At 58.1% G+C, this 57262-nt stretch carries 53 protein-coding genes and 1 tRNA gene (1 of these 54 cut by a window edge); 32 read left to right on the forward strand and 22 right to left on the reverse strand.

The window, feature by feature from the left end; all coding sequences use genetic code 11:
* Positions 1-175: 175 nt before the first annotated feature.
* Both rpmF and HMPREF3155_RS03375 read right to left on the reverse strand, forming a co-directional pair.
* Positions 176-349 (reverse strand): 50S ribosomal protein L32, encoded by a 174-nt coding sequence (gene rpmF / locus HMPREF3155_RS03370; protein ID WP_070432573.1) that lies wholly within the window; start codon positions 347-349, stop codon positions 176-178.
* A gap of 15 nt (positions 350-364) precedes the next feature.
* Positions 365-634 (reverse strand): type B 50S ribosomal protein L31, encoded by a 270-nt coding sequence (locus HMPREF3155_RS03375; RefSeq protein ID WP_061921281.1) that lies wholly within the window; start codon positions 632-634, stop codon positions 365-367.
* 578 nt (positions 635-1212) lie between these two features.
* On the opposite strand from HMPREF3155_RS03375, the gene rpmB reads away from it, so the two are divergent.
* From rpmB to HMPREF3155_RS03405, 6 genes are all read left to right on the forward strand, one after another.
* On the forward strand, positions 1213-1449 hold the full coding sequence (gene rpmB, locus HMPREF3155_RS03380) for a 50S ribosomal protein L28 (protein WP_005279911.1): 237 nt from the start codon (positions 1213-1215) through the stop codon (positions 1447-1449).
* Between the two features lie 2 nt (positions 1450-1451).
* Complete coding sequence (gene rpmG, locus HMPREF3155_RS03385; RefSeq protein ID WP_010187624.1) at positions 1452-1616, forward strand: 50S ribosomal protein L33; 165 nt, start codon at positions 1452-1454, stop codon at positions 1614-1616.
* A 3-nt stretch (positions 1617-1619) separates the two neighbouring features.
* A complete protein-coding gene (rpsN, locus tag HMPREF3155_RS03390) occupies positions 1620-1925 on the forward strand; it encodes a 30S ribosomal protein S14 (RefSeq protein WP_061921278.1) in 306 nt (101 codons plus the stop codon).
* A 21-nt stretch (positions 1926-1946) separates the two neighbouring features.
* Positions 1947-2195: a 30S ribosomal protein S18 gene (gene rpsR, locus HMPREF3155_RS03395; protein WP_034657238.1), complete on the forward strand. Its 249-nt coding sequence runs from the start codon at positions 1947-1949 to the stop codon at positions 2193-2195.
* Between the two features lie 244 nt (positions 2196-2439).
* A complete protein-coding gene (locus tag HMPREF3155_RS03400) occupies positions 2440-3231 on the forward strand; it encodes a hypothetical protein (RefSeq protein WP_061921275.1) in 792 nt (263 codons plus the stop codon).
* 82 nt (positions 3232-3313) lie between these two features.
* A complete protein-coding gene (locus tag HMPREF3155_RS03405; RefSeq protein ID WP_061921270.1) occupies positions 3314-4033 on the forward strand; it encodes a TetR/AcrR family transcriptional regulator in 720 nt (239 codons plus the stop codon).
* A gap of 35 nt (positions 4034-4068) precedes the next feature.
* Here HMPREF3155_RS03405 and HMPREF3155_RS03410 read toward each other — a convergent pair whose 3' ends face one another.
* The 3 genes from HMPREF3155_RS03410 to HMPREF3155_RS03420 all read right to left on the reverse strand — a co-directional run bounded on the left by HMPREF3155_RS03410 (position 4069) and on the right by HMPREF3155_RS03420 (position 6787).
* Positions 4069-4683 (reverse strand): hypothetical protein, encoded by a 615-nt coding sequence (locus HMPREF3155_RS03410; RefSeq protein WP_061921267.1) that lies wholly within the window; start codon positions 4681-4683, stop codon positions 4069-4071.
* 72 nt (positions 4684-4755) lie between these two features.
* The gene (locus tag HMPREF3155_RS03415; protein ID WP_061921265.1) at positions 4756-5427 is read right to left on the reverse strand and encodes a hypothetical protein; all 672 of its coding nucleotides are present in this window, start codon (positions 5425-5427) and stop codon (positions 4756-4758) included.
* 79 nt (positions 5428-5506) lie between these two features.
* Positions 5507-6787 (reverse strand): serine/threonine-protein kinase, encoded by a 1281-nt coding sequence (locus tag HMPREF3155_RS03420; RefSeq protein ID WP_141744798.1) that lies wholly within the window; start codon positions 6785-6787, stop codon positions 5507-5509.
* A gap of 175 nt (positions 6788-6962) precedes the next feature.
* Here HMPREF3155_RS03420 and HMPREF3155_RS03425 point away from each other — a divergent pair, with 175 nt between their 5' ends.
* The gene (locus tag HMPREF3155_RS03425; RefSeq protein ID WP_070432574.1) at positions 6963-7754 is read left to right on the forward strand and encodes a hypothetical protein; all 792 of its coding nucleotides are present in this window, start codon (positions 6963-6965) and stop codon (positions 7752-7754) included.
* Here the strand turns inward: HMPREF3155_RS03425 and HMPREF3155_RS03430 are convergent.
* Both HMPREF3155_RS03430 and HMPREF3155_RS13235 read right to left on the reverse strand, forming a co-directional pair.
* A complete protein-coding gene (locus HMPREF3155_RS03430) occupies positions 7751-8581 on the reverse strand; it encodes a serine hydrolase (RefSeq protein ID WP_235591017.1) in 831 nt (276 codons plus the stop codon). The genes HMPREF3155_RS03425 and HMPREF3155_RS03430 overlap by 4 nt on opposite strands.
* 131 nt (positions 8582-8712) lie before the next feature.
* Positions 8713-9492 carry a hypothetical protein gene (locus HMPREF3155_RS13235; RefSeq protein WP_246817655.1) on the reverse strand — a complete coding sequence of 260 codons (780 nt, stop codon included), beginning with the start codon at positions 9490-9492 and terminating at the stop codon, positions 8713-8715.
* A 417-nt stretch (positions 9493-9909) separates the two neighbouring features.
* Here HMPREF3155_RS13235 and HMPREF3155_RS03440 point away from each other — a divergent pair, with 417 nt between their 5' ends.
* The gene (locus HMPREF3155_RS03440) at positions 9910-10125 is read left to right on the forward strand and encodes a flagellar basal body-associated FliL family protein (RefSeq protein ID WP_061921248.1); all 216 of its coding nucleotides are present in this window, start codon (positions 9910-9912) and stop codon (positions 10123-10125) included.
* A gap of 90 nt (positions 10126-10215) precedes the next feature.
* On the opposite strand, the gene purH is transcribed toward HMPREF3155_RS03440, so the two are convergent.
* Genes purH through HMPREF3155_RS03455 form a run of 3 tightly spaced genes read right to left on the reverse strand, consistent with a single transcriptional unit; the run spans position 10216 to position 14135 of the window.
* Positions 10216-11751 carry a bifunctional phosphoribosylaminoimidazolecarboxamide formyltransferase/IMP cyclohydrolase gene (gene purH, locus HMPREF3155_RS03445; RefSeq protein WP_070432575.1) on the reverse strand — a complete coding sequence of 512 codons (1536 nt, stop codon included), beginning with the start codon at positions 11749-11751 and terminating at the stop codon, positions 10216-10218.
* A 27-nt stretch (positions 11752-11778) separates the two neighbouring features.
* Positions 11779-12408, reverse strand: coding sequence for a phosphoribosylglycinamide formyltransferase (purN, locus tag HMPREF3155_RS03450; protein WP_061921242.1), 630 nt, complete (start codon positions 12406-12408; stop codon positions 11779-11781).
* Between the two features lie 11 nt (positions 12409-12419).
* Positions 12420-14135, reverse strand: a complete 1716-nt coding sequence (locus tag HMPREF3155_RS03455) for a cell division protein PerM (RefSeq protein WP_210385635.1) — start codon at positions 14133-14135, stop codon at positions 12420-12422.
* Positions 14136-14592: 457 nt separating this feature from the next.
* Here HMPREF3155_RS03455 and HMPREF3155_RS03460 point away from each other — a divergent pair, with 457 nt between their 5' ends.
* The 5 genes from HMPREF3155_RS03460 (at position 14593) to HMPREF3155_RS03480 (ending at position 20708) form a co-directional block, all read left to right on the forward strand.
* Positions 14593-15363, forward strand: a complete 771-nt coding sequence (locus HMPREF3155_RS03460; RefSeq protein ID WP_061921490.1) for a M23 family metallopeptidase — start codon at positions 14593-14595, stop codon at positions 15361-15363.
* A 244-nt stretch (positions 15364-15607) separates the two neighbouring features.
* Positions 15608-16138 (forward strand): PadR family transcriptional regulator, encoded by a 531-nt coding sequence (locus HMPREF3155_RS03465; protein WP_348967643.1) that lies wholly within the window; start codon positions 15608-15610, stop codon positions 16136-16138.
* 3 nt (positions 16139-16141) lie between these two features.
* A complete protein-coding gene (locus HMPREF3155_RS03470) occupies positions 16142-16846 on the forward strand; it encodes an ABC transporter ATP-binding protein (protein WP_070432576.1) in 705 nt (234 codons plus the stop codon).
* 3 nt (positions 16847-16849) lie between these two features.
* Positions 16850-19528 (forward strand): ABC transporter permease, encoded by a 2679-nt coding sequence (locus HMPREF3155_RS03475; protein ID WP_070432577.1) that lies wholly within the window; start codon positions 16850-16852, stop codon positions 19526-19528.
* Positions 19529-19943: 415 nt separating this feature from the next.
* Entirely contained in the window at positions 19944-20708 is a 765-nt protein-coding gene (locus tag HMPREF3155_RS03480) for a M23 family metallopeptidase (RefSeq protein ID WP_070432578.1), read from the forward strand.
* A gap of 19 nt (positions 20709-20727) precedes the next feature.
* Here HMPREF3155_RS03480 and pcrA read toward each other — a convergent pair whose 3' ends face one another.
* Positions 20728-23346 (reverse strand): DNA helicase PcrA, encoded by a 2619-nt coding sequence (gene pcrA / locus HMPREF3155_RS03485; protein WP_083281234.1) that lies wholly within the window; start codon positions 23344-23346, stop codon positions 20728-20730.
* A 119-nt stretch (positions 23347-23465) separates the two neighbouring features.
* Here pcrA and HMPREF3155_RS03490 point away from each other — a divergent pair, with 119 nt between their 5' ends.
* The 3 genes from HMPREF3155_RS03490 (at position 23466) to pgi (ending at position 26936) form a co-directional block, all read left to right on the forward strand.
* On the forward strand, positions 23466-23825 hold the full coding sequence (locus tag HMPREF3155_RS03490) for a chorismate mutase (RefSeq protein ID WP_061921220.1): 360 nt from the start codon (positions 23466-23468) through the stop codon (positions 23823-23825).
* Positions 23826-23876: 51 nt separating this feature from the next.
* Entirely contained in the window at positions 23877-25223 is a 1347-nt protein-coding gene (locus HMPREF3155_RS03495) for a Na+/H+ antiporter family protein (RefSeq protein ID WP_061921217.1), read from the forward strand.
* A gap of 81 nt (positions 25224-25304) precedes the next feature.
* Entirely contained in the window at positions 25305-26936 is a 1632-nt protein-coding gene (gene pgi / locus HMPREF3155_RS03500; protein WP_070432580.1) for a glucose-6-phosphate isomerase, read from the forward strand.
* Between the two features lie 33 nt (positions 26937-26969).
* On the opposite strand, the gene HMPREF3155_RS03505 is transcribed toward pgi, so the two are convergent.
* Both HMPREF3155_RS03505 and HMPREF3155_RS03510 read right to left on the reverse strand, forming a co-directional pair.
* Positions 26970-27815 (reverse strand): DNA-formamidopyrimidine glycosylase family protein, encoded by an 846-nt coding sequence (locus HMPREF3155_RS03505; protein WP_061921212.1) that lies wholly within the window; start codon positions 27813-27815, stop codon positions 26970-26972.
* Between the two features lie 129 nt (positions 27816-27944).
* Positions 27945-32837 (reverse strand): ATP-dependent helicase, encoded by a 4893-nt coding sequence (locus HMPREF3155_RS03510; RefSeq protein ID WP_070432581.1) that lies wholly within the window; start codon positions 32835-32837, stop codon positions 27945-27947.
* Positions 32838-32871: 34 nt separating this feature from the next.
* On the opposite strand from HMPREF3155_RS03510, the gene HMPREF3155_RS03515 reads away from it, so the two are divergent.
* The 12 genes from HMPREF3155_RS03515 to HMPREF3155_RS03575 all read left to right on the forward strand — a co-directional run bounded on the left by HMPREF3155_RS03515 (position 32872) and on the right by HMPREF3155_RS03575 (position 44351).
* The gene (locus HMPREF3155_RS03515; RefSeq protein WP_070432605.1) at positions 32872-33630 is read left to right on the forward strand and encodes a 3'(2'),5'-bisphosphate nucleotidase CysQ; all 759 of its coding nucleotides are present in this window, start codon (positions 32872-32874) and stop codon (positions 33628-33630) included.
* A 45-nt stretch (positions 33631-33675) separates the two neighbouring features.
* On the forward strand, positions 33676-34482 hold the full coding sequence (locus HMPREF3155_RS03520) for a thymidylate synthase (protein ID WP_210385636.1): 807 nt from the start codon (positions 33676-33678) through the stop codon (positions 34480-34482).
* Positions 34482-35024 carry a dihydrofolate reductase gene (locus HMPREF3155_RS03525; protein WP_070432583.1) on the forward strand — a complete coding sequence of 181 codons (543 nt, stop codon included), beginning with the start codon at positions 34482-34484 and terminating at the stop codon, positions 35022-35024. The genes HMPREF3155_RS03520 and HMPREF3155_RS03525 overlap by 1 nt, the downstream gene beginning before the upstream one ends.
* Positions 35025-35312: a glutaredoxin domain-containing protein gene (locus HMPREF3155_RS03530; RefSeq protein ID WP_062035601.1), complete on the forward strand. Its 288-nt coding sequence runs from the start codon at positions 35025-35027 to the stop codon at positions 35310-35312.
* A gap of 117 nt (positions 35313-35429) precedes the next feature.
* A tRNA-Arg gene (locus HMPREF3155_RS03535) sits at positions 35430-35502 on the forward strand.
* A gap of 363 nt (positions 35503-35865) precedes the next feature.
* Positions 35866-36072 (forward strand): hypothetical protein, encoded by a 207-nt coding sequence (locus HMPREF3155_RS03540; protein WP_070432584.1) that lies wholly within the window; start codon positions 35866-35868, stop codon positions 36070-36072.
* Between the two features lie 1235 nt (positions 36073-37307).
* Complete coding sequence (locus HMPREF3155_RS03545; protein ID WP_246817657.1) at positions 37308-37607, forward strand: type II toxin-antitoxin system RelE/ParE family toxin; 300 nt, start codon at positions 37308-37310, stop codon at positions 37605-37607.
* 14 nt (positions 37608-37621) lie between these two features.
* On the forward strand, positions 37622-38716 hold the full coding sequence (locus HMPREF3155_RS03550) for a HigA family addiction module antitoxin (protein ID WP_070432586.1): 1095 nt from the start codon (positions 37622-37624) through the stop codon (positions 38714-38716).
* Between the two features lie 197 nt (positions 38717-38913).
* On the forward strand, positions 38914-39945 hold the full coding sequence (locus HMPREF3155_RS03555) for an ABC transporter substrate-binding protein (protein ID WP_061921171.1): 1032 nt from the start codon (positions 38914-38916) through the stop codon (positions 39943-39945).
* A 6-nt stretch (positions 39946-39951) separates the two neighbouring features.
* Positions 39952-41568 carry an ABC transporter permease gene (locus tag HMPREF3155_RS03560; RefSeq protein ID WP_070432587.1) on the forward strand — a complete coding sequence of 539 codons (1617 nt, stop codon included), beginning with the start codon at positions 39952-39954 and terminating at the stop codon, positions 41566-41568.
* A 2-nt stretch (positions 41569-41570) separates the two neighbouring features.
* Positions 41571-42599, forward strand: coding sequence for an ABC transporter ATP-binding protein (locus HMPREF3155_RS03565; RefSeq protein ID WP_070432588.1), 1029 nt, complete (start codon positions 41571-41573; stop codon positions 42597-42599).
* Positions 42600-43349: 750 nt separating this feature from the next.
* A complete protein-coding gene (locus tag HMPREF3155_RS03575) occupies positions 43350-44351 on the forward strand; it encodes a DUF1906 domain-containing protein (protein ID WP_070432589.1) in 1002 nt (333 codons plus the stop codon).
* Here the strand turns inward: HMPREF3155_RS03575 and HMPREF3155_RS03580 are convergent.
* The 6 genes from HMPREF3155_RS03580 to HMPREF3155_RS03605 all read right to left on the reverse strand — a co-directional run bounded on the left by HMPREF3155_RS03580 (position 44329) and on the right by HMPREF3155_RS03605 (position 50648).
* Positions 44329-45447: a hypothetical protein gene (locus HMPREF3155_RS03580; RefSeq protein WP_210385637.1), complete on the reverse strand. Its 1119-nt coding sequence runs from the start codon at positions 45445-45447 to the stop codon at positions 44329-44331. The genes HMPREF3155_RS03575 and HMPREF3155_RS03580 overlap by 23 nt on opposite strands.
* Before the next feature lie 31 nt (positions 45448-45478).
* Positions 45479-47131 (reverse strand): solute symporter family protein, encoded by a 1653-nt coding sequence (locus HMPREF3155_RS03585; RefSeq protein ID WP_062035618.1) that lies wholly within the window; start codon positions 47129-47131, stop codon positions 45479-45481.
* 3 nt (positions 47132-47134) lie between these two features.
* Entirely contained in the window at positions 47135-47479 is a 345-nt protein-coding gene (locus HMPREF3155_RS03590) for a DUF485 domain-containing protein (protein WP_070432591.1), read from the reverse strand.
* A 334-nt stretch (positions 47480-47813) separates the two neighbouring features.
* Positions 47814-48656, reverse strand: a complete 843-nt coding sequence (locus tag HMPREF3155_RS03595) for an aldo/keto reductase (RefSeq protein WP_070432592.1) — start codon at positions 48654-48656, stop codon at positions 47814-47816.
* A 126-nt stretch (positions 48657-48782) separates the two neighbouring features.
* Complete coding sequence (locus HMPREF3155_RS03600; protein WP_061921152.1) at positions 48783-49139, reverse strand: FKBP-type peptidyl-prolyl cis-trans isomerase; 357 nt, start codon at positions 49137-49139, stop codon at positions 48783-48785.
* Positions 49140-49352: 213 nt separating this feature from the next.
* Positions 49353-50648 carry a citrate synthase gene (locus tag HMPREF3155_RS03605; RefSeq protein ID WP_082778565.1) on the reverse strand — a complete coding sequence of 432 codons (1296 nt, stop codon included), beginning with the start codon at positions 50646-50648 and terminating at the stop codon, positions 49353-49355.
* A 154-nt stretch (positions 50649-50802) separates the two neighbouring features.
* On the opposite strand from HMPREF3155_RS03605, the gene serC reads away from it, so the two are divergent.
* The 3 genes from serC to HMPREF3155_RS03620 all read left to right on the forward strand — a co-directional run bounded on the left by serC (position 50803) and on the right by HMPREF3155_RS03620 (position 54288).
* Entirely contained in the window at positions 50803-51933 is a 1131-nt protein-coding gene (gene serC / locus HMPREF3155_RS03610) for a phosphoserine transaminase (RefSeq protein ID WP_070432593.1), read from the forward strand.
* A 210-nt stretch (positions 51934-52143) separates the two neighbouring features.
* Positions 52144-53412: a septation protein SepH gene (gene sepH, locus HMPREF3155_RS03615; RefSeq protein ID WP_070432594.1), complete on the forward strand. Its 1269-nt coding sequence runs from the start codon at positions 52144-52146 to the stop codon at positions 53410-53412.
* 48 nt (positions 53413-53460) lie between these two features.
* Entirely contained in the window at positions 53461-54288 is an 828-nt protein-coding gene (locus HMPREF3155_RS03620) for a DUF6928 family protein (protein ID WP_070432595.1), read from the forward strand.
* Here HMPREF3155_RS03620 and HMPREF3155_RS03625 read toward each other — a convergent pair.
* The 3 genes from HMPREF3155_RS03625 to HMPREF3155_RS03635 all read right to left on the reverse strand — a co-directional run bounded on the left by HMPREF3155_RS03625 (position 54249) and on the right by HMPREF3155_RS03635 (position 57218).
* On the reverse strand, positions 54249-55061 hold the full coding sequence (locus HMPREF3155_RS03625) for a TrmH family RNA methyltransferase (RefSeq protein WP_070432596.1): 813 nt from the start codon (positions 55059-55061) through the stop codon (positions 54249-54251). The genes HMPREF3155_RS03620 and HMPREF3155_RS03625 overlap by 40 nt on opposite strands.
* 5 nt (positions 55062-55066) lie before the next feature.
* On the reverse strand, positions 55067-56470 hold the full coding sequence (locus HMPREF3155_RS03630; protein WP_070432597.1) for an NCS2 family permease: 1404 nt from the start codon (positions 56468-56470) through the stop codon (positions 55067-55069).
* Between the two features lie 97 nt (positions 56471-56567).
* A complete protein-coding gene (locus tag HMPREF3155_RS03635; protein ID WP_070432598.1) occupies positions 56568-57218 on the reverse strand; it encodes a DUF3027 domain-containing protein in 651 nt (216 codons plus the stop codon).
* Positions 57219-57256: 38 nt separating this feature from the next.
* Here HMPREF3155_RS03635 and HMPREF3155_RS03640 point away from each other — a divergent pair, with 38 nt between their 5' ends.
* Positions 57257-57262 carry the 5' portion of a glutaminyl-peptide cyclotransferase gene (locus HMPREF3155_RS03640; protein WP_061921177.1) on the forward strand. Its footprint extends 834 nt past the window's final position, so 6 of the gene's 840 nt are visible here — the first part of the coding sequence; it begins with the start codon at positions 57257-57259; the stop codon falls past the right edge of the window.

Raw genomic sequence — 57262 nt, forward strand, 5'->3', positions numbered from 1 at the left:
CCACGGAGTTGACAACCTATATAGGAACACCCCCAAAGCCACAAGCTAACGTTTCTCGCGGCGCCTTTAGGCCATGTATCTGTTTAAAAAATCTGTTCAAAAGAAAAAGCCTGCGAAGAAGACGCCTTGTTTTAGGCGCTTCTCGCAGGCTTTTTAAAAAGTAGTGCGTTCTAGATTAGAACTGCTCCACGTCTACCAGGCCGAGCTTTGCAGCCTTGACCAGACGGCGCGGGATGCGCACGGTCTGACCGTCGATGGTGACTTCCTGAAGGGCGACGTTGTCTGCCGTCCACTGGGAGCGACGTGCGCGGGTGTTCGCGCGGGACATCTTGAACTTAGGAGTTGCCATTTTCTTCTATCCTCCTTACGCGTTCTTCTTCTTGCGGCGAGCCATTGCACCGAAGCGCTGGTTGAAGCGCTCGACACGGCCTGCGGTATCCATAACGCGCTGTGCACCGGTCCAGAACGGGTGGGACTCAGCGGTCACGTCAACGACGATCAGTGGGTACTCGTTGCCATCTTCCCACTCAACGGTGCGATCGGAAGTAGCAGTGGACTTGGTCAAGAACGAGTGGCCAGTGCCGGCGTCCTTGAAGACCACCGGGTGGTAATCCGGGTGGATATCCTTCTTCATAATTATTCCCTCAGGGTTGAAACTACGGGTCGGTTCTTCACTCTTCTACCTGGCTTAAGCCTTAAAGAAGGGCGAACTTTTTACAAAGCAGCCTTCTATCGGTGTCGAAGATCGTGCCCGAGTTGGGACGTACAGATTAAAAATGGCGTTAACCTCATCGCTCCGGGATATTGCTTGCGCTTCCCGTGGGCGGAGATGTCAACAACTTAAAGCATGTTACACCTTTGCCATCAGTTCCCCAAACCCACATACACGCTATTACGCTCCGTATATATAGGAATCGGCCCGCATAATTAACAACAGCCACAGGCGTTAACAAGACCAAATGGCGCAGGTAGTTCACACGAGCCCACTGCATCAGCTTGCAGCACTGGGACAAGGAAGGCGATTAGGTAATTTGGGCCACGGGCTGTAAGATTTCCCCTTGCTGTTGTCAAAGTATACGTTTTACGCCCCGTCTACTGGTGTTTGACGGTCTTGCCACCCATGCTCAACCTCACTTTTCGAGCACTGCGCCTCACCGCAGAAGGCATAGCCGTCAGTAGCCATGATGTGGGCGGCTAGGAGAAAGAAGACCCATGTCGGCTATTTGCCAGGTAACGGGCCGCAAGCCGGAATTCGGCAAGCAGGTCTCGCACTCGCACCGCCGCACTTCGCGCCGTTGGAACCCCAACGTGCAGCGTCGTCGCTACTACCTGCCCTCCGAGGGCCGTACCATCACCCTGAATGTCTCTACCAAGGGCATGAAGATTATTGACCGCGACGGCATCGAGTCCGTCGTCGCCAAGATTCGCGCACGTGGGGAGAAGATCTAAAGATGGCACGTAATGACATCCGTCCAATCATCAAGCTGAAGTCCACTGCGGGCACCGGTTACACCTACGTGACCCGTAAGAACAAGCGCAACAACCCGGATCGCATCACCCTGAAGAAGTTCGATCCGATCGTCCGCAAGCACGTCGAATTCCGCGAGGAGCGATAATCTATGGCTAAGAAGTCCAAGATCGCCAAGAACGAGCAGCGCAAGGAAATCGTCGCCCGCTACGCGGAGCGTCGCGCTGAACTCAAGGCCATCATCAAGAACCCGAACACCTCGGACGAGGATCGTCTGGACGCACAGTTCGAGCTGAACCGTCAGCCACGTGATGCATCCCGTTCCCGCATCCGTAACCGCGACGCAGCCGACGGCCGTCCGCGCGGTTACCTCCGTAAGTTCGGCCTGTCCCGTGTCCGTATGCGCGGCATGGCTCACCGTGGTGAGCTGCCGGGCGTTCGCAAGTCCAGCTGGTAAAGGGGTAATTGCACAATGGCTATCAAGCGCAATAACCAAAAGAAGTTCCGCATGGAACAAACCCGTCGCCCGAAGAAGAACCCGCTGAAGGCTGAGGGTATCGAGACGGTTGACTACAAGGATGTAAAGACCCTGCGTCTGTTCATCTCCGACCGTGGCAAGATCCGTTCCCGTCGCGTGACCGGTCTTACCCCACAGCAGCAGCGCCAGGTCGCTACCGCTGTGAAGAACGCACGCGAAATGGCTCTCCTGCCGTTCACCGCCCGCTAAATCAGTAGCTGGGTTTCTCAACAGCGCACTTTTGCCGCTGGCAAGTGTGACACGGTAAAAGAACCTTCGAAAGCCGCTTTCTTTCAATCACTTCGATTGGATGGAAAGCGGCTTTTGTGCGTTTTGTTCTTGGCCACGAGATAACTATCTGCTACTTAACCCACAACTTCCCTATGCGGGATTCGAGCTGGTGATAGATTAGTGATATTCACTTCCCCTCTCCTCGAAAGGGCTTTTAAGGCGCATGCCATTGCATCAATCCCTGGCGGATCTCAGTGAGCTCGCAGCGCACTGCCAGTCCCCCGCTACTGCCCGCGGCTTACTCGCGGAAGCGCAGGATCTCCTGCACAATTCTCTAGACCACAGCGCGAACGAGCTAGAACTTGCCACGTGGTTTTCTCGCATTATCACTGACATCGTGCGCTCGCCCGGCGTCGCCAGCCCCGTGCGCCTTTCCGGCCCCGTCGCCCGCGGTGACGCACTTCCTTCCATGACCATCACCTGGCTGGGCGAGGACCCGCAGCTGGAATCTATTTTTAGGGACGTGGGCCTTGTTGGCCGTCCTGCGGAGGAGAACATGGCCAGCCGTGCCGACGCTGGCCTGGCGCTGGGCGTCGGCAGCGAAGATGCGCTGCTGAAGGAAGCACTGGATTTGCGCCCGCCAGCGCTCAAGGTGGTCGACGGCTTGCCGGATCGCAATGCGCCCGTGGATATCCAGGGTGTCCTGCTCGCCCCCATCGCCGCCATTGCCCGTTGGGCCGCGCCGGCGCCACGCCCTACTCCGGATCGCCTCGCGATCGGCGTTGAGCGTGAGCTTCTCGACGCCGCCGAAGCCGAAGCCTTATCCAGTGCCTGGGGCACCGGCATCGCGTTGGAGTTGCGCCAGTGGCACGCCGGCGTCAACGGACGCGATGGCGTCCTTGCGACTCTCCCACCCCTCGACCGCACCGCTTATGGCTCCGCCTGCCGCACGGTATCCGCAAACTTTGAGTCCATTGGTAAACGTCAGCAAGACTGCTCCACGCAGGACAATTAATTAGTTGCTGCGAATATAAACGAGTACACTTAACTGGCTTAATGAATTAAAATTCATTCACACGAAAGGAGGCGTCCTGCCCATGGCTGGAACTGTTGGTAGGCCGCGCAAGAACAGCCCGCGCCGCCGTGGAACTACCGCCCGTGAAGAGATTCTCGACGCTTCATCAGAGCTTTTCACCACGCAGGGTTTTGCCACCACTTCGACGCACCAGATTGCGGATGCCGTGGGCATTCGCCAGGCGTCTCTGTATTATCATTTCCCCTCCAAGACGGAGATCTTCTTAACCCTCCTTAACTCCACCATCGAACCTTCCCTCGAGCTCGCCGAGGAACTTGCTGCCTCCGAAGCCACGGCTGAGCAGCGCCTATGGTCCCTCGTCGCGGCGGAGTCCCGCCTGTTGCTAACCAGCGGCTGGAACGTTGGCCGCCTCTACCAGTTGCCGGTGGCTAACTCCCCCGAGTTCTCCGAGTACCACGAACAGCGTACTGCTTTGCAGTCTCGTTTCCGCGAAATTGCCGCCTCAATCGTCGGCGAGGATGACCCCCGCGTCGAGCTTCCGTTCCACATCGCGCTTTCGGTCATTGAGATGCGCCCGAACGATGGCACCCCGCCTTTCGACGCTTCCCAGCGCGTTCCGGAGACCGCCGTCATGCTTGCCGACGCCGCGCTAGCCGTTCTCGGCGCAAAGGTTCCGGACAACGCGGAAGAGACCACTCTTGAGCTGCTCAAGAACCGCCACGACTCCATCTCCTCTGCCGCCGCTGCTGCCGCGGATCGTAAGAAGAAGTCCGGCAATTAATTAGTGTGTGCAGCGTGGTGCTGCCAAGCAAACACCTATCGCTGCCAGTAGTCGTTCCAGGTGACGCTTTCTACGGCCGCGTTGTCTTGGTAGACGCGCAGACCGTCGGCATTGACCACGATGGACGAAGGATCGGCATCAACCTGGTAGGTGCCTTCGTGACCTTCGGCGGGCAGCTCCAAGGTGCCGCCGAACATATCGGAACGGTAGGTAGCACCGCCGGCGTTGCCGCAGACGACAACCTTGCCGTCATCGCTGGTGCCAGCGAGGATGAGGTCCTCGCCTGCGGTGCACGATGCATAGCTGCCGGACCAACCGCGGTCGCTCAAAATACCACCGCTGACGGTGGACTTATCGCGCCCGTGGTCGTAATGCTCTTCTGGGTTAGGCGCTGTTTCCGTCACGGTTACTACGGACGGGCTTGGGCTTTCTTTAGTGCTAGGCGCTGCGGAAGTGGTGCTGGCTGTCGAGGTGGTGGTCGATTCCACCGGCTTGAATTGCTGCTGCGCAGTCTGCTCAGTTTTCTCACCGCCCCGCCCAAGCAAGAAGAATGCAGCGGCGGCCGCCACGATTGCGACGAGAATGACGATTCCAACGACGATAGGCACCACGCCGGACTTATCTTTTTGTTGTGGATACGGATAAGTCATAGTGTGCGCCTTCTTTTCTGTGTCGATACGAGAAATGCTCTATGGGCTAGGTGCGCTAGGTCTTCCTAGACCTCAACGATAGCGCTGAACGGCATAGTGAGCCAAGCAGTTTTTATGAGGCTTATACACCGCTTCGCCGTCTTCCTTAAGGCTTTCAATCAGGCGATCGATCTTCTGGTTGGTCTTCTTCTCGGTCCAGCCAAGCGCCTGCGCCAGCTCTCGAATCGCCGGGATATTAGCATCCGTGGCACCCGGCGCGCGGAGGTAGCTAGCCAATTGGCGCAGCAACAGCTCCTGCTCGTCATTCGGGACGTGGCGGGTGCGCGTGCGGTCCCCCTCCTGATCCAGCGGGCGCGGGGTGCGGCGAATCATGTCGTTGTTTTGAACGTCGATGTGAATCTCGTACACGCAATCAGGCGTGGTGAAAGTGATGGCGGTCGGCCCCGGTGGGATGGGTGCCAAGCCGCGCGGTCCTACCTCGATGCGCGAATGGGAGCGCACATTGCGCTGGCTGATATACAGCGGGATATGGCGGCCCACATTGGCAAGCATCCAGCCTTGGCCGGAGTACCACAGCTGGAATAGCTGACGGTGCAGGTCCAAGTCCTCTGCGCCTACTACAAAGTCGCCTGCGCGCCCGACTATGAGTTCGTCGCCCGGGCCCATCCGGTGGACTTGCCCGACCAAGTCATTGATCTGAAGCCACGGTCCAAGGTTTGCCGGCGAGCTGGCGTTAGACTGCATAGATTAGGCGCTTTCGAAGTCGAGGATAGATGGATAGGTTTATTCCAAAAGTCCATACTAATACCTAAAAGCGTGGAAGTTAGCCGGTTACTAGCGCAATTGTGGTGATCGCAATCGTGATGATGATGAGAATCGTCGCCGCAATCATCAACGCATTGTTGTTGTCCTTCTGCGGCCTCGCAGGCTGCGCCGGCCGAGCAGACTGTACCTGCTGCGGCGATTGCTGCATTGGCCTTGTTGAAGGCATGGACGCACCCGGGTTGATTCCTGGGTTGAAGGGCGCATTGCTAAGCCCGCCATAAGAAGGCACCGCAGCTATCGAAGGATTGCTCCAGTTTTGCGCTCCCCCGGCGAGGTTATGTGCGCTGCCCATTCCAAAGCCCATGGCGGGAAGCTGACCACTTGCCGGATAGTTAGTGGCTTGGTTCTCCGGAACTGCGGAACGCGCGTTGAGTTCCGCGCCACCGTTTCTGCACGCCTCCAGTGCATCGATGAACTGGCAGGCCTCCGGGAAACGCCGATAAGGAGTGTTATCCAGTGCTCGTTCCATCACTGCATCAATCTGCTGAGTGGCCATTGCCGCCTGTGGATCAAGCCGTTCCATGATAGTCGGGGTGCCCATCGCCGGGACTATGCGCTTGGTGCGCCAGGCAGACTCCGACATCACCTCTTTGAGGTGATACATGGTCAGCATCTCAAACGCGATGAGTGCTAGCGCATAGTTATCACCTGAAAAGGATGCTTCCTGGCCGCTGTAATCACGCGAATTGCTCTCTGGTGAAGAGTAGTTTTCAGTTCCGATTACGTTGCCTACGGCGGTTAAACGCGACTGCCCCTCCGAGATAGCGATTCCAAAGTCGCTCAGAACGCTATAGCCGCTATCGGTGGGCCGGCGGCGTAGCAAGATATTGGCCGGTTTTACATCCCTGTGAATCCACCCATCCGGGCGCATCGAATGCATCTGGTCCAGTGCTTTGGCCACGGGGCGCAAGTACTTGACGACGTCGCTGATGCTAAAACCCGGCTCGTTACTATGGCGACGTTCACGGATGAGCTCTTCCAACGTGCCGCCTTCGAAAAGCTCCATCTCAAAGCCGAGATTGCCCTCGGTGTCGGCCAGCTTCTTATTTATGTGCGTGACATAGGAGCTATGGATGGCCGCCAGCGCCTTCATTTCATTATGGAAGCGCTTGAGCCCTTCTTCGTTGTGTAGCTCCGGCAACACCGTCTTGATTGCAACGTTGCGCCCTAGATCGACATCGGTGGCCGCGAAGACGGTTCCCATGCCACCGCCACCGATGCGCCGGACGTTTGCATATCCTTGGCGCTCCAGCCACATAACTACACGGGAATCATTCACGCGTATATTTCACCACACCCGATGTAGATGCAGGTTCTAAGAATCGCCCTATCTACCCCGCTTGTGGGGTAGCATAACCGCTCGTAGAAGGCAGCTACTATTTGTAACTACTCGGAAACTTTTAAGTTGCTGCCTGTATTTTTTCCTATCGCCGATTTCTTTGCCGAAGGATGCAATGACCAACCCTAACCAAGGCCCAAATCACTACCCTTCGCTGCCCACGAATATGTACTCGGGCGCGCAGTCGCAATCCCCATTTGGCGAGCAGAATCCCTATACCGCCCCAAATGGCCGCTACCAGTCGACGCAGCCGATGGGATTTACAGCGCCCGCCGCGCGGCCCTCGCGAAACTGGGTTCCGATCCTGTGCATCTTGGCAGTCATCCTGGCCATGCTGATTGGCGGCGGCGTGGTCTGGGCGGATAAGAAGAGCGACGAGGCTCAGCAGCCACCTGTCGCTCCGGCACCGCCGTCGACGGAGGTTTCGGAAGAACCCGTCACGACCACGGAAGAAACCGAGTCTGATCCTACGCCTACCCAGGATTCTTCTTCCCCGGCGCAGAATAATTCGCCGCGCTATCAGCAAAGGCAGCAGCCGCGCCAGCAAACCCACACCACTACGCAGCGCAAGGATTATCCGGCAGGGCTTAGCGCCAATGGCTGGGACGGAATCTCCGGCGCGCAGTGCAACGGCGGCGAGGCCGTGTACGCGGCCAAGAAGTCCGCGCCACAGGCGCACGTCGTCATCTGTGACGAAGGCTCCGGCTTGGTCTACCGCGGCAATTGGTCCAGCGGCCCGGCCGTTGGCACTGCCTCAGGTAGCGGCACTTCGTACACCGCTACCTTCAACGATGTCAGCCAGCTGCTGATTAATGGCAGCGAGTTCACAATCATCCCAGACAGCACCTCTTATGACTCGAGCAAGCTAGACACCGGCCAGTTCAGCACCGTCTGGAGCGCCAACTAGCAAGCGGCCTTGGGCCACTGGACCTTCGCACCCGCGAGTTCGGTGGCCAAGGCGCTGAGCATTTGTTGTGCCGAGCCATAGGCACCGCTTGGCGACGTCGCGTAAATAGCCACCGCAACCTTCTTACCGTTGAGCTCTACCGTGCCCATCTGCCGTGCTTCATAGGCGCCGTTTGTATCTGGGCCCCAACCGCCCTTAAAAGATGAATTATCGAGGCTGCCTAAGCCATAGCTTTGGGCAGGATCAGAGGCAGCCATAGCAGTGAGCACTCCGCTGCCCTGTGCGATACAACCCAACTGCCCTATAAAGCGCGCTTGATCAGCGACTGTCCATTGGGTCTGCCCGAAGGCGGAAAAGCCCGGACGGGTAACCGTGGGCTGCACTTGCACGTCTAAGCCTGCTTCCGCTAGAACTGCGCTGGCGGCGCTAGCTGCAGACTGCCCGCCGCCTAGGGATTGCCAGAGATTTTCTGCGGCCGCATTATCTGAAAAAGTAATGGCCTGAGAAATCATCGAAGGATCTGCCGAACCAGCGCGTTCCGCGGCAATTGCCACCGGCACCTTCGATGTAGACCATGCGGCTCGCGGCTCAGAAATACCGGCACTATATACCTCATCCTGACCTGCAACGGCGATTCCGGCTTTCCCGCCGTACTTGCTCTGAACGTCTTCGACGATCTTCTGCAGTGCTTCCTGGACGTTCCCCCTCGCTGCAGCAGGAGCCGGGTCCTTGTCAGACTTTCCACCATCGCCTTTAGCATCCGCATCGGGCACCATCGTCTGCCCGCTCAAAGTGGGGCGCGGGTCCACATCCGTGCTGGTGGTCATGCTAACTTCCGCTCTTTCCTCCACATCACCGATCGTGCAGGCACTTGCGGCCAAAGCCACGCATAGTAGGCCCAGACCGCACAGGTTCTTTTTCTTCATCTAGTTGGGTCCTCTCTCGCTGCCGGAGCCGATTAAACGATGTAAACAATGGCGTTGTTGCCGCCGGTGCAGGTGACATATTCGCCGTTGTCACGGCAATCCATCGTGTAGTTGATGCCAGTAACCGGGCTATATGCGGTGATGACCGCGTTATATTCCTTGGTATCTAGGAAATGCTCTACATATGCATCGCGGACGGCGCGGGCGAACTCAGGAGAGGTCATCGTGGAATCACGGTAGACGTTGTTCAGGTCTCCGCCCGCAGCACCAGACATAGCTGCGTCGTTTGCGGCCACCGCACCGGCCGGAAGCGAGGGATACGCTGGGCGTTCCGGAGCCTTGGTCGTTTCTTCGGTTGTTGGCGCCTCGGTGGTTGCTTCTGCAGAGGTTGTCAGCATCGGGCTGGCGTTCTTCTCATCGCTGCCGCCCTTGAGAAGGAAAAATGCCAAAGCAGCGCAGAGCGCGATGACGGCAAGCACAATAAGAGCAATGATTGCCCACTTCGTACCGCTCGAGCGCTCTTCTTGGTACACCGGCGCCGCCTGGCTGTAATCCGCAGGACCATACTGCTGACCGTATTCGCCTTGCGCATAGTACGGCGCGGAGTCACCAGCAAATGGTGACCCCATGTTGGACAGCTCGTATTGCCCATAGTCCTGCGGCGGGTACCCCTGCTGTGAGTAGCCTTGCGGGAATTGCTGTTGTGGTTGATCCGCCGCGTTCTGCCCGCCTGACTGTTTTGCCCAAGGGTTGGTATTGGGTGCTTCGTTTGCGCCTTGGTAAGGGCCAAAGCCGTTGTTTTCGCCAGACAAAACGTCTCCTATATGCAGGGATATGGTAGTTACTTAGATTTCTGATTATGGCACACGTATGCCCTTCGACCAGCTAATTTTTGTGCAGAACTCACCCGAAGTAGGCGGATCTGGGGAAATTTCCTTGGTAGTGGGCGAAGTAGCCAAAACTTCGGTTACATTGTCACTATTGCTATCACTGCTTATGTGATTCGCCACTGTCTTTGTTGAGGAAAGGCCGTTTTAGAAATCCCTATGACGAACTATCCAGGTTTTGGCTCGCAGCCTAATAACTCGCGTCCTAATTCATCGCCCCAGTTTGGCTCCCCGCAGTTTTCTGCGCCATCATCGCCACAATTTGGTTCCGGATCTTTTGCCCCCGGTACGAACCCCGCGCACCCAGCATCGGCTACGCAACCTAATAACTTCGGCGCGCAAATGCCAGCGCGCAACGGCAAAGGATTGATTAGCGGCGCAATCATCGGTCTGATTGCCGCCTTCCTCTTCCTCGCCATTGTCTTAGGCGCCGCGGCATATTTCCTGCTGCCAAAAGACATTCCAGACGCTCCAGCAGACACGGTGTCAACGCCAACCTCGACGCCAGCCTCAACTGCGCCAACGACCATGAGCGACGTTCCATCCGAAAACGTCTAAAGGGGCCCAGCAACCATAAGTTGCCAGGCCCCTCAGCCAATTAGCGCTGCGCCTAATTAGCGGCGCAACGTACTAATTCGCGATAGCGAATTAGTGGAAGAAGTGGCGAGTGCCGGTGAAGTACATGGTCACGCCGGCCTGCTTGGCGGCCTCGATGACCTCTTCGTCACGAATGGAGCCGCCCGGCTGGACGACGGCCTTGACGCCAGCGTCGAGCAGAACCTCCAGGCCATCAGCAAACGGGAAGAAGGCATCCGAAGCAGCGAAAGCACCCGCGGTGCGGTTCGCGCCGTCGGCAAGCGTGTTAGCGCGCTCGACCGCCAGCTTCGCGGAGTCAACGCGGTTGACCTGGCCCATGCCCACGCCCACAGCGGCGTTGTCCTTGGTCAGCAGGATGGCGTTGGACTTAACTGAGCGCACTGCGCGCCATGCGAACTCGAGCTCAGCTAGGTCGGCGTCGGAAAGCGCGTTACCAGCAACCAGCTGCCAGTTCTCCGTCTTATCGCCCTCGGCCTGGTAAGTATCCGGCTCCTGGCGCAGGACGCCACCGGAGATGTGCTTGATTTCCTCTGCCGGAGCCTCGTGCTCGGCAACAAGGATGCGGAGGTTCTTCTTCTCCTTGAGGATATCCACCGCGTCATCCTCGTAAGACGGAGCGACGATGACCTCGGTGAAGATGTCCTTGACCTGCTCGGCCATCTCGACGCTGACCTCGCGGTTTACTGCGATGACGCCGCCGAATGCGGAGAGCGGGTCGCACGCATGCGCGGCGCGGTGTGCCGCAGCGATGGATTCATCGGAAACGGCGATACCGCACGGGTTGGCGTGCTTGATGATGGCAACGCACGGACGCTCGTGATCCCAGGCGGCGCGCCACGCGGCGTCAGCGTCCTGGTAGTTGTTGTAGGACATCTCTTTGCCGTTCAGCTGCTGCGCGTTAGCCAGGCCCTTGCCGGAGCCATCGCGGGTAACGGTCGCGGACTGGTGGGAGTTCTCGCCGTAGCGCAAGGTGGTGGTAGCGCCCTCACCGCCGAGCTGATCGACGAACCACTGGGAAACAGCGGCATCGTAATCAGCGGTGTGCAGGAATGCATCGCGTGCCAGGCCGCGGCGCTCCTCCAAGGTGAAGCCGCCCTTCTTTGCAGCCTCTGCGACGTCGCCGTAACGCGCCGGATCAACGACGATCGCAACGGATGGGTGGTTCTTCGCTGCCGCACGAACCATGGATGGGCCTCCGATATCGATCTGCTCAACGCAGCCATCGAAGTCTGCACCGGAAGCAACGGTCTCACGGAATGGGTACAGGTTCACCACGACCAGCTGGAATGCCTCCACACCGAGCTCTTCTAGCTGAGAGAGGTGATCCGGCTTGCGGGTATCTGCCAAGATGCCAGCGTGAACCTTCGGGTGCAGGGTCTTCACGCGGCCTTCGAGGCACTCCGGGAAGCCCGTGAGCTTTTCCACTGGGGTGACGTTGATGCCAAGGTCTGCAATCTTGGCGGCGGTGGAACCGGTGGACACAATCTCAACGCCGGCAGCGTCGAGGGAGCGGGCGAGATCCTCGAGCCCAGTCTTGTCATAGACGCTAATCAGCGCGCGCTTGATCTGCTTACGGTCATCGCTCATGGTGCGGAGAAAGCCTTCCTAAAAGTCTTAGAGCTGAATCGAAATGGTTGCGTTGGCATCCTGCGCGACCTGAACGGCGCGCAAGACTTTAACGATGAGTTGGCGCTCGACCACCTTGATGCGCTCGTGCAGCGAAGCCTCATCATCATCCTGCCGAACCAAGACTGGCTCCTGGGCAATGATGCGACCGGTATCTACACCGGCATCAACAAAGTGGACGGTTGAACCTGTGACCTTCACTCCGTACTCGAGCGCGTCACGGACACCGTGTGCGCCCTTGAAGGACGGAAGTAAAGCCGGGTGAGTATTGATGGTGCGGCCTTCGAAGCGGGCGAGGAAATCTGCGCCCAGAATCTTCATGAAACCAGCCGAAACAACAACGTCTGGTTGCGCAGCTTCTACTGCGGCAACCAGACGTTTATTCCATTCGGCGCGGTCTGCACCCATCTCTACTACTTCTGCTTCAATACCAGCAGCTTTCGCGCGCTCTACCCCCTGACAAGGAACGTCAGCGACGACCTTGACCACACGATAGTTCTCATCCTGCGCATCGATGATGGCTTGCAGGAGTGAGCCGGTTCCGGAGACCAGAACGACGATTTCAATCGGACGGGAGGTGCGGACGGTTTCGCCTTGTGGCTGATGCTGTGAAGTCACGGGACATAAGCCTAGTCCTTGTGAGGCTCCTGCGGGAATTCTTCGACAATTTCGCCGTCGATGACTTCCGCTTCTACCCCAGAATCGGCGGACTTTGCCGTTTCTTCCGCTGCTTCTTCGGCTGCTTCTTCGGCTGCTTCTTCGGCCGATTCGTTTGCCTTTTCTACAGCTGTTTCATCAGCCTCATCATCTTCTGGAGCGTCTGCAACCGACTCCCCTTCAGGGGCACCCATTGGTTCTTCCGGCACAGGCTCCTCTTCGGCCGATTCCTCACCCGTGGCATTTTCACTTGCAGCATCCGGTTTAATCGATTCCGCCACGGCACCTTCGGAAGTGTTTGGCGCAGTTTCTTCAGCTTCAGCGTCTTCCACTTCAGCTTCTTCTGCTTCGGCTTCTGCAAATGCAGCGTCCGCCGCAGCTTCCTCAGCCTTGTCGGATTCTGCGGCGGCTGCTGCCGAGGCGTTGCGGGATGCATGCCAGGCGCCGATTGCGAAGGCACAGGCAAAGCCCAATGCGATTGCCGCAAACCATAACGCCACGAGACCCGTTGCAGTCCACACGTTTAGGCCCGTTGCGCCATAGATGCCAAGCACGCCGGAAACAAAGTAGCTCAAAAGCAAGGTAAAGAAAGCAACAAAGGCGCTCGCAGCGACCGCAAAGAAAAAGTTCACGTGGCGGCGTGCGCGCCAGACCACATAGATGGCCGAGGCGATCGGAACAACGAGAAGGCCCACCGCCCAAGGCGCAATGGAAGAAGGAACTACGCCCACGATTGGCAGCGGCGGCAAGGAAACCATGTGGATGCTAAACAGGCTGATGCTGCTTTCCGGGCCGAACTGGAATTCAGAACCAGACAGAATGCCGCCTGTGCCGATAACTGCGTTTGGGATATACAGAGCGCTAATCAGGTAGAGCAGGAATCCACCCAAGCCATCGATGCTCGGGTACGCATTCATCATCTCGCTCTGACGGGACCAGCCCACAATGGCGACGATGAGGCACACTACTGCCGAGGCAGCAAAAAGCACACCGAGGTAACGCAGCGCTACTTGCGCGGCGTCGACAAGCATGCGCGGCATACCGAAACGTTTGGCCAATGCCTTCCACAAGCGCGAACCCATGCCACCGGCCAGCGCCGACAGATGTAGCAGAAGCATGCGCGGCAAGACCACGAAGAAATTAGGCGGCGAGACGTCAAATACCTTGCCGGCGTCCCACAACATCAGCCACGCGATGATCGTGAGAAGCAACGGCACACCGACAACACAGCCTAAGAGGACCAAAAGATCTTTGATGCTGACCTTATGCTTGATCGCCTGACGGATCCGGCGCCCGACAATTAAGGATAAGATTCCTGCGGGCAGCAGCGGTAAAACGGAAAGCTCAATTCCGCCTGCCGAAATCGGCGCGAGGTTAAACACCATCCACGCTTCGGCAACGATCGTGGGCAGCCATGCCAAAGGCGAGCTTGTTAAAAGCAGCGCCGCCAATGCCACTGCAAGCACTACCAACACCACGACGGCGTTAGGGATTGCCACCGTCCACAGCATTCGGCGGATGCGCCCGGCCAAAGTGGTAGGCGCGGTAGCTCGACGGGCGCGCGCCTGGGAGCCAACCTTGTTGGCCACGCGTGCAGCTGGTTTGGATGAGCCGGCGCCACCGCGCCCGCGCACTTGCGCGCGCGAACGGGAAGCCGACCGCGTTTGAGGGCTGGTGTTTTTGTTCATCGCGTCCACTTTGCCATGGCCCATCGTCCATTTTGGGTTGGCGCGACGATAACAAGCTGAATTGGCGGCACTTCGCACTAACCTTAAGGTGCTAGCTCAGGCGCACAACAGCGCAATATATACTGTATGGAACGGAAAGCAACCATTAACGCTACCGTGATGACCGTGCACTCTGAGCAAACATACACCGTCTATACTGGCCAATTACGATTATCGCTAGCTCTACCTAAAGTGTGACACAAACCCTTTCAGGCCCCTGTCCAGCTAATTTCACCGAAAAGGTCGAAAAATTTCCATAACGGCTTGCTGTTATTATTTCGAGACGCTACTGTTACATCTCGTTGGTAACAGGAAGGTCACAATCCAGTAACCAACCGCCCAAAGACGTAACGCTTAATTTTTTGGTTTCTAGTGCAGGTGCGGTTGGCGGATTGTGAAGACAATGGAAGAAGAAATCATGCGAAGCAAGACTCAGCGGAACGCCGGCCGTCACCGCCAGATCGCCACCTCGCAGACTGCGAAAGGTCGTCTAGCACTGGTGACCGTCGCTGCAGGAGCTGTGTCCACCGCAGGTGTCGGTGGCGCAGCGGCCGCCAATCTTCAGGCAGACAATGCCGGCATGAAGGCGCAGACCGTCGACTACAACCTTGCTACCGAGTCTGACGCCCTGCAGGACGTTCAGAATGGCGCCCAGGCTGCCGCCAAGGAAGCTGCCGCCGCTGCCCCACAGATCCTGAACGTTGCCGAGGCAAAGCCGGTAGCAGATCTTTCTGCTCAGCTGGATAAGGCAGTTCAGGCATCTGAGGCACGTGCTGCTGCCGATGAAGCATCCCGCGCACCATCCGTCGTCCGCCCAGCCGAGGGCACTTTCACCTCCGGATTCGGACCACGATGGGGTTCCTTCCACTCTGGCATCGACATCGCTAACGCTGTCGGTACCCCAATCCTCGCCGCTATGGACGGCACCGTCATCGATTCCGGCCCAGCTTCCGGTTTCGGCCAGTGGATCCGCATCAAGCACGATGACGGCTCCATGACCGTCTACGGCCACATGCAGACCCTGGACGTTGCAGTTGGCGAGCGCGTGCACGCCGGCCAGAAGATTGCCGGCATGGGTTCGATGGGCTTTTCCACTGGTTCCCACCTGCACTTCGAGATTCACCCAGCAGGCCAGGGCGCAGTTGACCCAATCTCTTGGTTCGCAGCCCGCGGAATCAACATCTCCTAAAGCACTAGCCTTTAAAATTCCTTCTTCCCACCCTCCTTCTCACCTGGTTTAAGCGGTAACAGGACTTCGCTTCCTGTTGCCGCTTTCGTGGTTTTGGCCACCCACCCTTGCCGCCGCATTACTTACCCAGTAAGCTACGCTATAGGTTACCCGGTAATCAATGATTACTATCGGCTTGACCGGCAACTTTCCAAAATCTATATCCATCCCCCTGGCAGGAAATATGTCCATTAAACATTCTCTCTTGTCGCTCCTTAGCGCTGAGCCAGCTACCGCCAGCATGCTGCAAAGCCACTTCGCGGAAGCGCTGGATGGACTATGGCCACTCAACATCGGCCAAGTTGCACAAACGCTAAAACGACTCGAAAGAGACAACTTCATCGAGGAGCACGGCACAGCCGTAGGCCCCACGGGCAGGCATGCCACGACCTATCGCATCACCACACAAGGCCGTGCGGAGCTTGCGGACTGGTGGACGCGGGGCGTCGCCAAGCATGCGCTCGAAAGAGATGAACTCGTCCTCAAGGTAGCGCTCGCTGCCCAACGCAGCGACGTCGATGCCATTGAAATTCTGGATGCCCAGCGCTTTGCCACCCTGAAGCAGCTTCGGCTTCTAAACCAGCAGGCCGCCGAATTACCTGAAACCCGCAGCGCCACGCGGCTGGCCCTCGAACGCGAAATCTTTGACCTTGAAGCACTGCTGCGGTGGCTCGACCGGGCTGAGGCTCTAAATCCCCACACCTCCGCTTCTACTTCCAATCAACCAGAGGAATAGACCATGCATAACAGCGAAGAAACCACCCACCCTTTACCACTTGAGCTTCATAATGTCTCCCGCGAGTTCGGCTCTGGTGCGCGCCAAGTTACCGCACTTAAGGAGGCAAACCTGCAGCTTCATCCCGGCAAGCTCATCGCCATCATGGGCCCTTCTGGTTCCGGCAAGTCCACGTTGCTCAACGTCGCTGGGCTCCTGCTGCCACCGACCTCTGGACGCGTGCTTGTCAACGGCGAGGATGCTGCGGGGCTGTCCAAATCTGCTGCCGCTCAGTTGCGCCGCCGGAACCTAGGTTTCGTCTTCCAGGACTTCAGCTTGGTGCCCACCCTCAGCATCGGTGAGAACGTCACCCTACCCCTTGAATTAGATGGCGTTAGCCCTAAGAAGTGCCGCGAGGCCGCTGAAATTGCGCTTGCGGAAGTAGGCCTGGAAAATGTCGCTGACCGCTTCCCTGAGGAAATCTCAGGCGGTCAGGCGCAAAGGGCCGCAATCGCCCGTGCACTCATTGGCCCGCGCCAGGTATTGCTCGCGGATGAGCCGACCGGCGCGCTCGATACCGCCACCAGCGAAGAAGTCATGAAGGTGCTGCGCTCTCGCATCGACGCTGGCGCCGCCGGGCTTCTCGTTACCCATGAGCCACGTTTCGCCGCATGGGCCGACTCCGTTGTAATGATGCGCGATGGCGTCCTCAGCGGAAAGGAGCATTAGTCAATGTCTGCTCTTTTAGCCGCCGCCCGCCCCACCTATCGCGACATGTTGGCCCATCGCTGGCGCAGCCTAGCCGGGGTGGCATTGGTTGCACTTCCCGTCGCCGTTTTGGTGTGCCTGGGCATACTGGGCGTCAATGGCGATAGGTTCCACAACGTATTTTCAAGCAATCCGCGCACGATTGGCGTGGCGGCTTCAGAAGATACAAAAGCGGTGCACCTGGAACCTGCAGCGGGTTTTGCTTCCCGCGCAGAAGAAATCTTGCCTGGTGACCTGCGCCCCTCCCCGATTTTTGGGCCCGTCACCGTGGGAGTTCAGCACGATTCAAAGCACTCCAATATCCAGATCACCCAATTCGACAGTGCTCTACCGCCCACTAAAGCACAACCCCTCATCGATTCCGCGCACCCCGACGAGGGAACGCTCATGTTGTCCTATGCAGATGCGCGTTCATTAGGAGTACACAAAGGTGATGTTGTCAGCATAAGTTCCCCTACCCCTGGCGGCTTATCGGAGGCAAAGGTCGCGGGCATCATCCCCGGCGGTAGGAGCTATGCCACGGCACCAGTCCTTACGAACACGGAGTTCTTGGCCCAGCACCCGGAGCAAGCTACGTGGGCCATCGTGGGCGATACCGTGCTCAACCAAAATGACATCGCACGGGTGCAGTCGGCAGGCTTTAGCATTTACGACAAATCTTTATCTGAAGCAACGATAATCGATAGCGGCGTCCACCTAAATTTTGAAGCCTTCTTAAGCTTCATCGCCATCGCCAGTTCTTTTGCTTTTGCGGTTACGCTACTCCTTGCACTTATCGCGCCAGTGTTTAGCTTCGCTTTGCGCCGGAATACACGCATGTACGCACTCATGGCAGCACAGGGCGCACAACCAAAGCACATCGCTACAGCCGTATTAGCCTATGGCTTCTTCACAGGCCTGCTCGGCGCCACGAGCGGCGCAGTGCTCGGACTCGCAGGCAGCTATGCCATCGGGGCACTGCGTTTTCCTGGAGTAAAGCTCGATGTTCCACTGCTTTATCCACTTGCGCTCTGGGCTATCGCAATTGTTGCTTCCACGGCCGCCGCTCTGGTGCCCGCTTGGCTCGCCGCCCGCCAGGCGCTTGCACCCTCCCTCCACGGCGGCATGCCGGATCGAATCCTCAACTGGCGCAAGGAAATGGCATACGGCCCTGTCGCATTGCCCGTTATCCTCATCGCGCTGCTTACCCCATTCGGTAAGTCAATCTATTCACTGCTCATCCTGCTGGCTTTCCTCGCCACAGCCGCAAGCGTTCCCGCGCTGGTATATGCCACCGCACGCGTATGCAGTCACCACGGCCTCGCTTTGCGGATTGCCAGCCGCGATCTCATGCGACGTGGATTCCATACGGTCCCAACCGCTATCGCGCTCATCGCCGTAACCTTAGCTGCGGCCGCGGGTTCCGTAGGCGTTCGCAGTGACGAAGCATGGTGGGACAAGGTGGACACGGTAGTAAATCCCTCCACCTCAGCAATAGTCAGAAACACGGATTATCAAAAGAACTTGGGCGCACCGGCCAACAAGGTGGAACAGCGAGCCATCGATAGTGCGCTTGCACTGCAGCCTGGCAAGCCCCTTGAGACTTTTGGATATACCGATTGGAATTCCACCTCTATTCCTGGTTCTTCCATTCCAAATATTGCTCTCGAGATGGAATATGACTACACCTGCGAGCAGACTTCCTACAACGACTCTGTCGAGCAGGCTACCTTCATTGACAAAGATGGCCGCAGGACCGATGAGTCTGGAGAAGCACGGCAGAATTGTCTGCATGACATGATGACGTGGTTCCCGTCTAGCGCCTTCACTCGCTATGGCCGCACGCTAGAAGCAACGCCCGAAACGCTCGACCTCTGGAACTTCGACAGCGATGCTGACCGTCAAGCGGCGGCAGATACACTCCGTAAGGGCGGAGTTGTCTTAACCCATAACAGCCACCTCGATGGGCGCGACCATGCCGAGTTCACCGCTGTTCGAACCCCACAGGGCAAAACCGAACCGCGCGAAGAGGTTAGCGCTACGCTGCCTGCGGTCGAGGCGCTTCCCGCGTTGGGCCGCGATCTCAGGTTGGTTAGCCCTGCGGCAGCAAAGAAGCTAAAGATCTCCTCCTCCCGAATCGGCACGGCGATTGTCTTCGATAAGACTTTGGAGCGCAGCCAACAGAAGGAAATTGAAGAAGCCGTAGAAAACGCTACCGGCGGCGAATACGAGATTTCCTTCACAAAGACCACGAGCAAGGCAAAGGAATACGCCCCTGCCATTGCCCTATGGGGCATCGGCTTCATCTTGTTAGTGCTCATCATCGCCAACTCCGCGGCAGCGCTACGCCGCAGCGGAAAGCTCTTTGAGTCTTTGGGTGCAGAACCTTCCCTCATGCCGAAGGTCGCCGCTTGGCGCACGTGGTTGGTTGGCACGATCGGCATGACGCTCGGTTTCATCGTCGGCGAGATTATTGGAATCATCATGATTCGTGTGCCGCGGCCAGGCAGGCCCGAAGCAAACGAGCTGTTCTATCAGGGAGATCTCTACAGCATGGACTGGTGGCAACTTGCGGGCGTGTTCATAGTGCCTTTGCTTGGCGCGGGCGGTTCCTGGTTGGTGCACCGGCGCTTAAGTGCAGTCGAGGCTGAACAAAACGATTAGCCCAAGAGCCACAACAGCAAATTGACCCGAACGCAAGGCCTGTACCAAGTCTAGGCACAGGCCTTGTCGCAGCTCAGGAGGGGCTTTTACTGAATGAATCCTGGCAGCCCCATAACGTCACCCCCAATATCCACCCCCACAACCTAAACCCATACTTCACAGTCGTAACTATTTTCACATTAGTAACATGTGTAACATGCTGGCATGTTCGAATAATTTTCGAACATTTCCTGTCTTTACCTGCAATTTTCACAATTGCAACAGTACGAAAAGCTCGATAACTTTATCTCGTTGCCATAAACGGCCTCGATATTCCGGATTGGACTTTTTCGGCGTGTCGAAACGCGTCCGTTTGGCACTAAAGGCTTAACCGAGCCACCCCGACCATGCTCCGTCATGAAAAGGACTTGAAGTTATGAAGCGCAATTCCCGCGCACGCAAGACTGTGGCGCTTACTGCCTTGACAGTTTGCGCCACCCTTGCCACCACCATGGGCGCTACCGCCTCTGCCGCGCAGCCGGCAGCTAGCGTAGACGTCTCTGATGGCTCGTCACAGCCAGAAGTATCTACAAATGCAGATAACGCAACGCTTATCGACGCCTTCGTTGGGCTGACCAAGTCCACGGCCGGCGTACTCGCGGGCGCTGCTACCCCAGAGGTATCGAATGAGGGCGGCGCGCTGAACATCGTTCTCGACCCTTCGAGTGTTCCGGGGCTTGCCCAGGCTTTCGCACCTTCCGGCAACCACTCCGGCCTAAAACCGACGAAGAGCCAGGACTCCGCGGGCAACACCGTGGTGTTCCCTACTTCCGGCACTCTTACTTCCGGCTTCGGCCCGCGCTGGGGCGCCTTCCACAACGGTATCGATATTGCCAACCCGATTGGCACGCCGATTTACTCCATCATGGACGGTGAAGTTATCTCCTCTGGTCCGGCTCAAGGCTTTGGCCACTGGATCCGCATCCAGCACGACGATGGAACCATCTCCGTCTATGGCCACATGCCAGGTGACCAGCTCCTCGTAAACGTCGGCGACCGAGTCTCTGCTGGACAGCAGATCTCCGTGATCGGCAACGAGGGTCAGTCCACCGGCCCGCACCTCCACTTCGAGGTGCACCCGGGCGGCGGCGCAGCCGTGGACCCGGTCGACTGGTTCGCTCAGCGTGGCATCAACATCTAAGCGAACCGCCTAAAAGCGCTTAAAGCTTTTCCATCGGCACGCCGCCGATGAGCATCAAGCGCACTTTGCCGGCGCTTCCGAAGTCCACCGTCACCGTGGCGCGTGGACCGGAACCGGAGGCATCGATGACCGTTCCCAGGCCGTACTTGGCGTGGTTGACGCGGTCTCCCACAACTAAATTCAGCTGGTTGTTCTTAGGCATCGAGCTGGCAGGAGCAGGCTTACGCGTGCGTTGCGAAGGGGAAGACGTAGCGCGCGGTGAGGTTCTGCCCCAGCCGGACCAATCGGAGCCATAGGAGCGGCCATATTGGTAGGAATCATCTCCGCCCCATGCGCTAGACAGCGAGCTGTCTGGTTCTTCACGGCGCCAGTCGATGAGGTCTTCGGGGACCTCGGCGAGGAAGCGGCTGGCCGGATTCGTCATCGGGTTACCCCAGGACGAGCGAAGTATTGCGCGGGTGAGATAGAGCTGCTCGCGAGCGCGTGTGATGCCCACATAAGCCAAGCGGCGTTCCTCACTGAGCTCTTTTGGATCCCCTAAAGAGCGCATGTGCGGGAATTGGCCATCTTCCCAGCCTGTGAGGAAGACGACTGGGAATTCCAAGCCCTTGGCAGTGTGCAAGGTCATCAGCGTGACCACGCCAGTTTCGTTGTCAGGGATTTGGTCTGCGTCAGCTACCAAAGACACCTTCTCTAGGAAAGCCTGGAGCGAGCCGGGTAGGGCGGCCTCCCCCTCGGCGAGCTCTGGGCTTAAATCTTCTACAGCGTCGGCTCCGGTAAACGCCATCTGATTAGCCGCCTCGGAGCTAAATTCTCGGGCAACGGAAACCAACTCGTTGAGGTTATCCAGCCGCGCGCCATCCTGCGGATCATTCGAGTTCTCCAACTCCGCACGGTATCCAGTTGCATCGAGCACGGCACTGAGCAGATCACCAAGATCCGGCTGATGAGTAACCTCGTTAATCATGCTCGGAATCTGAGCGCGGATGCCTTCCATCATCTCGTTGAACTTCGACACTGCATTAACGGCTCGTGTGCCCATGCCCGCAATGTTGCCCGCGGCGGCATCGTACAGGGCCTTTCCAAAGCTCACTCCCAGGTTCTCTGCATGCAGCGCGATCTGGGATTGTGCTTTATCACCGATGGCGCGCTTTGGAACGTTGATAATGCGGCGCAGGCTCACTGTGTCATCCGGATTATCAATGATGCGCAGATAAGCCACCATGTCACGGATTTCGCGGCGTTCATAGAAGCGAGTGCCGCCCACAACCTTGTACGGGATTCCGGAGCGAACAAAGATATCTTCCAACGCACGCGAGGCATTGTTCGTGCGGTACATGATCGCCATATCGGAATAGGCGCGACCCTTATCTGCCAGAGAGTCGATCTCAGAAGCAATAAAACGGGCCTCATCATGCTCGTTATCGGCGACATAGCCGACGATCTTCGCGCCTTCGCCGTGCGCAGTCCACAGGTTCTTCTCACGGCGGCCCTCGTTCTTCGCGATGAGAGCGTTCGCCGCGTTCAGAATGGTCTGAGTGGAGCGATAGTTCTGCTCCAACAAAATGGTGTGCGCCTGCGGATAGTCACGCTCGAATTCCTGAATGTTGCGGATCGTAGCGCCACGGAAGGCATAAATGGACTGATCTGAGTCACCCACCACGCACAATTCTGGTGCATCGGGGCCTAGCTCTCCCCTACCCACCAATGCAGAAACCAGCGCATACTGCGCATGGTTGGTGTCCTGATACTCATCAATAAGAACGTGCTTGAAGCGGCGACGATAGAAATCCACCACCTGTGGGTGCTGATGGAAAATACGCACTACCTCACCGATGAGGTCATCGAAGTCCACGGAGTTAGCTGCACGCAGGCGGCGCTGATATTCATCGAAGACGCGTGCAACCGTAATCTCGAAAGGATTCTTGGTCTTTTCTGCTTCTGCCAAAGCGTCAGCCGGCGAGACCAGCTCATTTTTGTGATTCGAAATCTGATTGGCCAGCACGCGGGCGGTGTACTTCTTTAGATCCAACTGCATGTCTTTGGCGATCATGGTCAAAAGGCGGCGTGCATCATCACCGTCATAAATAGTGAAGTTGGTGTTCAGTCCTGGCACCAGCTGCGCGTTTTGGCGCAGGATACGCACGCAGATGGAGTGGAAGGTAGAAACCCACATGCGCTCGGCCACTGGCCCCACCAGCTGGCCCACGCGCTCTTTCATCTCCGTGGCGGCCTTGTTGGTAAAGGTAATAGCCAAAATCTCCCACGGAGCCACCCCACGATTGCGCATGAGATAAGCAATGCGGCGGGTAAGCACAGCAGTCTTACCAGAGCCCGCACCCGCCACAATCAGCAGCGGCGAACCAGCGTGCGTTACCGCCTCAAGCTGCTGCGGGTTCAGGCCCTCAGTAAGCGGATCGGGGTCCACAGCGCCAGGCGCGCCAGCTGGGTTCGATGCAGCACCAGCAGCAGGTCCCCTCGAAGTAGGAGCCCCAAAGCCACCCGACTGTGGCTGCGGCGCGGCAGGCCGAGCGGGCCCACCGAAACCGCCGAAGCCGCCAAAAAGATCCGGCTGGCTGTTGGCAGAATTTTTTCCATCTGGGCGTGGAGCTGGGGAGAATTCAGACGCATTACTCATAGTGCCTACCAACCTACTAGCACCACCGGACATCCCCTCATAACACGCCTTATGCAGGGGAATTCGAATTTATCTGCTGCAGTTTCCTTTTTGGTTTCTAAGTGGCAGAATCTTGGGCTATGTCCTCTGCGAACAACCCGACTGAAAACTCCGCACACGCCAATAGCCTCGATACCAACGTTGTGGACAACGGCATGGAGATCCGCATGCCCTCCGGCACCGATGATCCCTTGAGCGATGCGGAGATTCAGAACTATCGCAAGGAAATCAACCGCTTGGATCGCGTTATCCTCGACGCTGCGAAGCGCCGCACGGAAATCTCCCAGACCATCGGGCGCACGCGCATGAACGCCGGCGGCACCAAGCTGGTGCACACCCGCGAGATTGCCATTCTCAACCAATTTCGCGACGAGCTCGGTGAGGAAGGCCCAGCCATCGCCTCTGCACTGCTGCGCATGGGCCGCGGAAAACTCGGCTAAACCTTTCAATAAATTTCATTTTTCTGGATAAAATACAGTAATCTCTTCGCCATGAATGCAGTTCTTGTCGCGGTCATCGTCATGCTCGTCCTCGCGCTTTTGCGTGTGCATGTTGTTGTCGCACTATTCCTTGGCGCGCTGACGGGCGGCCTGCTTTCCGGCATGGGACTCGACGCCACCATGGTCGCTTTCCAGGAGGGCCTCGGTGGCGGTGCCAAAATTGCCTTGAGCTATGCATTGCTGGGTGCCTTTGCCATGGCGGTCGCCGCGGCGGGCGTGCCGCAGCTGCTCGCCAACGCCTTGATTCGGCGGATCGGCGGGGACGGGGCGTCGCCAAGCGCAGCACAAGCCACCAAGTGGATCTTGGTCGCCGGCCTCATCGCTATGGCTGTGATGAGCCAGAACGTCATCCCCGTGCACATCGCGTTCATCCCGCTTATCGTGCCGCCACTGCTCAAGGTCATGAATGCCCTGCGCATCGACCGACGTCTGATTACCTGCTGCCTTACTTTCGGCCTGGTCACCACCTACATGTTCCTACCGGTAGGTTTCGGCTCCATCTTTTTGAATGACATTTTGTTATTCAACATCGGCCAAGCAGGCCTTAATACCGAAAGCATTTCCATCATGCATGTCATGGGAATTCCTGCCCTTGGTATGCTCTCTGGCCTGCTGATTGCCATGTTCTTCAGCTACCGCAAACCCCGCGATTACGCCGATACCCCGCTCAGCAATGAAGAGCCAACCGAAGAAGCCCCGTCGCGTTACAAGATTTGGGTCTGCGTTGTCGCCATCATCGCCACCTTCGGCGTGCAGATTGCGATGCAGGCGATGGATTTCGAATCCGATGGTCTTATGGTCGGCGCCCTGACAGGACTTGGCATCATGTTGGTCACCGGCGCCATCGATTGGCGCAAAGCAGACGATGTTTTCTCCGATGGCATGCGCATGATGGCGCTCATCGGTTTCATCATGATTACTGCCCAGGGCTTTGCCTCTGTCATGACAGCCACAGGTCAGGTCGAGGAACTGGTGAGTGCAACCAGCGATATCTTCGGCAGCAACAAGATGATGGCCGCCGCGGTCATGCTCATCGTGGGACTTGTCGTGACGATGGGCATCGGTTCTTCCTTCTCCACGCTTCCCATCATCTCCGTCATCTATGTTCCACTGTGCATGTCACTGGGCTTTAGCCCCGCCGCGACGGTGGCCATCGTCGGCACCGCAGGCGCGCTTGGCGACGCCGGCTCCCCCGCCTCCGATTCCACCCTCGGCCCCACCGCGGGCCTCGGCGCGGACGGCCAGCACGATCACATCCGCGATTCGGTCATCCCGACCTTCCTGCACTTTAATATCCCGCTTCTCATCGCCGGCTGGATTGCAGCAATGGTCCTGTAGCTAACGGCAAAATGCTCCCGCGTGGACTACGGTGGTATCCGTAATTTTTAGTGTCTGACTAAAGCCAGAAAGGCCCTTGTAATGGACATCACCACCCAGCCCCAGTGGAACGCACTTGAGCAGCTCTTTGCGGAGAAGAAAGACCTCAATCTACGTGAGCTCTTCGCCGCTGACCCGCAGCGTGCGGCTCGCTTAACTTTCGACGCTGCGGGGCTGCATGTCGATCTTTCCAAGAACCTGGTCGATGACGATGTCCTCACGGCATTGGTAGAACTTGCACGGGCTGCAGACGTAGAAGGCCGCCGCGATGCCATGTTCGCCGGCGAACACATCAACAACACTGAGGACCGCGCCGTATTGCACACCGCCCTGCGTCAGCCGGCAGACTCGGAGCTTAGCGTCGATGGCCAAGACGCAGTAGCTGACGTTCACGAAGTTTTGGGCCGCATGCGTGCCTTTTCTGATTCCCTGCGCGATGGCAGCTGGCTGGGGCATACGGGCAAAAAGATCCGCACCGTGGTCAACATCGGCATCGGCGGCTCCGACTTGGGCCCGGCCATGGCCTCGAAGGCGCTGCGCAGCTACGAAGACGCCGGCATCAAGGCACTTTTTGTCTCCAACGTTGACCCGGCTGACATGGCTGCAGCGCTGGACCAGGTAGAAGCTGAGGAGACTCTGTTCATCATTGCTTCTAAGACCTTTACCACCCAGGAGACCCTGACCAATGCGCACGCGGCGCGCGCGTGGCTCATCAATAAGTTGGGTGATGAGGCGGCAGTGGCCAAGCACTTCGTTGCTGTATCGACCAACGCCGAGAAAGTCTCCGAGTTCGGCATCGACACTGCGAACATGTTCGGCTTCTGGAACTGGGTGGGCGGCCGCTACTCCATGGATTCCGCCATCGGCCTGTCCCTGATGTGCACCATCGGCGCGGATAACTTCACGGACATGCTTGCCGGCTTCCATGCGATGGACGAGCACTTCCGCACCGCGGAGCTTGCGCAGAACCTACCGGTCCTGATGGGCATGCTCGGCGTGTGGTACTCCGACTTCCACGGCGCACAGACCCATGCGGTCCTGCCTTATTCTGAGGACCTAGGCCGCTTCCCTGCTTATCTACAGCAGCTGACCATGGAGTCCAACGGCAAGTCCGTTCGCCGCGACGGCACCGCAGTTTCCACCGGCACTGGGGAAATCTACTGGGGCGAGCCGGGCACCAACGGCCAACACGCTTTCTTCCAGCTTATCCACCAGGGCACTCGCCTTATCCCGGCGGACTTCATCGGTTTTGCTCGCCCGCAGCAGGATTTCCCTACTGCCGACGGCACCGGCTCCATGCACGATCTGCTGATGGGTAACTTCTTTGCTCAGACCAAGGTTCTGGCATTCGGCAAGACTGCCGAGGAAATCACGGCGGAAGGCGTTGCCCCTGAGCTGGTTCCTCACAAGGTCATGCCAGGCAACCGTCCGACCACCACCATCATGGCGGAGCAGCTGACCCCGGCTGTGTTGGGCGCGCTCATCGCGCTCTACGAGCACATCGTGTTCACCCAGGGCGTTATCTGGGATATCAATTCCTTTGACCAGTGGGGCGTGGAGCTGGGCAAGCAGCAGGCTAATGACTTGGCGCCGGCAGTCTCCGGCAAGGAGGAAGCCGCATCCGGCGACCAATCCACCGACGAGCTCATTGGTTGGTACCGCTCCAACCGCTAAGCGCCTAGCACTTAACGGTTGGCTCGAAACTAATTAAGCCCCGGCCCGGGAATAGGGCTGGCAATGCGGGCACCACCAGATGATGCGCTCCAGCTCGCCTTCTTCCCCGCCGGCGTCAACGCCGCCGAGCGTCGACTTGGCAATTGGCGTGCCACACCGCCTGCACTTGGCGTTATTTCTGCCGAAGACATAGGTGGTCTCCCCGGCGCGCCGCACACCCGTGGTCACGCGCACTGGGGAGTTGCGGTTGGCCCACATGATGCGCCGCGATATCTCCAGAATCCGCGGCACATCCACTTGGGCCACGCGAAGGGCTGGGTGCACGCCCGCGATGAAGCAGGCCTCCGCCCTGTATTCGTTGCCGATTCCGGCCACGTTTTTCTGATCCAGCAGCGCCGCCCCAATGGTACGGGTGGGCTGGCTTAAGATTCGCCGCGCGGCTTCGTCCGCGCCCTCAGACTCCCACTGCTCGCTCAAGATATCTGGGCCCAAATGCGAAATCCGCTCGTTGTACAAGGAGGCAGGATAGGCCTCGACCATGCCCAGCCAGTGGCCCACCAGCTCAATATCGCGCGGGCTACTAGCGAGCTGCAGCACCACCCGCGCACTATGGCCCGGCTTGCGCCACCTATCGCCCTTGTAGTGAATGGCCCACTGGCCTTCCATCTTCAAGTGAGTATGCAGCACCAAGCTTTCGGCATCGGGCCGCGCGAACTGCATGAAAAGATGCTTTCCATAAGGCCACACACGAGAAACTGTGCTGCCCTCCAAATGCACGGTGGCATACCGGGGCACCCTAAGCGACGCCCCGGTGACCTCACGGCCGGTCATAAACTGCAGCTTATTGGACAACTGCAGGACGGAATCACCTTCTGGCATGCAACCAGTCTAACTAGATGGCAAAACCAGCTCGTTAAAGATGAGGTACCCGGTAGCCGCTGAGGCCCGTGGCACATGGATTTACCGTCTCGGATTTACCATCCTGGTTTTACCGTTTGAGTCCTGTTTCTAGCGGCGGCTGCCCCGCGGACGAAATCCACCCGGCGCGCCACGGCCTGGTTCGGGAGGATCGTTAAAGCTTAAATCCGGTAGCTCCGCCAGAGCTTCCGAAACGCTTCGGCCGCGGCGTGGCTCCATGGGCTTTTGCCAGGGGTCGCTGCGGTTGTCTTCGATGCGGCGGGACGTGCGCGGCGGCGCAGCCTTGGCCGAGATCCGCACGCCGCGGGGACTGATACCTGCGCCAAGGCCTCGCAAGCGAGTGGAGATTTCCGATTCGAATGCGGGCGCTCCGTTGATTTTCTCAATCACCAGCGGGCTCAAACGCCCTGCGGCGATGAGCTCCGTGAGACCTTCAAGCACTTTGCCAAGCACTTCATCAGCATCGATGTCTTCAGGCAGGGCGTCCAAGAAAGTTGTCAGCGTCTTTCCACCGCGGGTTAGATGCGCCACGCAGAGCCCGTCCATCAGCACCACTAGGGCACCGGCGCTACGGGTGGGGCCGTGGCCGCTGTCCGCGCCATCGCGCTGCGGCCAAGCAAGGGCTGCACCATATGGGTTGGCGGGATCCGTCGCGGCGAGCACGTAGGTATTAACTTCCGCAGTGCTCGCAGTGCCAGATGGCCAGCCCGTCACGTCGGGAGAATCGTTCATACCACGCAAGCGATCGATGACCGCGGGAGTAGAAAACTGCGCCGCGCCAAGCCCTTCAATCACATAGCCGCGCATCGCCTTGCCAGATTCCTCAAAGCCAGAGAGCACTTTATAGGCCAGCGCGAAGCCGCCGAGCACGTCCTCGGCCACCACGGAACCCCGAGTCAGCACGCCATAGCGGTCAAGCCAAGCCTCACCGTGTGCTACGGAGCGGCTCGTCGCGTCGACGCCTTGGCCTGACACGGAAGCAGCCCAACGGCCGGCCACGTCCGGGGCGGTTGCGGCCCCGCCGAGGCCCTGCGTTTGGGCAAAGGACGTGCGTCCCATGCGCAGCCGGGAACGGGTGGGGCGTCGCTTAGCGCGGTGCGCAGTTGCTCCCGAGCGCGAGCCGGCCGCGGCAATGTGTGTGCGGATTGGCGCAAAGGAATCGGGACTAACCAGGCCCATTTCTACCAGCTGCCACAGCGCTTCCCGCAGCTCCTCGGCAGTGCCCGGCACCTGCGCCGCGATATCGTTGAACAGGTAGCTGCCGCCACCGCGCAGGACCTCCAACGCCGCTAATTGCAACATGCTCAGCCCCTGTTCATCCGGGTTAACCTGCGGCGCCAACTGCGCCGCATAGTCCACCGGCAGCAACATGATCCAAGGGTCATTCGTGCCAGCCTTGCCAGCGCCCACGATGAGCACCTCGCCGTTAGAGGTCAGCTCATCGAGCATGGTCGGTGAGTAATCGCCCACGCGCGTCGGCAGAATCAGCGACTCCCACGCAGAGGCTGGCAGACGCACGCCGGCGAGCTGTTCAATCACGCTGTAGACGCCATCCGCCCCGCGTAGCGCAGGACGCTTGCCCACGGGCGCTACCTGCTGCCAATCGGGCAAGAAGCGTCCGAAAGCGGCGGCGCTAACAGGCTCCGTTGCAGCGCGTGCCGCTGCCAGCGAGCGCGAGCGAATGGTGCGCAAGACCTCCGCAGCGCAGTACTCGGTCTCCTCGATTCCTTGGCGGTAGCGGCCTTCCACCACGCTATCGAGACTCGCCAGCGCGGTGTGTGCTGCCGAGGCCGAAAGGCCAAAGGCCGCCTGCAAGTCCCCCAGCACGAAAGGACCGCGGGTGCGTGCCCAACGCGAGACCAGCTGTTGCAAGGCATCGGTGATGGTGGACTGTTGCGCGGCAACACCAGGCGGGACGGGCACGCCGAGTCCGTCGCGAAGCAGCGGCGCATCAAGAGGTTGCGCGAAGTGCTCGCGTCCGGCAATGCGCACCCGCATCACGCGGGCGCCCAGAGAATCAATTGCACTCAGCGGCACCGAGGCATGCTCCGCCATCTCTTCCACCGGAATCGGCCCCAGCACCCGCAGCAGGTCCGCGACTTCCTCCGTCGTGCGGGCCCGACGCTCCGCGGAGGTGCGCTGCAGCTGGGCATGCACCTGCTCGATGACCTCCGGATCTAAAAGCTCCCGCAGCTCCACCGTGCCCAAAAGCTTGGCCAGAAGCGCCGGATCAAGCGCCAGCGCCGCCGCCCGCTTTTCCGCCAGCGGAGAATCACCCTCGTACATGAAGGCGCCGGTGTAATTAAACAGCAGCGTCGAAGCAAAAGGCGAAGGCTGCTCTGTGGTCACCTCCGCGATGCGAATGCGACGCAAAGCCAGCTCGCGCATGGTTTCCGTCAACGCCGGCAGATCATAGACATCCTGCAGGACCTCGCGGACCGTCTCCAGGATGATGGGAAAGGAAGGGTACTTCCGCGCGACGTCGAGAAGCTGTTCTGCCCGCTGACGCTGCTGCCACAGCGGCGCGCGCTTGCCGGGATTGCGGCGCGGCAGCAACAGCGCACGCGCGGCACACTCACGAAAACGCGAGGCAAAGAGCGCGGAACCGCCCACCTGCTCGGCCACGATGTCCGAAATTTCATCGGCGTCGAAAAGAAAAAGCGCAGCATCCGGCTCCTTTTCCCCCTCGGGCAAGCGCAGGACGATACCGTCGTCGCCAGCCACTGCTTGCGCGTCCATGCCGGTCAGCTCCGCCACCCGCTGCCCCACCGCAAGCGCCCAGGCGGCATTCACACCCCGGCCGAACGGCGTGTGCAACACCACGCGCCAATCCCCGAGTTCGTCCTTAAAACGCTCGAGAACCAAGGTCTTCTCATCCGGAATAACACCCGTGGCCTCATGCTGTTCCTGCAGATAGGCCACGATGTTATCCACCGCATGCCCATCTGCGTCCTGGATGATCTCTGGAGAAAGGTGCACCTGCCGGCGATACGCACCCAAGGCCTTGCCCAGCTCATAAGGACGCCCTGCCTGGTCGCCATTCCAGAAAGGCAACCGGCCAGTGTGCCCCGGCGCAGGGGTGACAATCACCTGATCGCGCGTGATTTCCTCAATGCGCCAGCTAGTAGCACCCAAGGTAAAGATATCGCCCACGCGGGATTCATAGACCATCTCCTCGTCGAGCTCACCCACGCGCCGGGGCGCGGCATTTTCTGCCCCCGCAGGAAGGAAGACACCAAACATTCCACGGTCCGGAATCGTGCCGCCGTTGGTAACGGCCACGCGCTGCGCACCAGGGCGCGGGCTCAGCCGGCCAGTGATGCGGTCGAAGACCACGCGGGGTTTGAGCTCCGCGAAGTCCGTGGAGGGATAGACGCCGGAGACCAGGTCGATGACGGAATCGAATACCTCCCTGGCCAAATCGCGATAAGGCCACGCGCGGCGCACCATGGCGTACCAGGCATCCACATCTAGGCCACCCGCATTATCTGGGGAGGTAACCGGAGCAACCTCGGCGGCGGCGACGGCTGCCACGGTCTGCTGTGCCAACACATCTAACGGATTCTGCGGGGAGTGCATCTCCTCGATGAGGCCCTCGCGCATACGCGCCACGGTAAGAGTGGATTGCACAAGGTCAGCACGGTGCTTCGGATAGAAAGAACCCTGCGATACAGCGCCCACGGAGTGCCCGGCACGGCCCACACGCTGCAGACCAGAGGCTACCGAAGGCGGTGATTCCACCTGCACCACTAGATCGACCGCGCCCATGTCGATGCCCAGCTCTAGCGAGCTGGTGGCCACCACTGCTCGCAGTGTTCCTTCCTTGAGCATCGTTTCAGTCAATGTGCGCTCATCCTTCGACACCGAGCCGTGGTGTGCGCGAGCGATGACGGCAGGTGCCTTGCCGGCGACGTCGACTTGCTTCATCAGCTGCGCTGGGTCCCGGCGCGTAGCAGGCGACAAGCTTTCCGGATCATGCTCCATGGCATAAAGCTCATTGAGCCGGGAGGTCAGGCGCTCCGCGGTACGCCGCGAGTTCACGAACACGAGCGTGGAGCGATGCTCCATGATTTCGCCGTAAAGGTCTTCTTCAATAAACGGCCAAATGGATTTCGCGGTGGGCAATGCCGAATCAGCCACCGCCGCGGGGCCAGTAATGCCCAGTGGATCATCCACTGTCATCTCACCGATAGTGGAGCCTTGCTCTGGGGTGGGCAGATCCGACATGTCTTCCACAGGCACGTGGACATCAAGCTGCCAGCGTTTTTCAACCGGCGGTGCCACGATTTCCACGGGCCTGTCGCCGCCCAAAAAATTCGACACTGCAGAAAGCGGGCGCACCGTTGCCGATAGCCCGATGCGCTGGAACTCCCCCGCCACGGCCGCCAGCCGCTCGAGCGTGAGCGCCAAGTGCACGCCACGCTTGGTGCCAGCCAGGGCGTGGATTTCATCGATGATGACGGTATCGACGGTAGATAGGATGCCCGCGGCCTTCGAGGTCAGCATCAAATAAGCCGACTCCGGAGTGGTGATGAGGATATCCGGCGGGCGGCGTACCTGCCGGGAGCGTTCTGCAGAAGGTGTATCCCCGGAGCGTACGCCGACGGTGATGTCGGGGGCGTCAAGTCCTAATCGTTCTGCTGCACGAGCGATACCGTTCAGCGGAGCACGCAGGTTATTTTCCACGTCCACGCCAAGCGCCTTCAGCGGGGAGATATACAAAACCTTGACGCCTGAGTTGCCGCCCTTTGCCGGCTGTCCTACGGGCAGTGCAGTTTGGCCTTCCTTTTCCACGAGGGAATTTAGGGCCCATAAAAACGCCGCCAGGGTTTTACCGGAGCCGGTGGGGGCGACCACGAGCGCATGGTTGCCGGATGAGATCTGCTCCCATGCCTCGCGCTGTACGGGCGTGGGCGCTGCGAAAACGTCCTCGAACCATTGCCGGACTTGGGGCCGGAAGCGGGTTAGGACGTTTTTGTTCATGCCTTACTTTATCGTGCGCGGTAATCTAGCATGCATGACCGTCGAGATTTCTGATTCCCGCCTGACCAATTCACTAGCCAACGGCTGCGGTGAGATCCTCAAAGGTGTGCGCAACGGTGGCCTGCTGCGCGGCCTCGCGCTTGGCGACGCCGGCGATGAAGCCGCACAAGAATGGATCACCCGGGTAATTTCGCAACACCGCCCCGAAGACGGCCTGCTTTCCGAGGAAGCAGCAGACGATCTCAGCCGTTTGAAGAAGGAACGCGTGTGGATCGTCGATCCCCTCGATGGCACCAAGGAGTTTGCCACCGGCCGCCAAGACTGGGCTGTCCACATCGCACTCGTGGTCAACGGCATGCCACAGCATGCGGCCGTGGCCATGCCAGATTTGGGCGTGACCTTCCGCTCCTCCGATGCCCGGGCCGTTACCGGCCCGCTTTCTAAGAAGTTTGTAGTCTCCCGCAACCGTCCGCCCCAGGTGGCTTCCCATATTGGGGAGAAGATGGGATTTGAAACCGTCGGCATCGGTTCTGCCGGCGCCAAGGCAATGCACGTTCTGCTCGGTGACTTTGACGGCTACATCCACTCTGGCGGCCAGTACGAATGGGACCAGGCTGCGCCGGTGGGCGTTGCCATGGCAGCGGGCCTGCACTGTTCCCGCTTGGATGGCTCTCCAATTCGTTTCAACAACGAGGACACCTTCATCCCAGACCTGCTCATCTGCCGACCGGAACTCGCCGATGAAATCCTGGAGCACGCTGCTGCCTATGCCGAAGAAAACGGCGGCTTTTAGGCGTTCCATAACCTTTTAGGCGTTTCAGCAAAAAGGCTTCTAAACTTGAAAACCATGATCCAGACCCCATATGAGGACCTCCTCCGCAAAGTTTTGGAAGAAGGCGCGGACAAAGGTGACCGCACCGGCACCGGCACGCGCTCAATTTTCGGAGCGCAGTTGCGCTATAACTTGGCGGAGTCTTTCCCGCTGCTGACCACCAAGAAGGTCTACTTCCACGGTGTTATCGGCGAGCTGCTGTGGTTCCTCAAGGGCGATTCCAACGTGAAGTGGCTGCAGGACAACAACGTCCGCATCTGGAATGAGTGGGCTGACGCCGATGGCGAGCTGGGCCCTGTCTACGGCGTCCAGTGGCGCTCGTGGCCTACCCCGGATGGCACGCATGTTGACCAGATCCAGCAGGCTCTGGACACACTGCAGAATAATCCGGATTCTCGTCGCAACCTGGTCTCCGCCTGGAATGTGGCAGAACTAGACAAAATGGCGCTTATGCCCTGCCACCTGCTATTTCAACTCTACGTCGCAGACGGCAAGCTCTCCCTGCAGGTCTATCAGCGTTCGGCGGATATGTTCCTGGGCGTGCCTTTCAACTTGGCTTCCTATGCTGCGCTGGCCCACATGTTTGCGCAACAGGCTGGCCTGGAGGTCGGCGAGCTCATCTGGACCGGCGGCGACTGCCACATCTACAACGACCACCTAGAGCAGGTCAAGGAGCAGCTCTCCCGCGAGCCACGCCCCTATCCGCAGCTCAAGCTCCACAAGGCTGACTCGTTGTTCGACTACACCTTCGACGATTTCGAGGTCGTAGGCTACGACCCACACCCCACCATCAAAGCGCAGGTTTCCGTCTAATGCTGGGTGCTATTTGGGCGCAGTCCCTGGACGGCATCATCGGCGATGGCTCCGTCATGCCGTGGCACGTACCAGAGGACCTCAAGCACTTTAAGGAGGTCACGCTGGGCTCGCCCGTAGTGATGGGCCGACGCACGTGGGAATCGCTAAACCCGAAGTTTCGCCCGCTGCCAGGCCGCGATAACTATGTTCTCTCCCGCAAGGAGCCGGGCCAATGGTCCGCTGGGGCGAGCACAACCAGCAACCTCAACGACGTAACTTCCACGCTTTCCGACGCCTGGATCATCGGCGGCGGCCAGTTATATGCCTCAACCTTGGATGAGGTCGACGTCATCGAAATTACGTTGATGGGCGTTAACATCGGGGACGTCTACGGTGATGACGCAGTCTATGCCCCCGCAGTTCCGGAGACTTTCGGCTTGGCGGCTAGCACTGATTGGCTCACTTCTGAAAAGGGCCACCTGGCCATTCCGGGGCAGCCGCCGAGTGAGCTGCCGATTAAATACCGCTTTTTAACTTATGAACGAAAGGACGCCGCTTAAATGACCGTCGCAACTCCCGAAACCACCGAGCACGTCACGATCTTCTACGCCGACTGGTGCCCGTTTTGCGCGAAGCTGCTCAAGGCGCTGAACCGCACGGAGACGCCATACGCGCTTGTCGACGTCGAGGCCGAAGGCACTGAGGACATCAACGAGTGGATCAAGTCCGTCAATGACGGCAACCGCATCGTGCCAACCGTGCTTTACTCCGACGGCACCTCCGTTACCAACCCGGCTGCCTCCGCCGTGCGCAAGAAGCTCGCTGAGCTCGACGGCTCCGCCGAATAGTGCGAATAGCTCAAGTAGCTGCCGCCTCCAGCACACAAACGCCGAAGTTAAACATCCGATTTAACGCAGCCACATACCGTGCTGGTAACCTAATTGCGTTGCTTTAAAGCAACCCCCGCCCCAGTAGCTCAGGGGATAGAGCACGGCTCTCCTAAAGCCGGTGTCGGTGGTTCGAATCCACTCTGGGGCACCGTGCGAAGTCTCGAGACATCGTTCCGGTCGGTGTCTCGAGTTTTTCGTTTTCACTTGCCCAATTGCTAGGTGAGTCTGTTGTCTTTTGGTTGTAGTAGCTCTTGCCGTCGATCAGTGTGTAGGCGGCGATATGAAGTGCCCCGTCGAGTCCAGGGTGCTGGGTGGACGAACCACTAACCGTGTCGGTGAAGATGCGGAAGACTTTTTCTTTTTTAATGCTGTGGTTCGCCGGTTTTGTTTCGTTATCCATGTACCTACCCCAGCGGACAATGGGTCAAATGCGTCGAATGCAATTCCCGAACTGTCCATCTAGGGTGTAGACTACCTCGCCAGTGATAAATACATTTCTTCAACAAGGACTATGTCTTTACAAAACCCCGTCGGCCCATCTCCCGAATCTGAGTACATTGATGCAGATCGGCTTGCAGCCGAATGGAACCCAGACGAGTTTCCGCTGGTTGATTTGAATGCCCCAGTTTCCCGAGAGGGCATTCCAGAAACTGTGCTTCTTCAGCTGCAACAAGAACAAGCTAAACGAGATTCATCCACCCCCCTGGAAAACCAGTGATACTAGTAGCCGTTCCCGCCTTGGCGGCAGGACTCATTTGGGGCCTAATTACAGGAATTATTTTTACCACAATAAACCACCGTCGCTACTTTAGGGAAAATGAAAAGACACTGGGCTCCAAAGTGAAGCTTGGCGCTTTTAGTTTATTCTGTTCCATTGTTTTCTTTATATGGATTAAACCGGGAGGGTTTGAAAACTACCTATTAAGCGCAGCGCTTGTATCCCTCACTTTCGGCGTGGGAACATTCATTTCAGCAAAAACGATAATGTCAATATGGGGTCCGGAAAAACTTCCACGACCGGGCAATGATAAACCTTCCACTTGAGCAAATTAAGAATAAGAAGGACTCTTCCCGAACCCAGTAGACAAACTCAGCTTATGATTAGCGAAATTGGCGAGCTTCTCGAAGAGGCTCAGCGGTCTGGCTTAGCTACAAGCGAATTAGGGCTATGCGCACAATCACGCTTCTTCGAAACTAGTCTGCTGAGTTGGCTTGAACAACATAGCTTTCAGCCGCTGAAAAGTCGGTCAAATGAGGGTCCGATTTCTGAACTAACACCTCAAACACGGGAAATTGCCAGTCCACTCTCGCTAAGTACCGCCACCGGTCTTGACCAACAGTCGATGCATACAGACGGAGCTCATCTACGGGCCACACCAGACTTTGTGCAGCTACTTACCGCGACGCTTGAGACAGTACGCTGCCGGCGGCCTTCTTCGCAGCCGCACTATAACTCTTGCCGCGCAGCACCTTACTGGACGCCTTCCCTGCAGACCTTCTGGTCTGGTTGGGGTTGCGAGCCACTCTCCCCTCCCTTCCTAACAGGCGGATGATTCCCGGGACGAGGCAGCTAGCACCCCAGCTTGTGCGGCTTGATCGTAGCGGTCCAGGTCTTGACGGTGGTGACCCTGACGGCCACTGGCCCCTTGCGGACCGTGCGCACCTGGCGTCAAATGGTTGCCATTCTCTCCCCTCTCGAGTCAATCAGCCCGAGGGGAGAGATGCTCCGCTACTGCATCAGAAGATGCATGGATTCTGACAGCTCTCAGGACTTGCCGGCGGGGCACTTCGTTGCAGCGAGGTGCCCCTTTTTTCATGCCTGGCCCCATCTTGCAGAAACGGAATATCTGGGATATTATACTTCACACGATGGGTGATGAGCGCTAGATGAGTAGAGAAGAATGAGTCACGTCAGATGGGCGCGGCGCTAGCGAACTGGACGAGGTGGACTTGGTGCGCATCCTCTTCGAGGACGACGAACTTCAACGAGTGGCCGAGGATGCCTCCTACATCCCCAAACGATGGGGTTCGGACATCATTAAGGCATATCGCAAGAAAATCCAGATCCTGAAGGGAGCCGTGGACGAACGTGACCTGCGGGCCATGCGGTCGTTACATCTGGAACAACTGAAAGGCGACCGAGCCGGGACCTCTTCTATCCGCCTGAACAAGCAGTTTCGGCTCATCCTCAAATTCACAACCAACAGCGATGGCCGCGTGGTCATCGTTATTGAAATGGTGGATTACCACTGAGAGAAGGTGAACTCATGAATACTCCAATTGCGGCGGAGCTATTCCCAGCCGGAGAGATCCTCGCTGACGAGCTAGACGCACGCGGCTGGACTCAAGCCGACTTTGCCGAGGTGCTCGGACGTCCGGCACAGTTTGTCTCGGAGATTATTTCTGGAAAGAAGGAGATTACGCGCGAATCTGCAGCCCAGATCGGCGCCGCCCTGGGCACCTCCGCGGAATTCTGGCTTAACCTCCAGGACTCCTATCTGCTATGGAAACAGTCCCAGGACGACCGGATACAGGACAACCTCAACGCCGTGAAAACCCGCGCACAGTTACGAGAGCTGGCCCCCGTCCCCCTGCTCGTCAAGCGGGGGTACATCACAGCCACCGACGTCCAGAGTCAGGCATACGAGGTGCTGAACTTATTTGGCAAAAAATCCTTTGAAGATCCCTTGGGAATAAGCTTCGCCGCCCGCCGCAGTAACCACGAGGAAAATGTCACCGTTCTGCAGGAAGCGTGGGCGGCTTGTGTTAGAGCAACTGCCAGCGCCCTCGACGCTGCCCCCTACTCCCGTAAGGCACTAGAAGACCTCGCCCGGACGCTGTCGAGTAGAGCGCGTGACCCGCTGGCGTTTGCTGAGTTCCAGACTCTGTTCGCCGAGACGGGGGTGAGGCTTGTTTATGTGGAGGCTTTTCCGGGAGGAAAACTCGATGGCTGCGCCATGATGGTCGACGGGCACCCCGTGATTGGCATATCAGGACGAGGGAGGCGGCTCGATAAGATACTATTTACCATCCTGCATGAAACAGCCCATATATTATTGGGTCACCTTGTCGATAATGGCGAGGTCATCCTCGATGACCTATCAGATGACAGTGCCAATAATGAAGCCGAGGCAGACCAGCTGGCCAGCGAACTCGCGATCTCTAGCCCTCTACCGGCGGTTCCTGATCGTGTGCACTCATCCTGGATTAAAGAACAAGCCAGCCACCTAGGGGTTCATCCCATCACCCTGATTGGAAGGCTTCAAAAAAAGGGTGACCTGTCGTGGAAAACTACTCTCGTACGCAACGCTCCCACCGTCATCGCTCAGCTTGAAAGCTGGAAATCACCCATCCCATCTTGACTGGGAACGTTAGCTTCGTTCATCATCAGACCGTTTAATGCAGTCTTGAAAGGGCGACTTAACCACCTCACCCTCCAAGCACCCGATCAAGGGTGCTAAAAATTTACTGCACGTTTACATCGATCCCAAGTTGTCTTAACTTCAGTGCAGTTAGATTGATGTTCCTGATCACTATTCTCTCTGGAGGAACTCCCACGATGAAGTCGAAGCACACTTCTCTCTCTGCCATAGCCCTTGCTTCAACCGTCCTTCTTACTTCGTGCGGTGAGCCTGCGTCCAACCAAGAAGATTCACAGGCGACCAGCGACTCAACCTCAATAACCGTCTATACCTCCGAACCAGAGGAAAAGGTCGATGAGATCAATGCGGCCTTCAACGAGGAATACCCCGATATCGAGGTCAATGTATACCGCGCTGGCACCGGTGATTTGAACGCCCGCATCTCTTCAGAGAAGCAATCTGGCGACATTGAAGCGGATGTTTTCTGGGCAGCCGATGGACCTACCTTTGAAAATTACGCTGAGGATGGTGACCTCATCGAGCTTGCCGATGTCGATTCCGATGACATCATCGACGAGGCCAAGGACGACAAGAATTTTTATGTCGGCACGCGCATAATCCCTACGATAATTGCTTATAACACCGACGAGATCGCAGAAGACGATGCCCCGACCTCCTGGGCGGATCTCACCGATCCGAAGTACAAAGACAAACTCGTCTTACCTAACCCAGCGGTCTCCGGTGCAGCGGCATTCAACGCCTCAGCGTGGAAGAATAATTCAGACCTCGGAGAAGCGTGGATCGAAGATCTGGGCAAGAATGCCCCGATGATCGCAGACTCCAATGGCCCTACCTCCCAAGAAATCGCCTCCGGTTCCAAGCCCGTGGGCGTGGTCGTCGATTACTTAGTCCGCGACCTGGCGGATAAGGGGTCCCCAATTGCCCTCGCCTACCCCACCGAAGGATCACCATATATTTCTGAGCCTGCGGGCGTATTCAAAGACTCCCAGGAACAGGAAGCAGCCCAGAAATACATCAACTTCCTGCTTTCAAAGAAGGCACAAGAAATCGCCGTCGAGCAGTCGTACCTCCCGGTGCGTGAGGACGTGGGAACCCCAGCAGGCACCCCTGAACTCACAGACATTGAGCTCATGGACCAGGACTTGGGGAAAATCACCAAGGATAAAGACGCCGCCGTCGAGGTATTCCAAAAGGCAGTGTCTTCCTAGTTCTTGGTGGCCCACTTGTTGAAAAATTCCTCCGTATCCGCGCTACGCGTTGGCGTGTGGCTGATTGCCATTGGCCTGTTCATCGCGCCTTTGACCCTTGTTGTCTCCCTTGCACTGGGCGGAAACCAAATTCCCATCTTGCTAGAGCAAGGGCTCGGCATCGCCACATGGAATTCGCTATTTACCACGGCGCTTTCGGCTCTCGCTGCCGTCATCATCGGCACCGTTATTGCCATCGCGCTAGACCGCACAGATATCTACGGCTCTTCGGTACTGCGCCTATTCTTGCTTTCGCCTCTCTTGGTTCCGCCATTTATCGGAGCGATCGCCTGGATTCAACTCTTCGGCCCGAATCAGGGCTTGAATAAGCTTTTTGAGTTCGAAATATGGAATATCTACGGCGCAGACGGGGTCATTGCGCTGATGACTATCCATTCTTTTCCCACGGCATATGTCATCATTTCTTCAAGCTTGCGCTCCATCTCCCCCGATTTTGAGCTAGCCGCCCGAGTATCTGGGGCTTCCGTGATGACAGTTCTGCGCACGGTCACCCTTCCACTCCTGCGCCCCGCACTATTGTCCGCGTTCACTCTCACAGCAATTGCTAATCTGGCTGATTTCGGCATTCCCGCTATCATCGGATCGCCGGCTCGGTTCGAAACGCTCGCGACGATGATTTACCGGTTCATTGATTCCGGCACCGTATCCAACCCCTTACAAGTGGTCTCGACCATCGGCGTTGTCCTCTTATTTTTGGGAATCGGCGCAGTAATCATGGACTATCTCACCTCCCTGAAAAACTCGTCTTCTACACATGACTCCGGAAGTCCGGCGCGTTTCGCACTGCATTCGGCGCGCTGGCCGGTCACGATCATCATGTGGGTGTGCGGGCTCGCCATATCCATTGGCCCAATTCTCGGTTTGGCCTACCGCGCATTGCTGCCAGCTCCTGGGGTTCCATTTACCTTAGAAACCATCTCGCTGGCGAACTTTAGCAGCGCTTTATCCAACCCGCGCGTCATCGACGGACTCAGTAATTCCGCATTTCTGTCAATAACCGCCGCGATAATCTGCGGGGTTCTTGGTTGGGTCATCGGAATTCTAGTGACCCGAACTCAGGCTCGAGGAAATACGCTTTTAACCCTTTCTGCACTGCTACCGAGCGCGCTGCCTGGGCTTATCATCGGTGTCGCCTGGCTGATTGCCGGGCGCTATACCGGGCTGTATAACACCATTTGGATAATCCTTATCGCCTACGTCTGTGCTTTTACCGCACTCGTTGTCCAGGCCGTGCGTGCCCCGCTAATAAGCACCCCGGTCACCATGGAAGAAGCAGCGCGCATTTCCGGCGCCACGCCGCTTAAGGCGCTATTTACTACCACCGGCGCGATGACCATTCCAGCGGCGATATCCGGTGCGGTGCTCGTAGCGGTGACCGCGATTCGAGAACTTACTATTTCCGTACTCCTCGTCGCACCCGGAACGACAACACTGGGTGTCCAAGTCTTCAACCTGCAACAGGCAGGAAATTATAACCAGGCATCGGCACTCGCCCTGCTCTTTGCGCTACTTGGCATCATTGCCGTCGCACTGACTATCCGTGCTCCCAAGGTAAGGACTTAATAATGGCGAAAATTGCAGCTTCCCACCTCACGGTCACTTTTCCGGACGGAACCACCGGCCTGCGCGATATCAACCTCTCCATCGAACCTGGGGAACTCATTGCACTCGTTGGCCCGTCAGGCTCCGGTAAAACCACGCTCTTACGCACCATCGCTGGTTTTATTTCTCCATCGTCAGGTGAGCTTTACATAGATGGCCGGCAGATGACTGCTATTCCTCCCGAGAAACGCAGCATCGGCATGGTCTTCCAACAGCACGCGATCTGGCCGCACATGTCTGTTAAAGACAATGTTGGCTACCCGTTGCGCCAGGCGAAAGTAGCAAAGCCCGAGCGCGAAGAGCGCATTTCTGAGACTTTAGCTCTCGTGGGCCTGCCAGGATTCGAGAACCGTACTCCGGACAGCCTTTCTGGTGGGCAGCGCCAGCGCGTTGCGCTGGCCCGGGCGATCGTTGCTAATCCCACGGTTTTATTACTGGATGAAGCTCTTTCAGCCCTCGATGAACCATTGCGCGATAATTTGCGCCGCGAGCTGGTAACCCTGACGCAAAAGCAGCGCTTAACCACGGTGCACGTCACCCACGATCGCGCCGAGGCGCTGGCAATCGCAGATAGAGTCGTGGTTCTAGATGGCGGCGAAATCCAGCAGATTGCTACCCCACAACAGCTGCTGGAAAATCCCGGAAGCCCGCTGGTCGCGGGATTTATTGCGGATGCCACAATAGTCCAGGCCGCTGTCTCAGGAGGCCGCGTCGAGTGCCCAACCCTTGGCATTTCTTGGCCATTGAGTGAAGTCTCCGTGCGGGGCGAAGGCACTAAGGCCGCCATCCTACCGCACCACGCAACAATCGTGGAGGAAAACCATCCAGGTGCCACGGTTCCAGCAGTAGTTGACTCTGCCATTTACGAAGCCGGCCACTACTCCGTTACCGCCACCCATGGATCGGGAACCACATTCCGCACCACCGCGGACGATAAGCCAGCGATGGGACAAACGGTGCGCATCCGCTTCGCGCCGCCCTTGGTTTTTTAGATCACCACCCCGCAAGAACCATGACCAGCTCAGCGATGGCACGGCGCCGCCGTTTTGCAGCGGTTACACCCGCCGTCTTAAGCATAAAATTTTAGGCTAATACCGATCACAGCCGACACGGAACGCTGGTTATCACACCCATCTTCATCACCATGCTCTCAGAAGGCAGTGTCGTATATAGTCTGAACCCGCTTGAACTCTAAGCCATAAGTGAGAGCACTAAGCAATCCTGCATTGACCTTAACGGCGTGGAAATTCCGGTATACCGCGCCATCAATCCGGATGACGCCAGCATCTCGCTCGTCCGCCGGGAACGGCTAGTTATCGTTGGAGGGACACCTGTTGGCGGCCGTCGCGGGGTCTGCCGCAGTGGAGGTAGACGTCGTAACGTCCCAGCGCGCGGAGCCGAAATCTTTTGATGTGCACGTGGAAGGCGACCGCGTAAATGAGGACGGGGCATCGCGCCAGTCGGAGGTTCGCGTGGGCTTCGATCTATCGTTCCCGGAAACCCCCCGAGGGCAACCAAGCGCGCAGGCTCGTGGACAACCTGATTCGCATCTCCCATGAGAAGGACTGCACGGTATCGCGCACGGTTGAGAACTCCACGCAAGTGACGTTTAGGAACGACTCAAAATAGTTTCCCGAAGTAAAAGCGCGACATGCGGTTGCACTCCGGGAATGCCCCAAGACCTCCTGCTATGGTGCAATTGTTAACCACTGTGGCAAATGTGATTACTGCAGGAGCTCAACATGTCACCATCTTTCTCCCGTCGCGACCTCTTAAAGGTCAGCGCTCTCGCCCTGACCGCAGGCGCCATCGGTTCTGCCGTTCCGAATGCAGCGGCGCTTGGACCGGTGCGCGGCACCATCATCGACTTCGCCGTCGGAGTGCCTTCCGCCGCAGGCATCAAGCGCGCGGGCCACCTCGGCGCCATCCGCTACGTTTCCAAGCGTCGCCCCGGCGCCGAATCCTGGATGACGGGCAAGCCAGTCACCTTGCAGGAGACCAAGGCTAATGCCGCGCAGGGCTTAGCGACGGCCTCCATCTACCAGTTTGGCCGCGCCGAAACCGCCGATTGGAAGCAAGGTGCCGCAGGTGCAGCCATCCACGCCCCGCAGGCTATTGCCCTGCACAAGGCAGCAGGCGGACCGACCAATCGCCCGATTTACATCGCGATTGACGATAACCCCACCCGCGCCCAGTACGACCAACAGATCAAGCCTTACCTACAGGCCTTTAGCCGCCTGCTTTCGGCAGCGGGCTACCAGACCGGCGTATACGGCAACTACAACACCATCGAGTGGTGCGTGCGCGATGGAATCGGCTCCTTCTACTGGATGCACGATTGGGGTTCGAACGGCAAGATCCACCCACGCACCACGATTCACCAGCTGCCGGGCAACATGCAGCGCACCATCGACGGCGTCACCGTGGACATCAACGAGGTCTACGCCCGCGACTGGGGTCAGTGGATGCCGGGCCAGAAGGCCCCGAAGGCACCTGCTGCACCAGCCAAGCCTTCCGCACCGAAACCGGCCGCACCGGCACAGCCGGGCAACATCCCGGGTATCTCCCCGCAGTCTTCTGATGCGATGGGTGCGCTTAGCTCCCAGGTAGAGCACGCGGTGCCAGGCATGCGCATGCCGCGAGTAAACCAGAACGGGATCTCCTACGGCGGCTCTTCCGTCTCCCAGGACCAAATCAAGGGAGCCATCGACCTAGCTTCTACTATTCAGAACGCTTTGAAGTAGCGCTTTCAGATTGAGCCGACGAGGTCGGCTCTTTCTTTTTGTCCTTCTTTTTCTCGGCGCTCTTCTTGCCGGCGTCGGTAGGCTCCTTGCTCTTATCCCCGCGCTTGGCCTTGCCACCGTCTTTGCTCTGGTCCTTATCAGAGCTCTTCTTCTCGGACTTCGGCAGAGTCGAGGTCACGGTGATGGTCGTCCTGGAAGCAGGCGCAGAAGGCTTCGAAGGACTTACAGGAGCAACGCTCTCACCGTTGAGCGCCTTTTGGTAGCGATCAGTCCCCTTACGCAGGTTGCTGCCCGTTACCGCGTCTTTTACAAAGTTCGTGAGATCATCGGCGCTGCCATAGGTGGTAGCTGCAACAACGAAGTTCTTGCCAAAGGAAACCGAAGAGTGCAGGGTCTTGTCATTTGACCAGCCCCACTTGGTGCCCACTACATTTTGCAGTTTCGCCGTGCCGTAGTCCTGCTCGTATCCGTCTTCCGAGATGGGATCGGCGTGGGCCATCGCCACCAGGACCGGGTGGGTGGGGTTATCTTCCTTCAGCTGCACCACGAAGCGCACCACGTCATACATGGAGGTCACCGAGGTGCCCCATTGATCACCGGCCTTCGTGGCCTGCAATCCATATTCCTTTGCCACGGAGTCAATGGAATTCGGGTACTTCTCAAAGAGATCTTCTGCGCTTGCATCTGAGGAGCTGGCGATCATATCTAAGGCTTCGTATTTATCCTCGAAGCTTCCCTTTTCTAGCACGTAGGTCGCGATATACAGCTTGATAAGGCTCAATGCCGGGCGCGGCTCATGCTCATTTGCCGTTGCCATACGCATTCCATCACCGATGCGGTAGTAGCTCAGCTGCTGGTCTTCATTACCCGCGAGGAACTGACTGACGTCATCGGGGACGTCGGAAAGCGCAGGCTCCCCCAGCTCATGCCGAAGGTCGGACGCAGACGCATTGCTTGCCGACGCCGAGGTGGCCTTACTATCGTGCTGCTGCGACGGTGTACATGCGCACAGCAGGCCGCCGGCGAGTGAAAACGCGGCGAGGGCGGTACCGACCTTCATCGGCACCGCCTTCGTTTTAGACAAAGAATCGAGCACGCATTAGATAATACTCAGAGCTCTGCCAGGTTTAGTGGTTGACTGGGGCCTCCACGCCAACGCCGGTCAGAGACCGTACCTCCATCTCTGCGGACAGATCCTCAAAGTCATCCGGCGGGGTCAGGATGGAAACCAACCAGCCTGCGATGAATGCCAGCGGAATGGAAACCAGGCCCGGATTCGACAGTGGGAACAGCGCCCAATCCGCGTTCGGGAACATCGAGGTCTCAGAACCAGATACTGCCGGGGAGAAGAAGATGAGCAGCAGGCAGGAGATGACGCCGGTGTACATGGACGCCACCGCACCGGCCGTGTTGAAACGACGCCAGTAAAGCGAGTACAGGATAGTCGGAAGGTTTGCAGAAGCCGCGACGGCGAAGGCGAGAGAGACCAAGAACGCGACGTTTTGAGTCATGGCCAGAATGCCCAGGATGATGGCGGCGATGCCGAGGACTACGACCGTAACTTGCGAGACGCGGACTTGCTCCGACTCGGTGGACTCTCCCTTACGAATAACCGCGTGGTAGATATCGTGCGCGATAGATGCAGACGCGGTAATCGCCAGACCTGCAACTACTGCCAGCACCGTGGCGAATGCAACCGCCGAGATGACAGCCATGAATACCGAGCCGCCAAGCTCTAGCGCCAGAAGCGGCGCTGCGGCATTGGCCCCGCCCGGCGCGGCCAGGATGCGGTCCGGGCCCACGAGTGCCGCGGCACCGTAGCCCAGGATGAGGGTCATCAGGTAGAAAGCACCGATAATGACGATGGCCCAGGTCACGGAACGGCGCGCCTCAGTTGCAGTCGGAACCGTGTAGAAGCGCATGAGCACGTGCGGCAGGCCGCCAACGCCGAGCACCAGAGCGATACCGAGGGAAACGAAGTCCAGCTTGGTGGTCAAAGTCTTTCCATACTTTAAGCCTGGTTCCATGATTTGAGAAGCTTCGTAGCCCTTCTCCTGGAGGTAATCCGAGCCCGCATGCATATCGACGGCGTCGGAGAACAAGGTGCTAAAGCCGCCCTTCACCGCAATGAAGGTCATGATGCACATCGCCACGACGCCGGTGACCAAGAGGACTGCCTTGATCATCTGCACATAGGTGGTGCCCTTCATACCGCCCACCAGAACGTAGACGATCATCAAAACACCCACGATGCCAACCACGACCGCCTGCCAGGTGAAGTCATGGATATCCAAAAGCACCGACACCAGGGAGCCTGCGCCGGCCATCTGCGCAATCAGGTAGAACAGCGAGACAAAAAGCGTAGAGATGGACGCCGCCACGCGTACCGGGCGCTGCTTCAAACGGAAGGACAACACGTCTGCCATGGTGAAGCGACCAACGTTACGCATCGGCTCGGCAACCAGCATCAACGCCACCAGCCAGGCCACGAAGAAGCCGACAGAATACAAGAATCCGTCATATCCGTTGAGAGCGACCGCGCCGACGATACCGAGGAAGGACGCGGCAGAAAGGTAGTCGCCGGAAATGGCCAAACCGTTCTGGCGGCCAGAGAAGGTGCCACCACCGGTGTAGAAGTCCGAGGCCTTCTTCGTGGTCTTTCCTGCCCTTAAAACCACCCACATGGTGATGACAAGAAACGCACCAAAAACGGCGATGTTGAGCACCGGGTTTCCGGAGCCTTCTTGCGCTGCCTCAGCAGCTAGGTTGAAGGTCAGCATAATCTATCCCTCCAATGCCTCACGAATAGCTGCTGAACGCGGCTCAATTTTCTTGTTGGCGTACTTGACGTAGATCCACGTAATCGCGAACGTGGTGACAAATTGGGCGAGCCCGAATACGAGCCCCACGTTCCACCCACCGCCAATTTCGGTGCCCATGAATCCAGGCACAAAGACGGCAGCCAACACGTAGATGACGTACCACAGGAAGAAGGCAATGGTCATCGGGAAAGTGAAGTTACGATATGCACCGCGTAACTGCTTAAACTGCGGGCTATCGCGCATCTCGATGAAGTCCTGCGCTGTCGGTTCGCGGCGCTCGAGCATCGAGGTAGGTGCGCTAGTCATGTCGCTCTCCTTGGGTTCTCAAGATTCCACACGAAAGTGATTAATGAACCACACGAGATAGAGATAGTGTGATGAATCACGTTTCGCCTTACGAGTAAGTTACCCAATTCACATTGCGAGGTTGTAAAGCTTGCCAATCGATTTTTGATTAGCAAGCCTTAGCTACCCCCTAACCCCATTGCTTACTGCACTTTTTAAAGCGTGAAAAGTACCCCCATATCTTTCAACGCTCGAGTTTGCAAACATTGCGAAAGGCCATATGTCAAGAAAAGGCGGCAGAGAACAATGCCGTTCCCTGCCGCCTCTAAGCCGTTTTCCGGGCCGCCTTTAGCGTTTAGCCCGGAAACTCACGCGGGTCCTTGTACAAGCGCCCAGCCGCGCCGTTATCGAGGGCGTCGATTGCCGCAATGTCATCGTGGCTAAGCTCCAGCTGCGCGGCCGCCAAGTTCTCCTCTAGGCGCTCACGCTTGGTGGATTTCGGGATTACGGAAATCCCCTTGGCTAGAAGATAGGCGATTGCTACCTGTCCCGGGGTTGCCTCAAGGCGCTGCGCCACATTCTTGATCTCCGCATTGTTAAGGACCTCTCCCCTCGCCAGCGGCGACCATGCCTCTGTAACAATGCCATGTTCATCATGGAATTCTTGCAACTCCGGCTGGGTAAACCCCGGATGCAGCTCCACCTGGTTCAACACTGGAACGATACCCGTTCGCGCGATGATCTCCTGCAGCGTTTCCTCGTAGAAGTTAGCCACGCCGATGGAAGCGATCTGTCCCATGCCCTGCAGACGAGCCATCTCCTCAAAGGTCTCCACATAGAGTCCAGCCTGTGGCCACGGCCAGTGGATCAGGTAGAGGTCTAGGTAGTCCAGCTGCAGCTTCTTCAGCGATTCAGTAAATGCTGCGTCTACCCCCTTCGCCCCGTGGCTATCATGCCAGACCTTGGAGGTGATGAAGAGTTCATCACGGGTGACGTCACCGGCGCGCATCGCATCATTTAGGGCCTGGCCTAGCTCTGCCTCGTTCTCATACAAGGTTGCAGTATCGAAATGGCGGTAGCCGAGCTCGATGGCTTCACGCACCGCCGTGATACATTCCTGACCCGTCATCTTGTAGGTGCCCAGACCAAGCTGTGGCATCTCGCGATCATCATTAAAAGAGATAAATGGGACACTCATGGTTCCATTGTGCACGAGTTTCGCCACGCGCGACGCCGAAAATTCAAGTTCTTGCCCCCACAAAAAGAAACTCCACCTTCTGCCCAAGCAATTCGGGCAAAAGGTGGAGCCAAAAAGAAACGTTATTTACGCACGCAGCAGGTCGATAACGAAGACCAAGGTGCGTCCAGCAAGTGGATGCGCTCCGCCAGCTGGGCCGTATGCCTTCTCCGGAGGGATGATGAGCTTGCGACGGCCGCCCACCTTCATGCCCGGGATACCTTCCTGCCAACCTGCAATGAGGCCAGTCAGCGGAAACTCGATGGACTGTCCGCGACCCCAGGAAGAGTCGAATTCCTGGTTGTCCTCATACGAGACGCCCACGTAGTGAACCTCAACAAAGCCACCCGGCTGTGCCTCTGCGCCGTCGCCGACGATGATGTCCTCGATAACTAGCTCAGTCGGGGCCGGCTCAGTATGAGCCTCAATTACGGGCTTATCCATTGGGGAAAATCCTCCTTGGGAAACGTTTGTGATATCGATTCGGCGCCTAGTTGTCTCGCTTTTAGGCCGAGAACTAGGCCTGCACGAACGGCGAAAGCCGAATCGCAGTGTGCCCAGTATAAGGGTTCATCTGCGATTCGGCTTTATTTGGCCTACGCAATGACTTGATTTGTCATCATTTCGTGACTAAAGCCTTGCAATTCAAAGGGCCTATTATGCACGCTCAGCGCGCGGGGAAACGGTGCGCAAGGTCTCGCCGGTGTAGATCTGACGCGGACGGTTGATCTTGGTGTTCAGCTCCAGCTGCTCGCGGTACTGAGCGATCCAACCCGGAAGGCGGCCGATGGCAAACAGGACGGTGAAGAAGTCCGTTGGGAAGCCCATGGCGCGGTAGATAAGGCCGGTGTAGAAGTCGACGTTCGGGTACAGCTTGCGGGAAACGAAGTACTCGTCCTCCAGAGCGATCTTCTCGAGCTCCATTGCCAGATCCAGCATTGGGTCGCCGCCCAAGTGCTCGAGGATCTCGTGTGCGGTCTCCTTGACGATGGCTGCGCGTGGGTCGTAGTTCTTGTACACGCGGTGGCCGAAGCCCATCAGACGGACGCCCTTTTCCTTGTTCTTCACGCGGTTCATGAAGTCGGTTGCGTCGCCGCCGTTGTTCTTCTGGATTTCATCGAGCATCTCGAGAACGGCTTGGTTTGCGCCACCGTGCAGCGGGCCGGACAGAGCGTTGATGCCGCCAGCGATAGCAACGAAGAGGTTTGCCTGTGCGGAACCGATCATGCGGACGGTGGAGGTGGAGCAGTTCTGCTCGTGGTCTGCGTGCAGGATGAGCAGCTTGTCCAGAGCCTTCGCGACGACTGGATCGACGTTGTACTCCTCGGTTGGGTAACCGAACATCATGCGCAGGAAGTTCTCGCGTGCGTTCAGGTTGTTGTCCGGGTACATGTAAGGCTTGCCCTGGGACGCGCGGTAAGCGTATGCAGCCAGCATCGGAACCTTAGCCAGCAGGCGGACGGTTGCCTTGTCCAACTGCTCCTCATCTAGTGGGTTGAGCTGATCCTGGTAATAGGTGGAGAGAATGTTAACGGAGGATGCCAGAACCGCCATCGGGTGCGCATTGCGCGGGAAGATGTTGAACTGCGCCTTGAAGTCCTCATCCAGCAGGGTGTGGTGGCGAATTTCATCGTTAAAAGCGCTCAGCTGCTCCTGGTTTGGCAGCTCGCCCTTGATAAGGAGGTAGGAAACCTCGTTGAAGGTGGCGTTGTTTGCCAGATCCGCGATGTCGTAGCCGCGGTGGCGCAGGATGCCTTCCTCACCGTTAATGAAGGTGATCTTGGACTCGGTGGAGCCGGTAGCGGCGTAGCCGGGGTCAAAGGTTACGAGGCCAGTCTCATTGCGAAGCTTGCCAATATCAAAGCCAGAGTCACCTTCGGTGGACTGCTTGATATCCATCTCGTACTCGCCACCTGGGTAGTGGAGAACAACCTTGTTGTCTTCAGAAGCCACTTGTTGATCCTTTCTCAACACTTAAAACACCGGCTCCAAACCGGCATTACGTTTTAAATCTCTTCACACTTTATCAAAATTTGTGACGCTGCCAACATCCTAAACTTTCAACGTTTACCAATAGGGTGACCGAAATTAGGTTAGACTGTGCCTCATGCTCCACACAGAACCGACTTTACCTGCAGATCTTCTCCCCATCGACGGTCGCTTCGGATGCGGCCCTTCCAAGGTACGACCCGCCCAAATTGAGGCAATTACTGCGGGGGCTAAATCCATCATCGGCACTTCTCATCGCCAGCCCGCCGTGAAAAACGTGGTGGGTTCGATTCGCGAGGGATTGCGAGATCTATTCAAGCTTCCAGACGGCTATGAGATTATTCTTTCGGCCGGCGGCGCCACCGCTTTTTGGGACGCCGCGACGTTCGGCCTCATCGAAAATAAGTCCGCGCATTTGACCTACGGAGAGTTCTCTTCGAAGTTTGCCAAGGCAAGTATTGGTGCACCGTGGCTCACAGCGCCCATCGTTTACGACTTCCCCGCCGGCACCGCTCCCGACCCACGCACGGTGGATTTCGGCGATGCTGACGTTGTGGCGTGGGCACACAATGAGACCTCGACGGGCGCGATGGTTGACGTGCTGCGCCCACAGCCAAATAATCCGGAGCAACTCGTTGTCATCGATGCGACCTCGGGCGCTGGCGGATTGCCCGTCACGATGGCCGAGGCTGACGTCTACTATTTCTCGCCGCAGAAGTGCTTCGCATCCGAAGGTGGGCTCTGGCTCGCGGCGGTCTCCCCTGCTGCGATTGAACGCATCGCAAAGCTTAATGCTGCACAACGTTATATCCCGGCTTTCCTGAACCTGCAGACCGCCGTGGATAACTCGCGCAAGAACCAGACCTATAACACTCCAGCCGTGTCTACTCTTCTGATGCTGGAAAATCAGGTCCGCTGGATGAACGACAACGGCGGGCTCGACGGTATGGTTACGCGCACCACAGCTTCCTCCACCATTGTTTATGACTGGGCCGCATCGCGAAAAGAGGCCAAGCCTTTCGTCGCCGAGCCCGCTGGCCGCTCGTTAGTCGTGGCAACCATCGACTTTGACGAGACCGTGGATGCTACGGCCTTAGCCAAGGCCTTGCGGGCGAACGGCATCGTGGATGTCGAACCTTATCGCAAGCTAGGGCGCAACCAACTGCGAATTGGTATGTTCCCCGCGATTGAGCCAGACGACGTCGCAAAGCTCACGCAAGCAATCGACTACCTTCTGGATAGGCGCTAAGAGCAACTGACAGGGCTTTTCCAGCCAACATGCCCCGCGTTCTTCATAAGGCGCGGGGCTTTTCTGGGTTAAAGTGGATTTCATCACACGCGCCCCGTTGGGGTGTGGATCGATTGCACTAGTCGCAATGCCTAGATGCGGTTTTAAATAAACTGTCAGTATCCAAATCCGTTGTCCGAATCCGTCGACAAGCAAAAGGAGCGCCCCTCAATGCGCGAGCTCTTCCTCGCAAAAAGCGACTCAACCACTACTTCTTTGGTCATGGAAACCGAAGAAGGCGAAGAGTTTTTCCTGGCCGTCACCGACGATCTCCGCGAGATTCTAGGCGCACCTAAGCCAGAGGATGACGCATGGGGCAATGTCTCCAGGCTCCCGTTCGCGGCGGACGCAGATGACTCTACGGATGCTGCAGATTCTGTGAATTCTGCAGCATCCAGCGACGCAGACTCGGCTGCAAGCACCGCCTCCGCTGGCGAACACGAACAGCGCGACGCGGAAGCAAAGAAAGATGACGACGAGTCATCCACCGCGGCTGAGTCCACTGACTCCACTGCGCCTGCTGAGCCACAGCTGACCACAACCACTCCGGCGCCTATTTCGCAGCCGCGCTCTGGCATGCGTGACCACGGCGACTCCCGCCCGCACGCAATCAGCCTGCGCCCGGCGGAAATTCAGGCCCGCATCCGCGCTGGCGCATCTGCTGCAGAGATCGCCGAGGAAATTGGCGCCCCCGAATCCCGCATCGAGCCTTTCGCACACCCGGTACTGCTGGAGCGCGCCCGCATTGCCGACGTCGCCAAGCAGGCCCACCCCATCCGCGAAGACGGCCCGGCCAAGCTGACTCTCTGGGAGATTCTCGCCACGGCCTTTGCCGCACGCGGCCACTCCCTCTCCGAGTCGACCTGGGATGCCTACCGCCATCAGGGCGAACCGTGGATCCTTCGCATCACGTGGAAGGCTGGCTTGTCTGAGAACGAGGCGGAGTGGACCTTCAAGCAGTCCATGTCCTCACCGGCTACCGTGGAGGCTCGCAACTCCGTTGCCGCCGATCTCACCGACCCTGACTTCGTACAACCAGTGCGTTCCCTGACCTCCGTCGGCCGCGGCGAGCGCTATGACAAGGCCATAGACGGCGAGACGCCGAGCGCAGTCACCAGCATCACCGACTTCACTGCACCGACGGTCGTACCGGATCCGCAACCTGCTGATGTCGAAGCGGACTCCGCCAATGCAGACTCCAGCGCTACCGGCGCGGCCCGCCCTGCTGGCGCCGCTGAAACACAGGCTTCTGCATCAGAGACCTCCTCTGCTACCGAGTCTGCGGCAGATAAGCCAAAGGCAGAAGGCAACGACGAGGAGTTCCTGCAGAACCCTTCGCCGGAGCCAAAGCCAAAGAGCCGCCGTCGCCGCGCTACAACCCCGCACTGGGAAGACGTCCTGCTCGGAGTGCGCTCTAACACCAAGCGTCCGCGCGAGTGAACGCGAGTGGATTGACAGCCAAGAAAAGTAATTAAGCGAGTTTTTACCGTGGACCCTCAACCTGTTCTCACTCTCTGGTACGTCACTGTCGAAGATCCCGCTGCTGTGCTGCGGGAGGAGCCAAAGGCCGATCGCGGCTTTGGCCGGAAATTCTTGGCACAACTCAATCCCAACCTGCCCGTAACCCCCATCGGGCAATTTCCTCTCAATCGCTCTGCCCAAGCCGGCGATAGCGAGTACTACATCGGCGGATACCCCGGCGTTACCGTGGTTCAGACGGTCATCGAGGAAGATGCCATGGTTCTCTCGCGCCTTCCAGAGCAACTCTTGAAGGCGGTTCCCGCGCTCGAAATCTATGCCTTCGTCTCGCAGGAAAGCACCGGCTATGCCGGTTTTGCGCACTGGACGGCCGGTGAGCTCAAGCGCTGCCTGTGCGGTACGCGCTTTAACCTGCAGGAAGACTCCGGCCTACCAGAGCCCTTTGAGGCGCCGTTCTGGGCCGGCGAAAAATACGAACCGGTCGGCGGTATCTCTCTGCCTTTCGAACCACAGGGCATCACCGAAGCAGCGCAGTCTTATTGGCTCGGCGTGGAAGTAAATGACCAAGGCCCCGACCTCGACGTCGTGGGTTATGCCACCGACGGACGGCCCGAGCCCAAGGTCGCGCCAAAGAAGCCGGAGCGCAGCCTCGGCACCATCGCCTCTGCTTCCGTGTCCAAGCTCGGCTTCAACGACTACGACGATTACGAGGCCCACGACCAAGAACCAGAGTCCACTGGCGAGGAAATCCTCGAAACCGCCAAACGCCTCGGCGGGCTAATCAGCAGCTACGTGCGTCAGACCTCGAAGTCAATTCGGGAGCGCTGGCGCTCATAAAAAGCGATGGCCGCTGAGGTAGCCACGTTGAGCGAATCTGTACCTGGGGCCATCGGTATGCGTGCGCGCACATCGGTGGCCTTCATCGCATGTTCGGTAAGGCCGGGGCCTTCTGCGCCCACGAGCAGAGCAGCCTTAGTTGCGCCCCTGAGCGCCTCCGCGAGATGAACGGCTTCTGGGTGCGGGGTCAAGGAAACGAGGCGGAAGTCGGCGTCGCGAAGCGCCTGCAGAGAACGCTGCCACGTGGTGTATCCGCCGTCCAGATGGGCAAAAGGCAAACGCAGCACATGGCCCATGGAAACGCGCACCGAGCGACGATAGAGCGGGTCTGCTGCGCCCGAGCCCAACAGCACGGCGTCAACGTCCATGCCCGCCGCATTGCGGAAGATGGCGCCGATATTTTCGTGGTCACCCACGCCCTCAAGCACCACCACGGTGCTTGCCGTCTTCAAGATCTCATCCAAGCTCGGCTCTGGCGCGCGGTCTGCGGCAGCCACCAGCCCACGGTGCATATCAAAGCCGGCGACGGCCGCGAGAGTTTCTCGCGAGACCTCGTACATCGGGCAACCTGGATCCCCATACTCTTCCACGTAGGCATCCAGCTTTGCACCAAAACCTACGACGCAGCGCAGCGGGAAACGCGAGTCAGCCAGGCGGGAGACCACCAGATGACCTTCGGCAATGACAAGACCCTCGCCTTTCTTGTCCGACTTATTCAAGTCACGGACGTCATCAAGGCGAGGGTCTAAAGGGTCAGCAATTACTTCACGCATGCACGCTAGCTTAGCGCGTTGGTCAGCGGAGCCATGCCGAAGTAGACCACGAAGAGCGCGGCGATGAGCCACATGAGCCAGTGCACCTGCTTTGCCTTACCGGCAAACGCAGACATCAGGGCGAAGGCGATGAAGCCCACGCCGATGCCGTTTGCAATGGAGTAGGTAAACGGCATGACCACGATGGTGAGGAAGGCCGGGATGGCAACTTCCATCTTGGTCCATTCGATGTCCTTGAGCTGGCTTGCCATCATTACGCCGACGATGACCAAAACCGGAGCGGCCGCTTCGATAGGAACGATCTCATAGAGCGGAGTCAAAAACATCGCGAGCAGGAAGATGACACCCGTAGTGATGTTGGCCAGGCCGGTCTTCGCGCCGTCGCCAATGCCGGCTGCGGAATCCGCAAAGACGGTGTTGGAGGAAACCGAGCCCAGACCGCCGGCAATGGCGCCGGCGCCTTCTACCACCAGTGCGGTGCGCATGTCTGGCAGGTTGTCATTCTCATCGACCAGACCCGCCTGCTTGCCCAAGCCATTCATGGTGCCCATGGCGTCGAAGAAGTTCGTCAGCAGCAGGGTGAAGATAAGAAGTACGGTGGCCACGACGCCGAGCTTGGTAAAAGCACCCACGAGGCTGACCTCGCCCACGATGGACAGATCCGGCAGACCGCCGAAGGAACCAGGAATCTCTGGTGTTGCCATGCCCCAGTCCTCAGAGCCGAAGATGGCCTGCAGAATCATTGCGATGACGGTGGTGATGACGATGCCCAGGAACAGGCCGCCGCGGACCTTGCGGATAACCATGAAGGAACAAAGCAAAAGGCCTAGGACGAAGACGAACGCCGGCCAGGTGGAAACAGAGCCATTGATGCCAAGGCCCACCGGAACCGTGGTGTGCGCTGCATCGGGGACACGCGTTACAAAACCGCCATCAACGAAGCCGATGATGGCGATGAACATGCCGATTCCCACGCCCATCGCAGCCTTCATCGAGGCCGGAATGGCATCGAAGACCGCTTGACGGAAGCCCGAGATGGCGAGCAAGACAATGATGATGCCTTCGAGTATCACCAGGCCCATGGCGTCTTTCCACTCCAAGCCCTTGGTGGAGACCATGGTGACGGCAACGAAGGTATTCATACCCAGGCCCGCCGCCATGGCGAATGGATAGCGCGCAATCGCGCCGAAGGCAATGGTCATGATGCCGGCGATTAACGCGGTAGCTGCGGCGACCTGCGGAATGCCCAAGGTATGGCCCGCAGCATCGGGCGAGGTGCCGAGGATGAGCGGGTTGAGAAGAATGATGTAGGCCATCGCGAAGAACGAGACCACGCCGGCGCGAACCTCAGTTCCGATTGTGGAACCGCGTTCAGAGATTTTGAAATAACGATCGAGAGCAGCGTTCATCGCTTTTGAGACAGCCCCTTTACCTAGTGCCAGGAGGATTGAGTTTTACTGGCCTTAGTAAAGTATTTGCGACTCCAGAAAGCAAACCACGAAAGCGCTAGTAGATAGGTTTATCGTCATCAAAAGCGGTTTCGGTCACGGATCCTTCTTCCCGGATTTTTGTCTCCGAATGCGCGCCGCATCCGTATCTTGCGTGCACTACACGGCCATCTGCCGAAAATTCGTTAGCGCACACACCAAAGTTATCCATCAGCTCCAAATAGAAAGCACAGGTCTTACACTGCAGCGGCGCTTGCGCGGCCATCTCGGTATTAGGGCCAAAGGAGCCAGTGCGCCACCTCTTTTTCGCCTCATCTAAACCCTTTGCGGAAAGCTTGCCGTCTTCCAAGCGTTCGTCGTAAGGCGCAGGCGGCATCAAATCGCCCGGGCCCAAATCCCCCGGACGCACGCGCTCGTTATACGGCACCCACTCCGGGGCTTGCAGTGCCTGTTGCCCCGGCACCAGCGCTACCTCGTTAACGGTGATAAAACGCGAGCCCTCCGCGCAGGCCACAACCGCTTGCCATTCCCAGCCTGGGTAGCCTGGCATATCTGCTTCAAAGCGATGGGTTGCGACGTTTCGGCCTAGCCCTGCGACTCCGCGGTGCTTGCCGACGCCGCCCTCTCCTACTTCTTCCGCTGCAGCGCGAGCAATGCGCACGGCGGTCTTGTTAAGAAGTGGGTTCGTTGGCTCATTCTGCTTAGTCACGCACTACATTATCCATGACATCGTGCACAATGACTTCCATGGGT

This window comes from Corynebacterium sp. HMSC06D04, from assembly GCF_001807315.1.
Classification (GTDB): domain Bacteria; phylum Actinomycetota; class Actinomycetes; order Mycobacteriales; family Mycobacteriaceae; genus Corynebacterium; species Corynebacterium simulans.

What these genes read in the sequence shown, in the direction of transcription:
- rpmF (WP_070432573.1), bottom strand. Translation starts at nt 349, where the DNA reads ATGGCAACTCCTAAGTTCAAGATGTCCCGCGCGAACACCCGCGCACGT.
- HMPREF3155_RS03375 (WP_061921281.1), bottom strand. Translation starts at nt 634, where the DNA reads ATGAAGAAGGATATCCACCCGGATTACCACCCGGTGGTCTTCAAGGAC.
- rpmB (WP_005279911.1), top strand. Translation starts at nt 1,213, where the DNA reads ATGTCGGCTATTTGCCAGGTAACGGGCCGCAAGCCGGAATTCGGCAAG.
- rpmG (WP_010187624.1), top strand. Translation starts at nt 1,452, where the DNA reads ATGGCACGTAATGACATCCGTCCAATCATCAAGCTGAAGTCCACTGCG.
- rpsN (WP_061921278.1), top strand. Translation starts at nt 1,620, where the DNA reads ATGGCTAAGAAGTCCAAGATCGCCAAGAACGAGCAGCGCAAGGAAATC.
- HMPREF3155_RS03400 (WP_061921275.1), top strand. Translation starts at nt 2,440, where the DNA reads ATGCCATTGCATCAATCCCTGGCGGATCTCAGTGAGCTCGCAGCGCAC.
- HMPREF3155_RS03405 (WP_061921270.1), top strand. Translation starts at nt 3,314, where the DNA reads ATGGCTGGAACTGTTGGTAGGCCGCGCAAGAACAGCCCGCGCCGCCGT.
- HMPREF3155_RS03410 (WP_061921267.1), bottom strand. Translation starts at nt 4,683, where the DNA reads ATGACTTATCCGTATCCACAACAAAAAGATAAGTCCGGCGTGGTGCCT.
- HMPREF3155_RS03415 (WP_061921265.1), bottom strand. Translation starts at nt 5,427, where the DNA reads ATGCAGTCTAACGCCAGCTCGCCGGCAAACCTTGGACCGTGGCTTCAG.
- HMPREF3155_RS03425 (WP_070432574.1), top strand. Translation starts at nt 6,963, where the DNA reads ATGACCAACCCTAACCAAGGCCCAAATCACTACCCTTCGCTGCCCACG.
- HMPREF3155_RS03430 (WP_235591017.1), bottom strand. Translation starts at nt 8,581, where the DNA reads ATGACCACCAGCACGGATGTGGACCCGCGCCCCACTTTGAGCGGGCAG.
- HMPREF3155_RS03440 (WP_061921248.1), top strand. Translation starts at nt 9,910, where the DNA reads ATGCCAGCGCGCAACGGCAAAGGATTGATTAGCGGCGCAATCATCGGT.
- purH (WP_070432575.1), bottom strand. Translation starts at nt 11,751, where the DNA reads ATGAGCGATGACCGTAAGCAGATCAAGCGCGCGCTGATTAGCGTCTAT.
- HMPREF3155_RS03455 (WP_210385635.1), bottom strand. Translation starts at nt 14,135, where the DNA reads ATGAACAAAAACACCAGCCCTCAAACGCGGTCGGCTTCCCGTTCGCGC.
- HMPREF3155_RS03460 (WP_061921490.1), top strand. Translation starts at nt 14,593, where the DNA reads ATGCGAAGCAAGACTCAGCGGAACGCCGGCCGTCACCGCCAGATCGCC.
- HMPREF3155_RS03470 (WP_070432576.1), top strand. Translation starts at nt 16,142, where the DNA reads ATGCATAACAGCGAAGAAACCACCCACCCTTTACCACTTGAGCTTCAT.
- HMPREF3155_RS03475 (WP_070432577.1), top strand. Translation starts at nt 16,850, where the DNA reads ATGTCTGCTCTTTTAGCCGCCGCCCGCCCCACCTATCGCGACATGTTG.
- HMPREF3155_RS03480 (WP_070432578.1), top strand. Translation starts at nt 19,944, where the DNA reads ATGAAGCGCAATTCCCGCGCACGCAAGACTGTGGCGCTTACTGCCTTG.
- pcrA (WP_083281234.1), bottom strand. Translation starts at nt 23,346, where the DNA reads ATGAGTAATGCGTCTGAATTCTCCCCAGCTCCACGCCCAGATGGAAAA.
- HMPREF3155_RS03490 (WP_061921220.1), top strand. Translation starts at nt 23,466, where the DNA reads ATGTCCTCTGCGAACAACCCGACTGAAAACTCCGCACACGCCAATAGC.
- HMPREF3155_RS03495 (WP_061921217.1), top strand. Translation starts at nt 23,877, where the DNA reads ATGAATGCAGTTCTTGTCGCGGTCATCGTCATGCTCGTCCTCGCGCTT.
- pgi (WP_070432580.1), top strand. Translation starts at nt 25,305, where the DNA reads ATGGACATCACCACCCAGCCCCAGTGGAACGCACTTGAGCAGCTCTTT.
- HMPREF3155_RS03505 (WP_061921212.1), bottom strand. Translation starts at nt 27,815, where the DNA reads ATGCCAGAAGGTGATTCCGTCCTGCAGTTGTCCAATAAGCTGCAGTTT.
- HMPREF3155_RS03510 (WP_070432581.1), bottom strand. Translation starts at nt 32,837, where the DNA reads ATGAACAAAAACGTCCTAACCCGCTTCCGGCCCCAAGTCCGGCAATGG.
- HMPREF3155_RS03515 (WP_070432605.1), top strand. Translation starts at nt 32,872, where the DNA reads ATGACCGTCGAGATTTCTGATTCCCGCCTGACCAATTCACTAGCCAAC.
- HMPREF3155_RS03525 (WP_070432583.1), top strand. Translation starts at nt 34,482, where the DNA reads ATGCTGGGTGCTATTTGGGCGCAGTCCCTGGACGGCATCATCGGCGAT.
- HMPREF3155_RS03530 (WP_062035601.1), top strand. Translation starts at nt 35,025, where the DNA reads ATGACCGTCGCAACTCCCGAAACCACCGAGCACGTCACGATCTTCTAC.
- HMPREF3155_RS03540 (WP_070432584.1), top strand. Translation starts at nt 35,866, where the DNA reads ATGTCTTTACAAAACCCCGTCGGCCCATCTCCCGAATCTGAGTACATT.
- HMPREF3155_RS03550 (WP_070432586.1), top strand. Translation starts at nt 37,622, where the DNA reads ATGAATACTCCAATTGCGGCGGAGCTATTCCCAGCCGGAGAGATCCTC.
- HMPREF3155_RS03555 (WP_061921171.1), top strand. Translation starts at nt 38,914, where the DNA reads ATGAAGTCGAAGCACACTTCTCTCTCTGCCATAGCCCTTGCTTCAACC.
- HMPREF3155_RS03565 (WP_070432588.1), top strand. Translation starts at nt 41,571, where the DNA reads ATGGCGAAAATTGCAGCTTCCCACCTCACGGTCACTTTTCCGGACGGA.
- HMPREF3155_RS03575 (WP_070432589.1), top strand. Translation starts at nt 43,350, where the DNA reads ATGTCACCATCTTTCTCCCGTCGCGACCTCTTAAAGGTCAGCGCTCTC.
- HMPREF3155_RS03585 (WP_062035618.1), bottom strand. Translation starts at nt 47,131, where the DNA reads ATGCTGACCTTCAACCTAGCTGCTGAGGCAGCGCAAGAAGGCTCCGGA.
- HMPREF3155_RS03590 (WP_070432591.1), bottom strand. Translation starts at nt 47,479, where the DNA reads ATGACTAGCGCACCTACCTCGATGCTCGAGCGCCGCGAACCGACAGCG.
- HMPREF3155_RS03595 (WP_070432592.1), bottom strand. Translation starts at nt 48,656, where the DNA reads ATGAGTGTCCCATTTATCTCTTTTAATGATGATCGCGAGATGCCACAG.
- HMPREF3155_RS03600 (WP_061921152.1), bottom strand. Translation starts at nt 49,139, where the DNA reads ATGGATAAGCCCGTAATTGAGGCTCATACTGAGCCGGCCCCGACTGAG.
- serC (WP_070432593.1), top strand. Translation starts at nt 50,803, where the DNA reads ATGCTCCACACAGAACCGACTTTACCTGCAGATCTTCTCCCCATCGAC.
- sepH (WP_070432594.1), top strand. Translation starts at nt 52,144, where the DNA reads ATGCGCGAGCTCTTCCTCGCAAAAAGCGACTCAACCACTACTTCTTTG.
- HMPREF3155_RS03625 (WP_070432596.1), bottom strand. Translation starts at nt 55,061, where the DNA reads ATGCGTGAAGTAATTGCTGACCCTTTAGACCCTCGCCTTGATGACGTC.
- HMPREF3155_RS03630 (WP_070432597.1), bottom strand. Translation starts at nt 56,470, where the DNA reads ATGAACGCTGCTCTCGATCGTTATTTCAAAATCTCTGAACGCGGTTCC.